This is a genomic window from Tropicibacter sp. S64 (assembly GCF_049803835.1).
Classification (GTDB): domain Bacteria; phylum Pseudomonadota; class Alphaproteobacteria; order Rhodobacterales; family Rhodobacteraceae; genus Pacificoceanicola.
The window spans coordinates 1-57,237 of record NZ_JBNAGK010000010.1 but is presented as its reverse complement, the minus strand read 5'-3'; the positions used below and the strand labels follow the sequence as shown (position 1 = coordinate 57,237).

Annotated in this window: 52 protein-coding genes (1 of these 52 only partly in view); 21 read left to right on the top strand and 31 right to left on the bottom strand. The window is 64.6% G+C overall.

Annotation, left to right across the window (positions count from 1 at the left end):
• Positions 1–691 carry the 3' end of a substrate-binding domain-containing protein gene (locus ACP159_RS16220; protein ID WP_425100769.1) on the top strand. 872 nt of this gene lie to the left of the window's left edge, so the window shows 691 of its 1,563 coding nt (coding positions 873–1,563); the start codon falls outside the window, past its left edge; it ends in the stop codon at positions 689–691.
• 59 nt (positions 692–750) lie between these two features.
• On the opposite strand, the gene dnaJ is transcribed toward ACP159_RS16220, so the two are convergent.
• Together dnaJ and dnaK are read right to left on the bottom strand one after the other, a co-directional pair.
• Positions 751–1,896 (bottom strand): molecular chaperone DnaJ, encoded by a 1,146-nt coding sequence (gene dnaJ, locus ACP159_RS16215; protein ID WP_425100768.1) that lies wholly within the window; start codon positions 1,894–1,896, stop codon positions 751–753.
• An 83-nt stretch (positions 1,897–1,979) separates the two neighbouring features.
• Complete coding sequence (dnaK, locus tag ACP159_RS16210; protein ID WP_425100767.1) at positions 1,980–3,902, bottom strand: molecular chaperone DnaK; 1,923 nt, start codon at positions 3,900–3,902, stop codon at positions 1,980–1,982.
• Positions 3,903–4,105: 203 nt separating this feature from the next.
• Between dnaK and ACP159_RS16205 the strand changes: the two genes are divergently transcribed.
• The gene (locus tag ACP159_RS16205; protein ID WP_425100766.1) at positions 4,106–4,711 is read left to right on the top strand and encodes an alpha-ketoglutarate-dependent dioxygenase AlkB family protein; all 606 of its coding nucleotides are present in this window, start codon (positions 4,106–4,108) and stop codon (positions 4,709–4,711) included.
• A gap of 2 nt (positions 4,712–4,713) precedes the next feature.
• Here the strand turns inward: ACP159_RS16205 and ACP159_RS16200 are convergent, their stop codons facing one another.
• Together ACP159_RS16200 and ACP159_RS16195 are read right to left on the bottom strand one after the other, a co-directional pair.
• Complete coding sequence (locus ACP159_RS16200; protein WP_425100765.1) at positions 4,714–5,319, bottom strand: COG3650 family protein; 606 nt, start codon at positions 5,317–5,319, stop codon at positions 4,714–4,716.
• 70 nt (positions 5,320–5,389) lie between these two features.
• Positions 5,390–6,220 (bottom strand): ABC transporter permease, encoded by an 831-nt coding sequence (locus ACP159_RS16195; RefSeq protein WP_425100764.1) that lies wholly within the window; start codon positions 6,218–6,220, stop codon positions 5,390–5,392.
• A gap of 123 nt (positions 6,221–6,343) precedes the next feature.
• Between ACP159_RS16195 and cysQ the strand changes: the two genes are divergently transcribed.
• From cysQ to ACP159_RS16155, 8 genes are all read left to right on the top strand, one after another.
• Positions 6,344–7,141 carry a 3'(2'),5'-bisphosphate nucleotidase CysQ gene (cysQ, locus tag ACP159_RS16190; RefSeq protein ID WP_425100762.1) on the top strand — a complete coding sequence of 266 codons (798 nt, stop codon included), beginning with the start codon at positions 6,344–6,346 and terminating at the stop codon, positions 7,139–7,141.
• 1 nt (position 7,142) lies between these two features.
• Entirely contained in the window at positions 7,143–8,396 is a 1,254-nt protein-coding gene (locus tag ACP159_RS16185) for a glycosyltransferase family 2 protein (RefSeq protein WP_425100761.1), read from the top strand.
• A 125-nt stretch (positions 8,397–8,521) separates the two neighbouring features.
• A complete protein-coding gene (galU, locus tag ACP159_RS16180) occupies positions 8,522–9,418 on the top strand; it encodes a UTP--glucose-1-phosphate uridylyltransferase GalU (protein WP_425100760.1) in 897 nt (298 codons plus the stop codon).
• Positions 9,419–9,423: 5 nt separating this feature from the next.
• Positions 9,424–10,407: a UDP-glucose 4-epimerase GalE gene (galE, locus tag ACP159_RS16175; protein ID WP_425100759.1), complete on the top strand. Its 984-nt coding sequence runs from the start codon at positions 9,424–9,426 to the stop codon at positions 10,405–10,407.
• Positions 10,388–11,590, top strand: coding sequence for a glycosyltransferase family 4 protein (locus tag ACP159_RS16170; protein ID WP_425100758.1), 1,203 nt, complete (start codon positions 10,388–10,390; stop codon positions 11,588–11,590). The genes galE and ACP159_RS16170 overlap by 20 nt, the downstream gene beginning before the upstream one ends.
• A 51-nt stretch (positions 11,591–11,641) precedes the next feature.
• A complete protein-coding gene (locus ACP159_RS16165) occupies positions 11,642–12,652 on the top strand; it encodes a glycosyltransferase family 2 protein (protein ID WP_425100757.1) in 1,011 nt (336 codons plus the stop codon).
• Positions 12,649–14,349, top strand: a complete 1,701-nt coding sequence (locus ACP159_RS16160) for a beta-1,6-N-acetylglucosaminyltransferase (protein ID WP_425100756.1) — start codon at positions 12,649–12,651, stop codon at positions 14,347–14,349. The genes ACP159_RS16165 and ACP159_RS16160 overlap by 4 nt, the downstream gene beginning before the upstream one ends.
• A gap of 7 nt (positions 14,350–14,356) precedes the next feature.
• Entirely contained in the window at positions 14,357–15,787 is a 1,431-nt protein-coding gene (locus ACP159_RS16155; RefSeq protein WP_425100755.1) for a sulfotransferase family 2 domain-containing protein, read from the top strand.
• Positions 15,788–15,839: 52 nt separating this feature from the next.
• On the opposite strand, the gene ACP159_RS16150 is transcribed toward ACP159_RS16155, so the two are convergent.
• The 6 genes from ACP159_RS16150 to ACP159_RS16125 form a co-directional block, all read right to left on the bottom strand.
• A complete protein-coding gene (locus ACP159_RS16150; RefSeq protein WP_425100754.1) occupies positions 15,840–16,304 on the bottom strand; it encodes a PTS sugar transporter subunit IIA in 465 nt (154 codons plus the stop codon).
• 58 nt (positions 16,305–16,362) lie between these two features.
• A complete protein-coding gene (hpf, locus tag ACP159_RS16145) occupies positions 16,363–16,926 on the bottom strand; it encodes a ribosome hibernation-promoting factor, HPF/YfiA family (protein WP_425100753.1) in 564 nt (187 codons plus the stop codon).
• A gap of 259 nt (positions 16,927–17,185) precedes the next feature.
• Positions 17,186–17,944, bottom strand: coding sequence for an LPS export ABC transporter ATP-binding protein (lptB, locus tag ACP159_RS16140; RefSeq protein WP_425100752.1), 759 nt, complete (start codon positions 17,942–17,944; stop codon positions 17,186–17,188).
• Entirely contained in the window at positions 17,944–18,432 is a 489-nt protein-coding gene (gene lptA / locus ACP159_RS16135; RefSeq protein ID WP_425100751.1) for a lipopolysaccharide transport periplasmic protein LptA, read from the bottom strand. Before lptA ends, lptB begins: the two co-directional genes overlap by 1 nt.
• Positions 18,433–18,446: 14 nt before the next feature.
• Positions 18,447–19,046 (bottom strand): hypothetical protein, encoded by a 600-nt coding sequence (locus ACP159_RS16130; RefSeq protein ID WP_425100750.1) that lies wholly within the window; start codon positions 19,044–19,046, stop codon positions 18,447–18,449.
• 19 nt (positions 19,047–19,065) lie between these two features.
• On the bottom strand, positions 19,066–19,680 hold the full coding sequence (locus ACP159_RS16125) for a ribonuclease D (RefSeq protein ID WP_425100749.1): 615 nt from the start codon (positions 19,678–19,680) through the stop codon (positions 19,066–19,068).
• 932 nt (positions 19,681–20,612) lie between these two features.
• On the opposite strand from ACP159_RS16125, the gene ACP159_RS16120 reads away from it, so the two are divergent.
• Positions 20,613–21,302: a sugar transferase gene (locus ACP159_RS16120; RefSeq protein WP_425100748.1), complete on the top strand. Its 690-nt coding sequence runs from the start codon at positions 20,613–20,615 to the stop codon at positions 21,300–21,302.
• Positions 21,303–21,365: 63 nt separating this feature from the next.
• Here the strand turns inward: ACP159_RS16120 and ACP159_RS16115 are convergent, their stop codons facing one another.
• Positions 21,366–22,172: an FAS1-like dehydratase domain-containing protein gene (locus tag ACP159_RS16115; protein ID WP_425100747.1), complete on the bottom strand. Its 807-nt coding sequence runs from the start codon at positions 22,170–22,172 to the stop codon at positions 21,366–21,368.
• 34 nt (positions 22,173–22,206) lie between these two features.
• Between ACP159_RS16115 and ACP159_RS16110 the strand changes: the two genes are divergently transcribed.
• Positions 22,207–22,617 carry a VOC family protein gene (locus ACP159_RS16110; RefSeq protein WP_425100746.1) on the top strand — a complete coding sequence of 137 codons (411 nt, stop codon included), beginning with the start codon at positions 22,207–22,209 and terminating at the stop codon, positions 22,615–22,617.
• Positions 22,618–22,933: 316 nt separating this feature from the next.
• Here ACP159_RS16110 and ACP159_RS16105 read toward each other — a convergent pair whose 3' ends face one another.
• From ACP159_RS16105 to ACP159_RS16070, 8 genes are all read right to left on the bottom strand, one after another.
• Positions 22,934–23,860, bottom strand: a complete 927-nt coding sequence (locus ACP159_RS16105; protein ID WP_425100745.1) for an AEC family transporter — start codon at positions 23,858–23,860, stop codon at positions 22,934–22,936.
• A gap of 158 nt (positions 23,861–24,018) precedes the next feature.
• Complete coding sequence (locus ACP159_RS16100) at positions 24,019–24,783, bottom strand: ABC transporter permease (protein ID WP_425100744.1); 765 nt, start codon at positions 24,781–24,783, stop codon at positions 24,019–24,021.
• On the bottom strand, positions 24,783–25,583 hold the full coding sequence (locus ACP159_RS16095; RefSeq protein WP_425100743.1) for an ABC transporter ATP-binding protein: 801 nt from the start codon (positions 25,581–25,583) through the stop codon (positions 24,783–24,785). Before ACP159_RS16095 ends, ACP159_RS16100 begins: the two co-directional genes overlap by 1 nt.
• 45 nt (positions 25,584–25,628) lie before the next feature.
• The gene (locus ACP159_RS16090) at positions 25,629–26,645 is read right to left on the bottom strand and encodes an ABC transporter substrate-binding protein (protein ID WP_425100742.1); all 1,017 of its coding nucleotides are present in this window, start codon (positions 26,643–26,645) and stop codon (positions 25,629–25,631) included.
• Positions 26,646–26,800: 155 nt separating this feature from the next.
• Positions 26,801–27,979 carry an OpgC family protein gene (locus ACP159_RS16085; protein WP_425100741.1) on the bottom strand — a complete coding sequence of 393 codons (1,179 nt, stop codon included), beginning with the start codon at positions 27,977–27,979 and terminating at the stop codon, positions 26,801–26,803.
• 25 nt (positions 27,980–28,004) lie between these two features.
• Positions 28,005–29,801, bottom strand: coding sequence for a glucans biosynthesis glucosyltransferase MdoH (gene mdoH, locus ACP159_RS16080; protein WP_425100740.1), 1,797 nt, complete (start codon positions 29,799–29,801; stop codon positions 28,005–28,007).
• 19 nt (positions 29,802–29,820) lie between these two features.
• Positions 29,821–29,997 carry a hypothetical protein gene (locus tag ACP159_RS16075; protein ID WP_425100739.1) on the bottom strand — a complete coding sequence of 59 codons (177 nt, stop codon included), beginning with the start codon at positions 29,995–29,997 and terminating at the stop codon, positions 29,821–29,823.
• Complete coding sequence (locus ACP159_RS16070) at positions 29,994–31,469, bottom strand: glucan biosynthesis protein (protein ID WP_425100738.1); 1,476 nt, start codon at positions 31,467–31,469, stop codon at positions 29,994–29,996. Before ACP159_RS16070 ends, ACP159_RS16075 begins: the two co-directional genes overlap by 4 nt.
• 475 nt (positions 31,470–31,944) lie before the next feature.
• On the opposite strand from ACP159_RS16070, the gene ACP159_RS16065 reads away from it, so the two are divergent.
• Positions 31,945–33,177 carry an AGE family epimerase/isomerase gene (locus tag ACP159_RS16065; RefSeq protein ID WP_425100737.1) on the top strand — a complete coding sequence of 411 codons (1,233 nt, stop codon included), beginning with the start codon at positions 31,945–31,947 and terminating at the stop codon, positions 33,175–33,177.
• A 3-nt stretch (positions 33,178–33,180) separates the two neighbouring features.
• On the opposite strand, the gene ACP159_RS16060 is transcribed toward ACP159_RS16065, so the two are convergent.
• Genes ACP159_RS16060 through ACP159_RS16050 form a run of 3 tightly spaced genes read right to left on the bottom strand, consistent with a single transcriptional unit; the run spans position 33,181 to position 39,827 of the window.
• Positions 33,181–34,080, bottom strand: coding sequence for a transglutaminase family protein (locus ACP159_RS16060; protein WP_425100736.1), 900 nt, complete (start codon positions 34,078–34,080; stop codon positions 33,181–33,183).
• Positions 34,081–34,082: 2 nt separating this feature from the next.
• Positions 34,083–36,449 carry a circularly permuted type 2 ATP-grasp protein gene (locus tag ACP159_RS16055; protein WP_425100734.1) on the bottom strand — a complete coding sequence of 789 codons (2,367 nt, stop codon included), beginning with the start codon at positions 36,447–36,449 and terminating at the stop codon, positions 34,083–34,085.
• 33 nt (positions 36,450–36,482) lie between these two features.
• The gene (locus ACP159_RS16050; RefSeq protein ID WP_425100733.1) at positions 36,483–39,827 is read right to left on the bottom strand and encodes a DUF2126 domain-containing protein; all 3,345 of its coding nucleotides are present in this window, start codon (positions 39,825–39,827) and stop codon (positions 36,483–36,485) included.
• Positions 39,828–39,991: 164 nt separating this feature from the next.
• Here ACP159_RS16050 and ACP159_RS16045 point away from each other — a divergent pair, with 164 nt between their 5' ends.
• A complete protein-coding gene (locus ACP159_RS16045) occupies positions 39,992–41,185 on the top strand; it encodes a CaiB/BaiF CoA transferase family protein (RefSeq protein WP_425100732.1) in 1,194 nt (397 codons plus the stop codon).
• Positions 41,182–41,988 carry a citryl-CoA lyase gene (locus ACP159_RS16040; RefSeq protein WP_425100731.1) on the top strand — a complete coding sequence of 269 codons (807 nt, stop codon included), beginning with the start codon at positions 41,182–41,184 and terminating at the stop codon, positions 41,986–41,988. Before ACP159_RS16045 ends, ACP159_RS16040 begins: the two co-directional genes overlap by 4 nt.
• 48 nt (positions 41,989–42,036) lie before the next feature.
• Here ACP159_RS16040 and ACP159_RS16035 read toward each other — a convergent pair whose 3' ends face one another.
• The 8 genes from ACP159_RS16035 to ACP159_RS16000 all read right to left on the bottom strand — a co-directional run bounded on the left by ACP159_RS16035 (position 42,037) and on the right by ACP159_RS16000 (position 50,245).
• Positions 42,037–43,182 (bottom strand): iron-containing alcohol dehydrogenase, encoded by a 1,146-nt coding sequence (locus ACP159_RS16035; protein ID WP_425100730.1) that lies wholly within the window; start codon positions 43,180–43,182, stop codon positions 42,037–42,039.
• Complete coding sequence (locus tag ACP159_RS16030) at positions 43,179–44,561, bottom strand: aldehyde dehydrogenase family protein (RefSeq protein ID WP_425100729.1); 1,383 nt, start codon at positions 44,559–44,561, stop codon at positions 43,179–43,181. Before ACP159_RS16030 ends, ACP159_RS16035 begins: the two co-directional genes overlap by 4 nt.
• An 89-nt stretch (positions 44,562–44,650) precedes the next feature.
• The gene (locus ACP159_RS16025) at positions 44,651–46,000 is read right to left on the bottom strand and encodes a glutamine synthetase family protein (protein WP_425100728.1); all 1,350 of its coding nucleotides are present in this window, start codon (positions 45,998–46,000) and stop codon (positions 44,651–44,653) included.
• A gap of 17 nt (positions 46,001–46,017) precedes the next feature.
• Positions 46,018–46,476 (bottom strand): phage tail protein, encoded by a 459-nt coding sequence (locus ACP159_RS16020; RefSeq protein WP_425100727.1) that lies wholly within the window; start codon positions 46,474–46,476, stop codon positions 46,018–46,020.
• A 75-nt stretch (positions 46,477–46,551) separates the two neighbouring features.
• The gene (locus ACP159_RS16015) at positions 46,552–47,583 is read right to left on the bottom strand and encodes a TRAP transporter substrate-binding protein (RefSeq protein ID WP_425100726.1); all 1,032 of its coding nucleotides are present in this window, start codon (positions 47,581–47,583) and stop codon (positions 46,552–46,554) included.
• A 61-nt stretch (positions 47,584–47,644) separates the two neighbouring features.
• The gene (locus tag ACP159_RS16010) at positions 47,645–48,970 is read right to left on the bottom strand and encodes a TRAP transporter large permease (protein ID WP_425100725.1); all 1,326 of its coding nucleotides are present in this window, start codon (positions 48,968–48,970) and stop codon (positions 47,645–47,647) included.
• On the bottom strand, positions 48,960–49,481 hold the full coding sequence (locus ACP159_RS16005; protein ID WP_425100724.1) for a TRAP transporter small permease subunit: 522 nt from the start codon (positions 49,479–49,481) through the stop codon (positions 48,960–48,962). Before ACP159_RS16005 ends, ACP159_RS16010 begins: the two co-directional genes overlap by 11 nt.
• Positions 49,478–50,245: an N-formylglutamate amidohydrolase gene (locus tag ACP159_RS16000; RefSeq protein ID WP_425100723.1), complete on the bottom strand. Its 768-nt coding sequence runs from the start codon at positions 50,243–50,245 to the stop codon at positions 49,478–49,480. The genes ACP159_RS16005 and ACP159_RS16000 overlap by 4 nt, the downstream gene beginning before the upstream one ends.
• Before the next feature lie 94 nt (positions 50,246–50,339).
• On the opposite strand from ACP159_RS16000, the gene ACP159_RS15995 reads away from it, so the two are divergent.
• Together ACP159_RS15995 and ACP159_RS15990 are read left to right on the top strand one after the other, a co-directional pair.
• Complete coding sequence (locus ACP159_RS15995; RefSeq protein WP_425100722.1) at positions 50,340–51,221, top strand: MurR/RpiR family transcriptional regulator; 882 nt, start codon at positions 50,340–50,342, stop codon at positions 51,219–51,221.
• Between the two features lie 173 nt (positions 51,222–51,394).
• Positions 51,395–52,219, top strand: a complete 825-nt coding sequence (locus tag ACP159_RS15990; protein WP_425100721.1) for a bifunctional allantoicase/(S)-ureidoglycine aminohydrolase — start codon at positions 51,395–51,397, stop codon at positions 52,217–52,219.
• On the opposite strand, the gene bhcR is transcribed toward ACP159_RS15990, so the two are convergent.
• Positions 52,216–53,034 carry an HTH-type transcriptional regulator BhcR gene (bhcR, locus tag ACP159_RS15985; protein WP_425100720.1) on the bottom strand — a complete coding sequence of 273 codons (819 nt, stop codon included), beginning with the start codon at positions 53,032–53,034 and terminating at the stop codon, positions 52,216–52,218. The genes ACP159_RS15990 and bhcR overlap by 4 nt on opposite strands.
• Positions 53,035–53,203: 169 nt before the next feature.
• On the opposite strand from bhcR, the gene bhcA reads away from it, so the two are divergent.
• The 4 genes from bhcA to ACP159_RS15965 all read left to right on the top strand — a co-directional run.
• Entirely contained in the window at positions 53,204–54,394 is a 1,191-nt protein-coding gene (gene bhcA, locus ACP159_RS15980) for an L-aspartate--glyoxylate aminotransferase BhcA (RefSeq protein ID WP_425100719.1), read from the top strand.
• Positions 54,391–55,353, top strand: a complete 963-nt coding sequence (gene bhcB, locus ACP159_RS15975) for a beta-hydroxyaspartate dehydratase BhcB (RefSeq protein ID WP_425098181.1) — start codon at positions 54,391–54,393, stop codon at positions 55,351–55,353. Before bhcA ends, bhcB begins: the two co-directional genes overlap by 4 nt.
• A gap of 11 nt (positions 55,354–55,364) precedes the next feature.
• A complete protein-coding gene (gene bhcC, locus ACP159_RS15970; RefSeq protein WP_425097552.1) occupies positions 55,365–56,531 on the top strand; it encodes a 3-hydroxy-D-aspartate aldolase BhcC in 1,167 nt (388 codons plus the stop codon).
• A 125-nt stretch (positions 56,532–56,656) separates the two neighbouring features.
• Positions 56,657–57,237, top strand: a 581-nt coding sequence (locus tag ACP159_RS15965) for an ornithine cyclodeaminase family protein (protein WP_425100718.1), incomplete at its 3' end; no start/stop codon positions are given.

Sequence of the window (57,237 nt, the reverse complement as noted above, 5' to 3'; positions counted from 1 at the left end):
CGAGATCGGCAACACCAAGCCGCTCGACCTCACGGGACCCTGCGGCTTCCGGCTCAACGCCGCGCGGCGCACGATCAAGACGGAAGATTTCCCGCTGACCGCGCCGATGTTCCTCTACCTGCCCGCGCGCCGCCTGCCCGCGCTGGCGCGGGAGTTCCTGGCCTACACCGGATCGACCTCGGCGCAGATCGTCATTCGCCGCGCCGGATTTGTCGACCAGGCGCCTGAGGAGGTGCCGATCGACCTGCAGGGCGATCGCTTCCGCAACGCCATAGCCGTGGCAGATGGCACGAGCGGCCTTTCGGAACTGCAACGGATGGCGAAGACCCTGTCGGGCAAACGCAGGCTCACCTTGTCCTTCCGGTTCGAACCCGGGGCATCGCGTCTCGACGCACAGTCCCGCTCCAACGTGCAACATCTCGCGCGCGCGCTGGAGGCTGGCACCTATGACGGACGGCACATGCTTTTCGTCGGCTTCTCGGACGGGCAAGGCCCGGCCGAAGGCAACCTGCGCATCGCGCAGAAGCGGGCCGAGGCCGTACGTCTTGCCGTTGTGGAGGCGGCGGAAACCGCGGACCTCAGTCGCGTTGTCATGGCCAGCGACGCGTTTGGCGAGGCAATGCCCATGGCCTGCGACGACAGCACCTGGGGGCGGCAGGCCAACCGGCGTGTCGAGGTCTGGCTGGAGTAGGCCGCGGACGAAAAAGGCGGCACCGAAGCGCCGCCTTTTCGGATACCGATGCGCGGGCCTCAGCCTTTCATCGAATCCCAGAAGTTCTTGACCGAGGAAAAGAAGCTGGAGGCTTCCGGGTTGTTGTCCTCGCTCAGGTCCTCGAACTCGCGCAGCAGTTCCTTCTGGCGGCTGGTCAGGTTCACCGGCGTCTCGACAGCCAGTTCGATGAACATGTCACCATGGTTGCCGCCGCGCAGGGCCGGCATCCCCTTGCCACGAAGACGCATCTGACGGCCCGATTGCGACCCGGCAGGGATCTTGACCCGGCTGCGACCGCCGTCGATGGTCGGCACCTCGATGTCTCCACCAAGCGCCGCCGCGATCATCGACACGGGCACCCGGCAATGCAATTCCACGCCTTCCCGTTCGAAGATCCTGTGCTTCTCCACCTCGATGAAGATGTAGAGATCGCCCGGAGGGCCGCCCCGCATCCCCGCCTCGCCTTCACCGGCCAGCCGAATGCGCGTGCCGGTCTCGACGCCCGCCGGAATGTTCACCGACAGCGCGCGATCCTTGTGCACGCGGCCATTGCCACCGCAGGTCTTGCACGGATTCTTGATCATCTGGCCAAGGCCCGAACAGGTCGGACAGGTGCGCTCGACGGTGAAGAATCCCTGCGTCGCCCGCACCTTGCCCATGCCGGAACAGGTGGGACAGGTGGTCGGTTCGGCGCCACCTTCGGAACCGGAGCCCTTGCAGGAGCCGCATTGCACCGACGTCGGCACATTGATGGTCTTCTGCAGGCCGTTGTAAGCTTCTTCGAGCGTCACCCGCAGGTTATACCGCAGGTCGGCGCCACGCGCGGCCCGCTGGCGCCCGCCCTGCCGGCCACCCATGAAGTCGCCGAAGAGATCGTCGAACACGTCGGAGAAGGCGCTGGCGAAATCGCCGTTGCCGCCCATGCCGCCGGGACGCGGGCCACCGCCGCCCATGCCGCCTTCGAAGGCCGCATGGCCGAAACGGTCATAAGCCGCTTTCTTGTCGGCGTCCTTGAGGACCTCGTAAGCCTCGTTTGCCTCCTTGAACTTGCCTTCCGCCTCCGGGTTGTCCTTGTTGCGGTCCGGGTGCAGTTCCTTCGCCTTCTGTCGATAGGCCTTCTTGATTTCGTCTGCCGACGCGCCCTTGGAGACTCCGAGCACATCGTAGTAGTCACGTTTGGACATGATCTGCCCTCCTTAAGCCCGGAACAGTCAGGGGCCGGTCCGGCGTCCGGACCGGCCCCAACTCGGGTTCCGACAGCTGCGCCTCAGGCGCGCTTGTTGTCGTCAAGGTCCTCGAAGTCGGCGTCGACGATGTCGTCCTCGCCCGGGCCGCCAGCCGCGTCGGCAGCCATCGGCTCGTCGGAGTCGCCGGACTCCGCCTGCGCCTTGTAGATCGCCTCGCCCAGACGCATCGCCACCTCGGTCACGTTCTGAATGCCGGACTTCAGCTTGTCAGCCGTCGTATCGGACTTCTCCAGCTCGTCCTTGAGCGCGGCAACGGCCAGTTCGATGGCCTCCACGGTCGACGGGTCGACCTTGTCGCCATGCTCCTCGATCGACTTCTCGGTCGAGTGGATGAGGCTTTCGGCCTGGTTGCGGGCTTCGACAAGTTCCTTCCGGGCCTTGTCCGCGTCGGCGTTCTCTTCCGCCTCGCGCACCATCCGTTCGATGTCGTCATCCGACAGACCGCCGGACGCCTGGATCGTGATCTGCTGCGCCTTGCCGGTTGCCTTGTCCTTCGCGCCCACGGACACGATGCCGTTGGCGTCGATGTCGAAGGTCACTTCGATCTGCGGCATGCCGCGCGGGGCCGGCGGGATGTCCTCGAGGTTGAACTGGCCGAGCATCTTGTTGTCGGCCGCCATCTCGCGCTCACCCTGGAAGACCCGAATGGTCACGGCCGACTGGTTGTCCTCCGCGGTCGAGAAGACCTGGGACTTCTTGGTCGGGATCGTGGTGTTCCGGTCGATCAGGCGGGTGAACACGCCACCCAGCGTTTCGATACCGAGCGACAGCGGCGTCACGTCAAGCAGGACCACGTCCTTGACATCGCCCTGCAGAACACCGGCCTGGATGGCGGCGCCCATGGCGACGACTTCGTCCGGGTTCACACCCTTGTGCGGCTCCTTGCCGAAGAACTTCGTCACCTCTTCGATGACCTTCGGCATGCGGGTCATACCGCCGACGAGCACGACTTCGTCGATGTCGGAGGTCGACAGACCCGCGTCCTTGAGCGCCGCCTGACACGGCTTGATCGAGTTCTTGATCAGGTCACCGACGAGGCTTTCCAGCTTGGCGCGAGTCAGCTTCATCACGAGGTGCAGCGGCTGGCCGCCGGACCCCATGGAAATGAACGGCTGGTTGATCTCCGTCTGGGACGAGGAGGACAGCTCGATCTTCGCCTTTTCGGCGGCTTCCTTCAGACGCTGCAGCGCCATCTTGTCCTGGGTCAGGTCAACGCCGTTGGCCTTCTTGAACTCGTCCGCGAGGTAGTTGACGATCCGCATGTCGAAGTCTTCGCCGCCGAGGAAGGTGTCCCCGTTGGTCGATTTCACTTCGAACAGCCCGTCGTCGATCTCGAGGATGGTCACGTCGAAGGTACCGCCGCCAAGGTCATAGACCGCGATGGTGCGGGTTTCCTGCTTGTCGAGGCCATAGGCCAGCGCCGCAGCCGTCGGCTCGTTGATGATGCGCAGCACTTCGAGACCGGCGATCTTGCCGGCGTCCTTGGTGGCCTGACGCTGGGCGTCGTTGAAATACGCCGGAACGGTGATGACCGCCTGCGTCACGTCCTCGCCGAGGTACGACTCGGCGGTTTCCTTCATCTTCTGCAGGATGAAGGCGGAAATCTGGGAGGGCGAGTACTTTTCGCCGCGGGCTTCGACCCAGGCGTCGCCGTTGCCGCCGTCCACGATCTTGTACGGAACGATCTTCTGATCCTTCGTCACTTCCGGGTCGGTGGTGCGACGACCGATCAGGCGCTTCACCGCGAACACGGTGGCTTCCGGGTTGGTCACAGCCTGGCGCTTCGCCGGCTGACCCACGAGACGCTCGTCTTCGGTGAAGGCGACGATCGAGGGGGTGGTGCGTGCGCCTTCGGAGTTTTCGATGACGCGTGCGCTGCTGCCATCCATGATGGCTACGCAGGAGTTGGTGGTGCCGAGGTCGATACCGATCACTTTGGCCATTTTCGATCCCTTTCTGTAGTCAAGGCGATATCACGAGACGTCGGACCCGTTACGGCATCCTGCCCCGCAGTGCAAAGGCCTTCGGGCTTGCCCCGAAAGCGGCTTCGGAGGGTATATAAGGAGGGCATTCCGGCCCTGCAAGCGCTGGCGAGGGCGCAATTGTCCGGAAAATCGCAACTCCTGCACAACAAATGGGACGCTGCATGACCGATGAGCTGACGATCAAGGGGTTCCGCCTGTTCCCCGGCTATCTGGACCGGACCGCACAAGAGGCCTTGGTGGCGGACTTGCGCGGCGTGCTGGCCATGGCGCCGCTCTATCAGCCGGTGACCCCGCGTGGCAAACCGATGTCGGTGCGGATGAGCGCAGCGGGACGGTTCGGCTGGGTGACGGACAGGCGCGGATACCGCTACGAGCCGAAGCACCCGGAAGGAATGGAATGGCCGCCGATCCCGGCCTCGGTCCTGTCAATCTGGGACACGCTGTCAGGATGCGCAAGGCAACCCGAGTGCTGCCTGATCAACTGGTACGCAGAGGGCGCGAGGATGGGCCTGCATCAGGACAAGGACGAGGCGGATTTTGCCGCGCCGGTGCTGTCGGTCTCGCTCGGCGACGAGGGGCTGTTCCGCATGGGCAATGTCGAGCGCGGCGGGCAGACCACCTCGCATTGGCTCAAGTCCGGCGATGTGGTGGTCATGGGCGGCGCGGCGCGACTCGCCCATCACGGCGTGGACCGGATCCGGTTCGGCTCGTCCTCGCTGTTGCCGAACGGCGGGCGGATCAACCTGACGCTGCGGGTTGTGACCTGAGCTTACCGGACTCCGCCGAGCAGGCAGCAGCCGTTGACCACTTCGGTTTCGCCATATCTCTGCGAGACAACGGTGATCGAGAGCCCGTATTCCCGATCGGACATCCCGTCCGAGCAGGCTTCCGGCGTGATGACCGCCGTCATCGTCCGGTCGCCGCCCGATCCGATCACGGCCCAGGGCCAGGGCCGCCCGCCCGCCGGGATCAGCGGACCGGCGGACAGGGTCCAGCCGCCTTCCGGGCTGTCAAAGACCGCCTCGCCGCCCTGGGTGACGTCCAGGCCCCAGAATGGTTCCGTTCCCCCGCAAGACAGGCTGCCATGCTCCGGCAGGCTGCCGCCCGGCGTGGCTTCGAGGAATCGCATGGAGGCCCAACCGGCCATCTCGTCGCTGTTCACCTGCCCCCACGCGCCGCTGTCATCGAGGCGCAGCACCTCTACGCCGGTCTGGTCCGGGGCGAGCGTGCCGATGATCTCCGAACTGCCGCTCGGAACACTGCGAATGTTCAGAACGTCGTCGGATGCGACCCCGGTAACAGAATGCAGCGCTGGAAAATCCTGCGCCAGGGAGAGGGTCGGCAGACAGAGGAACAGCAGGCAAAGACGGCGCATCGCGGCACTCCTTTTCGAGAGACTGCCCCAGATTACCGCGAAGCCCGGCCCCGCCCCAGTCCTGAATGCCTTACCGACGCGCGTTCCAGCTTGCGGACGCGTGTTTGCGGGTGAAGAACTCGCCCATCAGTCCGATCATGAGCAGCACGATGGAAACGTAAAGCGCATACTCCCAGTCGGAGTTGCGCGGGTTGTAGTTGACGAAGGCATACCCGCGGGCTTGGTCGATGGTGTGGAACAGCGGGTTCCAGTCGAACAGCGCCAACATGCCGCTCGACAGCGAATTGGCCAGGAACATCTTGCCCGACGCGATCATGTTGGCGCGCTGGTACACCGTGGAGATGATGCTGACCGGGGTCGGCGCCCAGGGCTTCGCTGCCAGAACAACCATGCCGATGGCGGCACCGGAAAACCACGACAGCAGGACCATGGCCATGCAGCCGATGGGGTCGTGAATTTCCATCATCACGAAAGGGTTGAACGCCACGTCGTACACAAAGAGGATCGCCACGAGTGAAAGCACCTGCACGTAGAGCGTGCTGAGCATGGCCGAGGCGATGGCGATGGCCGTGTTCATCGGCGCATGTTGCATCATCGGGCTGGCCGGCCCTTCGGACCCCGCCACCGCGCCCATGGTTTTCGAATGGGTCATGTAGAGGAAGACGCCGGTCATGATGTAGATCATGAAGTCGCCGCGGACCGCCGCACCGCGCAACCCGAGGACATTGAACATGAAGAAGAAGGTCAGCACGAAGATGACCGTCTGCAGCATGTTCATCAGCACCGCGATGATCGCATTGCCATGGGTCTTGCGGACGGCGCGGACCGAATTGTGGTAGATCAACTCGCCGATGTAGATCGCCGAGCCGAAATTCGACCGCGGTTTGGTCACCTGAAACATGCGCACACTGCTCCGATGCGGGTATGGCTCGCCGGCTTCTTGCCGTTCTCGTTGTCAGGCAGCATAAGGCGGGTGAGTTTTCAAATCAATGAATCCGCGCATCCGCGGGAAAGGAGCGCCACGATGAACTATTCCGAGCTGACCCGGGTCATGCGGCGTCTTGCGCTCGAAGCGGGCGACAAGATCATGGACATCTACAACTCCGACGATTTCGAGGTGAAGGTGAAGTCCGATGCCAGCCCCGTGACCGAAGCGGACGAGGCCGCCGATGCCCTGATCTCCGCCGGCTTGCGTGCAGCCTTCCCGGACGTGGCACTGGTCACCGAGGAGCAGGCAGACAGTCATGACGTGGACGCACGGACCTTCCTCATCGTCGATCCGCTCGACGGCACCAAGGAGTTCATCAACCGGCGCGGCGATTTCACCGTCAACATCGCCCTGGTGGAGGACGGCGTGCCGACTCGCGGCGTGGTCTACGCTCCGGCAAAGCAGCGGATGTTCTACACCGATGGCACCGGCATGTCGCTGGAAGAGCTCGGCCCGTTCTCTCACGACGCGGTGGGCGAGACGAAACCGATCCGCGTGTCCGAGCCGAACAACGATGCGCTGATGGTCGTGGCGTCAAAGTCGCACCGCGATCAGGCGACCGACGAATACATCGGCAAGTACGCCGTCAGGGACATGACCAGCGCCGGGTCGTCCCTGAAGTTCTGCCTTGTCGCGACGGGCGAGGCGGACCTCTATCCGCGCGTCGGGCGCACCATGGAATGGGACACCGCCGCAGGCCATGCCGTGCTGGCGGGGGCCGGGGGCCGCGTCGTGCGGTTCGACGATCACAGCGCGCTGGCCTATGGCAAGCCGGGTTTCGCCAACCCGTTCTTCATCGCCTATGCGCCGGGCGTGGTTCTGAAAGAGGCCTGATTTGGATCGCCCGCCTGTCAGCGTCGTCGTGGTCAGCCGGGAGCGGCCACGGGCGCTGGCACGGTGCCTTCTGGGGTTGTCGCAACTGGATTACCCGAATTTCGAGGTGATCGTGGTCGCCTGCCCGGCGGGCATGGCCGTGGCGGAAGCCTCACCACAGGCCAAATGGCTGAAGTGCGCACCTTTCGACGAACCCAACATCTCGGCCGCCCGCAACGTCGGCATCGACAGGGCTGCGGGCGAGATCGTCGCCTTCATCGACGACGATGCGGTGCCCGAGCCGCTTTGGCTGCAGCACCTCGTCGGACCATTCACGGACCCGGATGTCGCCGCCGCCGGGGGGTATGTGATTGGCCGCAATGGCATTTCCTTCCAGTGGACAGCCCGGACAGTCGACGCGAGCGGCGAGGCACAGGACCTGCCGCTCTCCGGCGATGCCCCCGCGATCCGCAAACCCGAGCCGGGTTTGGCGATCAAGACCGAGGGCACGAACATGGCCGTCCGGCGCCGCGTGCTTCTGGAATTGGGTGGTTTCGACCCGGGTTTCCGGTTCTATCTCGACGAGACCGACCTGAACCTGCGGCTCGCCAAGGCCGGACACAAGACGGCCATCGTGCCGCTTGCCCGGGTCCACCATGGCTATGCGGAAAGCGCCCGCCGCTCCGCGGACCGCACGCCGCGCGACCTGACCGAAATCGGCGCGTCGAAAATGCTGTTCCTGCGCAAACATGCTCCGGACCGGCGGCGCAAAGCCGCCTGGAAGGCGTTTCGCACGGCGCAGCGTCTGCGGCTGCTGCGACTCCTGCAATCCGGCCCGCTCGGCGCGGACGATGTCTGGCGGCTGATGCGCGGGCTGTCACGCGGAGCCAGGGAGGGAGCGACCCGTCCGACCCAGCCCTTGCTGCCGCGGACGGAGTCAGGCGAGCCCTTCCTGCCCTTTCCGGGTCGCCCCGGCGCCCCGCACAGGGTCCTGGCCGGACGCCTCTGGCAGGCCGCAACGCTGCGCGAAGCCGCCGCCGCACAGGTTCAAGATGGCGCCACTGTCAGCCTTTTTCTGTTTTCGCGCACCAGCCGCCCCCATCGCACCACGTTCACCGACGCTGGGGTCTGGGAACAGCGCGGCGGACTCTTCGGCCGCAGCACCCGCGACTCCCGGCGCTTGCAACTTTGGCGGTTCTCCACTCGGGTCAAGGCTGAAATCCGCCGAATTTCGCCGGTTCGTGGCGCTTTAGAGGACAATTGGCCCCAAAATTAAACTGTTTGTGTGGCAAAATTCGCCAAATCACCTGAAGTGCTCTATTATACAAGTCAAACCGCTATAGTGCTTGTGCAGCATCCGTGCGATAACCCGAACGACCGAATAGATCAGGAGCTATTTTGATGCGTAAGAAGGTGACGAAAGCGATCTTCCCCGTAGCAGGCATGGGGACGCGTTTTCTACCGGCCACGAAGTCTGTCCCCAAGGAGATCATGACGCTCGTGGATCGCCCGCTGGTGCAGTATGCAATCGACGAAGCACGGGCGGCTGGCATCAAGGAGTTCATTTTTGTCACCTCGCGTGGCAAGGGCGCTCTCGAGGACTACTTCGACCATGCGCCGCAGCTTGAGCAGGAACTGCGCAAGAAGGGCAAGGACAAGCTCCTGGAGATTCTCAAGTCCACCAACATGGACTCGGGCGAAATCGCCTACATCCGCCAGCACAAGGCCCTCGGACTCGGCCACGCTGTGTGGTGTGCCCGCCGTCTCGTGCACAACGAGCCTTTTGCGGTCATGCTCCCGGACGATGTGATCGCTGCCGAGAAGCCCTGCCTCCAGCAGATGGTCGAAGCCTATGAGGAAACCGGCGGCAGCATGGTTGCCGCGATGGAAGTGCCGCAGGAGAAGACCTCTGCCTACGGTATCCTCGATGTGAAGGAAGACATGGGCTCCATGGTCTCCGTCAAGGGCATGGTCGAGAAACCCTCTGCCGGCGACGCCCCATCCAACCTTGCCGTGATCGGCCGCTATATCCTGTCGCCGAATATCTTCAAGCATCTCAACAAGATGAAGACCGGCGCAGGCGGCGAGATCCAGCTGACCGACGCGATTGCCCAGGAATTGGAACCCGAGGGCGATGGCGTCTACGGCTACCGTTTCCGCGGTCAGCGCTTCGACTGCGGTTCCAAGGCGGGATTCCTGCAGGCAACCGTGGCCTTCGGCCTTGCCCGCGACGAACTGCGTGACGACCTCGAGGCCTACCTGCACGAAATCATGGCCGCCAAGAAGGCCGCGGAATAACCCTCGTGACGAACGTGCTCGTGACCGGAGGCGCTGGCTACATCGGGAGCCACGCCTGCAAGGCTTTGAACAAGGCGGGCTTCACGCCCATCACCTATGACAACCTCGTCACCGGCTGGGAAGATGCGGTGAAGTTCGGCCCTTTCGAACGGGGGGACCTGACTGACCGCGCCCGGCTGGACGAAGTCTTCGCCATCTACCAGCCCGTCGCGGTCATGCACTTCGCCGCGTTGAGCCAGGTCGGCGAGGCCATGGCGAAGCCTGGCCTCTACTGGCGCAACAACGTCGAAGGCTCCCTCACCCTGATCGAGGCGGCGGTGGCGGCTGGCGTTATGGATTTCGTCTTCTCCTCCACCTGCGCCACCTACGGCGAGCATGACAATGTCGTTCTGAACGAGCAGACGCCACAACTGCCGCTCAATGCCTATGGCGCATCGAAGCGGGCGGTCGAGGACATCCTGCGGGATTTCGAGGCTGCCCATGGGCTCCGGCACGTGATATTCCGCTACTTCAACGTCGCGGGCGGCGATCCGGACGGCGAAATAGGCGAACATCATCGGCCGGAGACGCACCTGATCCCCGTCATGCTCGAAGCCATCGACGGCAAGCGTCCGGCGTTGACGATCCATGGCACGGATTACGACACCCCGGACGGAACCTGCATCCGCGATTACGTACACGTCTGCGATCTGGTCGACGCCCATGTTCTGGGCCTCAAATGGTTGCAGGACGAACGCGGCAGCGCCGTGTTCAACCTCGGTACAGGCAAGGGATTTTCCGTGCGCGAAGTCATCGACGCCTCGCGTGCGGTCACCAACCGCGAGGTGCCGTTCTCGGAAGGACCGCGCCGCAGCGGGGATGCGACCAAACTGGTCTCCGGTTCCACCCGCGCCGAGGCCGATCTGGGCTGGACGCCGAAACGGTCGACCATGGATCAGATGATCCGGGATGCATGGCACTGGCATCTCAATGGGCATTACGAGAAGTAGTGCCCCCACGGCGCGGCTGCTGGACCTGACACGGCTGGTCCGCCGCGCCGGTCGCCCCCTTACCGGCGTCGACCGGGTGGAAAAGGCCTATCTCGATCACCTTCTGACTGTCGAAACGCCGCTCTTCGGTCTGGTGCGGAGCGCGTTAGGGTTCCTGTTGCTGGACCGGGCCGGATGCGCCGCGCTGCAGCGAGCGCTCGACACCGGCACCTTCGACGCTCCGGATCGCCTGTCGCGCCTGAAGCGTGGACTGGACGGGCCCCGCGCCGGGGCTGAAAGCCTGTTGCGGCGGGTCTGTATCGACCGCTCTCTGACCGTTCGGCTCGGCGCGATGCTGCGGCGGCACCTGCCCGCCGGGACACACTATCTGAACGTCGGTCATTCCAATCTCACCGACCGCGTGATCGCTGCCGTCAGGACGGTGCGGGACAGCCGTATTGCCGTGATGATCCATGACACCATCCCGCTCGACTTTCCGCAATTTCAGCGCCCGGAAACCGCGGCTGCCTTTGGCCCTTTCCTGAATCGCGCCTCCCGGCAGGCCGACCTCATCCTGTGCAACTCGGAGCACACCCGGCAAGACATCCTGCGCCACGCCGCGCCTCTGACGCCGAAGTGCCTTGTCGCCCATCTTGGCGTGTCCGTGCCACGGCCGGGTCCGGCTCCCGCCGGCCCATGGGACGGGCATCCGTATTTCGTCTGCGTGGGCACCATCGAGCCGCGCAAGAACCACACGCTTCTGCTCGACCTCTGGGAAGAGATCCCGGAGGCGCACCTGCTGGTCTGCGGCAGCCGGGGCTGGGAGAACGATAAAGTCTTCGCCCGGCTGGATGCCCGCCCCGCCCGGGTTCACGAACTCCCGAACCTGCCGGACGCCGCGCTCTTCGGACTTGTGGATAATTCGAACGGCCTGCTGTTCCCGAGCCTGGCCGAAGGCTATGGCCTGCCGCCGATCGAGGCCGCGGCCCTCGGCGTTCCGGTCCTGTGCAACGACCTGCCCGTCTACAGGGAAGTGCTTGGAGATATTCCCGTTTACGCAGACGTAAGCGACCGTTATCTTTGGGCGCATCAAATACACCGATTGGCAACTTTGGGTCGACGGGACGTGGGGATGCGCAACCCGGGCGGATGGGGACCGCCTACGTGGGAAGCGCATTTCAAGACCGTGTTAACGATGATCTGATAGCCAAGCGCGGGACAGAGCCGCCGGAGCGGCCATCTGAGGGGCGAGAGATTGGGCGCATGGCAGTCATACAGACTGAGGCTACAGCGGAAACGCTGGCGCATCCGTGCCTTTCGCAAACGCCGCGAACTGAACCCCGTCACCAACCACACCGACCGCATCAGACCCTCCGATCTCCTCGTGTTCTGCACGCAGCGCAACGAGGGCGTTCGTCTGCCCTACTTCCTCCAGTACTACCGCGAGATGGGTGTGAACCACTTCTTCGTGGTCGACAATGACAGCACCGACGGTTCGCTGACCTACCTGTCGAAGCAGGACGATGTATCCGTCTGGTCGACCCGCGCCAGCTACAAGCGCGCGCGGTTCGGCATGGACTGGATGAACTGGCTGCTGATGAAGTACGGGCACGGGCACTGGTGCCTGACCGTCGATCCGGACGAGTTTTTCCTCTATCCGTTCTGTGACACCCGCTCGCTCCGGGCGCTGACTGACTGGCTCGATGCCTCCTCGATCAAGTCGTTCTCCGCGATGTTGCTCGACATGTACCCGAAGGGCCGGATTGACCAGCAGCCCTACACACCCGGCCAGAACCCGCTGGACATCGCCTCCTGGTTCGACGCCGGCAACTACGCCATTTCGAAGAACCCCCGTTTCGGCAACCTGTGGATTCAGGGCGGACCCAGGGCCCGGGTGTTCTTCCCCGAGACACCGGAACTGGCCCCGGCGCTGAACAAGATCCCGCTGGTGAAGTGGGACCGCAAGTACGCCTACGTCTCCTCCACGCACAACCTGCTGCCGCGCGGGTTGAACCTCGTCTATGACGAATGGGGCGGGGAGAAGGCCTCGGGCATCCTGCTGCACACGAAATTCCTCGATACCTTCACCGCCAAGGCGGAGGAGGAACTGACCCGCGGCCAGCACTACGGCGCCTCCCGCGAGTACCTCGCCTATGCGGACGGCGTCCGGGAGAACCCGGAACTCTGGTGCAAGTGGTCGGAGAAGTACATCAACTGGCGGCAGCTGGAAATTCTCGGCCTGATGTCCAAGGGGAACTGGGCATGACCGTCGGGATCGTCATGCTGGTCCACACCGCGCTCGACCGCGCGGCACAGACGGCGCGTCACTGGTCGCGGGGCGGTTGCCCGGTGGTGATCCACGTCGACAAGATGGTGCCGAAGGACCAGTACGACCGGCTGGTCAAAAGCCTGTCCGACCTGCCCGACGTGCTGTTTTCCAGACGCCACCGCTGCGAGTGGGGCACATGGGGCCTTGTCGCCGCCTCGCAGGATGCCTCCGAGCTGATGTTGGAGCGGTTCGACAAGGTGCGTCACGTCTACCTGTCCTCGGGCTCATGCCTGCCCTTGCGGCCTGTGCATGAGCTGCGCCACTACCTGCGCGAACGTCCACGAACGGATTTCATCGAAAGCGCCACGACGGCGGATGTCCCCTGGACCGTGGGCGGGCTCGACCAGGAGCGGTTCACGCTGCACTTCCCCTTCTCCTGGCGCAAGAACCGCTATCTGTTCGACAAGTTCGTCGAACTGCAACGCACCCTGCGGTTCAAGCGCAGGATCCCGGAGGGCATCGTCCCGCATATGGGATCGCAATGGTGGTGCCTTACGCGGCAGACCCTGTCCGCCATCCTGCAGGACCCGGCCCGTCCGCACCATGACGCCTATTTCCGGCGCGTCTGGATTCCCGACGAGAGCTACTTCCAGTCGCTCGTCCGGCTCTACTCGACGCAGATCGAAAGCCGCTCGCTCACGCTCTCGAAATTCGATTTCCAGGGCAAGCCCCACATCTTCTACGACGATCACCTGCAACTGCTGCGCCGCTCCGACTGCTTCGTCGCACGCAAGATCTGGCCGCACGCGGATCGCCTGTACCAGGCCTTCCTGGCCGACCCGGACCGTGCCTTGTCTCGTCAGGAACCGAGCCCGGGCAAGATCGACCGCATTTTTGCCAAGGCGGTGGAGCGGCGAACCCGGGGACGCTCCGGTCTGTTCATGCAGAGCCGGTTTCCCAACATGGGTTGGGAGAACGGCATGACGGCGGGCAAATATTCCGTCTTCCACGGCTTTGCCGAGCTGTTTCAGGACTTCGGCCCATGGCTGTCCCGCGCCACCGGGGCGCAAGTGCACGGCCACCTGTTCGGCCCGGTCCGCGCCGAATTTGCCGGGGGACAGACCGTCATCAACGGCGCGCTTTCGGACAATGCCAAGCTGCGCGACGCCAATCCGAAGGCGTTCCTCACCAACTTGCTGTGGAACACGCGGGGCGAGCGCCAATGTTTCCAGTACGGCCCCCGTGACAATCCCAAGATCAATTGGCACATGGCCCGCGATCCCAATGCGCAGATCAGCGTGATATCCGGAGCCTGGGCCGTGCCGCTGTTCAAGTCGAACGCCAATTTCGCCGAGTTGCGGGCGGAGGCGGCGCGCCTGCAGAAGATCGAGAGCAAGATGCTCGACGAATTGCGCAGCCCGGACGTGAAGGCCCGCGTGCGGGTCTGGACCATGGCGGAATTCATCGAGGCACCGATGGAACCGTTGCAGATGCTGATCGACGAGATCGGCCAGAAGGCGCAGCGTCGTCTGGCGGAAGCGCCGCGTCTGGAGGACCTGAGCGGTTTTGGCCAGTTCCTCCAGAACCTGAAGAACCAGGGAATGCATCCTTATCTGATGGGCGATTTCCCGGTGGACCCGGTGCCGCAGAACGGTCAGACTCCGGCGCGAAAGCCCTACCTGATCAAGAAATAAGGCCGCCATGTCCGACCGTTTCGACTGCTTCGTTGTCTTTGCCGAAATGCGGACGGGGTCCAACTTCCTGGAGGCCAACCTGAACGCCATGGCGGGCATCACCTGCCACGGAGAGGCCTTCAACCCGCATTTCATCGGCTACCCGAAATCGGACGACATCCTCGGCATCACGCAGGAGGAACGCGACTTCGCGCCGGAGCGTCTGCTCGAGGCCATCCGGACGCAAACGCCCGGCGGCATCGGCGGTTTCCGGTTCTTCCATGACCACGATCCACGGGTGCTGGAAACCCTGCTGACGGATGCCCGGATTGCCAAGATCATCCTCACCCGCAACCCCGCGGACAGCTATGTCTCCAAGAAGATCGCGCAGGCGACGGGGCAGTGGAAACTGACCAACGTCAAGAAACGCAAGGACGCGAAGGTGCACTTCGACGCGGCGGAATTCGAGGCGCATCTGGCCGACCTGCAGGCCTTTCAGGTGACCCTGATGAAGGCGCTGCAAACCACGGCGCAGACGGCGTTCTATGTCGACTACGACGATCTGCAGGACGTGGAGGTGATGAACGGGCTGGCCCGTTGGCTCGGGGCGGCGGGCTCGCTCGACAGCCTGAATACCGCGCTGAAACGGCAGAACCCGGAGCCGGCGTCGGAGAAGGTGCACAATTTCGAGGAGATGGCGACAAGCCTCGCCAGGCTTGACCGCTTCAACCTCTCCCGCACCCCGAATTTCGAGCCTCGGCGCGGGCCGGTGGTGCCGACGTACATCGGCGGGGCGAAGACGCCGCTGCTGTACATGCCGGTGCGGTCCGGGCCGGAGACGGCGGTGACACGCTGGCTTTGCGGACTGGACGGGGTGAAGCCGCGTGACCTGGAGACCAAATTCACGCAGGCGTCGCTGCGCGAGTGGAAACGCATCCGCCCCGGTCACCGCAGTTTCACTGTGGTCCGCCATCCTCTCGCCCGGGCGCATGAAGCCTTCTGCTCGAAGATCCTGACCACCGGCGCGGGTAGCTTTGCCGGCATCCGCAAAACCCTGCGCCGCGCTCACGCCCTGCCGATTCCGGAGGGCGAACCGGGCAGCGACTACGACGCCGCCGCGCATCGCATCGCGTTCACCGCCTGGCTGGACTGGGTCAAGGCGAACCTCTCCGGCCAGACCGCCGTGCGCGTGGATGGCCATTGGGCGACGCAGGCCCAGTGCATTCAGGGCATGGCGGAGTTCACCCTGCCGGACATGATCGTGCGCGAAGACGAGATGGAGGGTTACCTGCCCGCGCTGGCCATGCAGGTCGGCCACCCGGCACCGCAAGATCCGGAGCCCGTGCCGACCGCCGCGCCATTCTCGCTTGCCGAGATCTACGACGACCGGATCGAGGCGCTGGCGCGGGAGGCCTATCAGCGCGATTACATCATGTTCGGATTTGACGACTGGTCATGATCAAGGGGGCGTGATCGCCCCCTGTCCGTGCAAAAAGCCGCGCTTGTCAGGGTCAGGCGGCCTTCACCGCCTCGAATTCCGTCAGGATCGTGTAGAGCGTTCCCGCATCGCGGTTTGCCCGCAGCTTGGCGCAGAGCGCCTGATCCCGCAGGGTGCGGGACACCAGCGCCAGCGCCTTCAGGTGCTCGACACCGGCATCCTCCGGCGCAAACAGGGAAAAGATGAGATCGACCGGCTGACGGTCCACCGCATCGAAGTCGATCGGGCTTTCCAGCAGGATGAAAGCCCCGGCCACTTCTTCAAGCCCGGGCAAGCGCGCATGGGGCAAGGCAACGCCATGCCCCACGCCGGTGGGTCCGAGCAACTCGCGCTCCATCAAGGCCTCGACCGTCGCCCCGGCGGACAGACCATAGGCGCTCTCCGCAAGTTCGGCGACGTCATGCATCAGCCGCTTCTTGCTGGAGACCGCACTGACGACTTTCACGGCGCCAGGTTTGAGGAGATCAACAAACTTCATGCTTTGCCTGTATACTCGACCACCGTTTTACATTTTCTTTACGCGGTCGGCTGCCGGATCATGGATCGATCCAGCCGATGTTGCCGTCCTCGCGTCGATAAACGACGTTCAAGCCATCCTTCTTTTCGTTTCTGAACACCAGGACAGGTGCCCCGGCCAGTTCCATCTGCATGACCGCCTCGCCCACCGAAAGAGACGGGATCTTGGTCTCCATCTCGGCCACGATGATCGGCTGCAACGAGTCCGGCTCCTCGGCGTCGATGCCGGAATCGGATGCGAGGATATAAGAGGATGCTCCGAGAAGTTCAACGGGTTCCGTACGGTCCTTGTGATGGTCCTTCAGGCGGCGCTTGTACCGGCGCAGCTGTTTGTCCATCTTCTCGATGCATTCGTCGAAGGCCGCGTAGATCTCCGTCGCATGCGCCTTGGCCGACGCATTGAGGCCTGTCGAAAGGTGGATCACCGCCTCGCAGACGAATTCATGTGCGCTCTTGGAAAATATGACGTTCGCATCGGTCGGACGCTGGGAGTACTTGTCCAGCATTGCGCCGGTTTCGGTCTGGACGTGCGTCTGCAGGGCTTCGCCCACGTCGATCTGCTTTCCCGTTATCTGATAGCGCATGGTCAGTCCTTTTCTTGTTATCACCGGCACACACAACGAAACCGGCCCGCGGAGGACCCGGTGATCGGAATGCTGGTCAGGGAAGACAGGCCGTGGCGCGCGATGGACATGACCGTCCCTCGGAAGTGAGGGAGACGTGGGTCAGCCATTGAGCGAAACGGCGTGTCATGGCTTCATTTGAGTAGAGATTGCCCCCGGCTGTCAATGGAAACCGGACAGAGCCACACGCCAATTTTTGGTGAAATCGCCGGAAAGCCGGTCAACTCATGCGGAAGCTGTCACCAAGGTAAACCCGCCTGACATTCTCGTTGCGCACCACGTCCTCCGGCGTGCCGGACATCAGGACATGCCCGTCATGCAGGATATAGGCGCGATCGACGATCTCCAGCGTCTCGCGAACGTTGTGATCGGTGATCAGCACCCCGATACCCCGTTTCTTCAGATCGGCCACGAGGTGGCGAATATCCCCGACGCTGATCGGATCGACCCCGGCGAAGGGTTCGTCCAGCAGCAGGTATTTGGGATCGGCGGCAAGGCAACGGGCAATTTCCACCCGGCGCCGTTCCCCGCCGGACAAGGCCAGCGCTGGCGCTCGGCGCAAGTGTTCGATGGAAAACTCGCCAAGCAGTTCTTCCAGCCGTTCCCGGCGGCGCAAACGATCCTTTTCGGAAATGTCGAGAACCGCGGCGATGTTGTCCTCGACACTGAGCCCGCGAAAAATCGACATTTCCTGCGGCAGGTAGCCGATACCGAGCCGCGCGCGACGGTACATCGGCAGGTAGGTCGCGTCGCGACCGTCGATCAGCACCTGTCCGGCGTCCGGGTTCACAAGGCCCGCAATGGCATAGAAGGAGGTTGTCTTGCCCGAGCCGTTGGGCCCGAGCAGCGCGACGACCTCGCCCCGGTCGAGCGTCATGGTCACGTCGCGGATCACGACGCGCTTGCGGTAGCTCTTGCGCAGATGCGTGACCTTGAGGCCGCTGCTGCCTTCCGTGACTGTCAGCTCTGGGCGGGCCATCACTGGTTGCCCTGTTGCAGCACCGTACGCACGCGCCCCGTCATCTGGGCCGACCCGGTGTCGAGGTTGACCACCATGCGCTCGGACGTCAGAGCGTTCGGCCCCTGCGTCAAAAGCACGTTGCCGGTCATGGTGACGTTGCCGCCTTCGATGTCATAGTCGGCGCGCTCTGCCTCCGCCGCCTCCTCCCCGCTGACGAGAGTCACACCGCCGGTGGCTTCCAGCCGGTCGATCCTTCCCTGCGCTTCGGAGTAGACCACAAGCACCCGCGGCGCGGCGAGGCGCATGTCGCCCTGCACGATCACCACGTTGCCGGTATAGAGTGCCGTGCCGTCCGCCTGGTTCACCGACAGTGAATCCGCCGTTACTTCGACCGGCGCACTGGTGTCCTGCTGCAGAGAGCCGAACTTGACCGAAGTGCCCTGCTGGGCCTGTGCAACAAGGGGCATCCCCGCAACCAGCAGGGCCATGAAAAATCGTTGGATCATGTGGCAGCACTTTCTCAATCTTGCGGGGTATATACCAGCTTTACGCCATCCGTGAATAGCAGTTGCACGTCGCCGCCCTCACCGACCGTCTCGATCCGCATCTTTCCGGCTTCCAGCGTTCCGAGCGGCCCTTCGCCCTGGACCGGGCCACCGCTTTCCGCTTCGATCCGATCGACGGCGGTGCCGAGGTTTTCCGTCATCAGAACGTACCCGGTGGAGCTCTCGATCCGCACCCCGCCGGTCAGGTCCGCCCAGGTCCCTCCACCGCGCACGATGGCGTGCAGAGCCGTCAGGTTGATCTCGCTGCCGCTGGTCATCCGCATCCGGGCCGTCAGGTCTTCCGCCCGGATTTCGCCGTCCGATTCCGGCACCGCCGTGCGCGCCGTGAGCGTGAGCATGTCGCCGTTGTCTGTCGTACCCGCGAAATACGGCGCACTCACCTGCTCGCGGTTGGTGCCATCGCCGATCCTGTCGCCCGCGTAAGGCATGTTCAGGGTCTGGTCCGCGCTGCGCGACAACAGGAACAACGTGGACAGCAAGACAAGCGCCGCGAGCGGCAGCAGGATCTTGAGCCACGCAATGACCCGCGAGTACAGCCCGTCACCTCGTGCCATGCCCTATGCCTCCGTTGCGTCAGGCATGGGCAAAGATGTCCGTATCCGGCCATCCTTCGAGGTCCAGCATCGCCCGCGCCGGCAGGAAATCGAAGCATCTCTGCGCCAGGTCCATCCGGTCTTCCCGCTCCAGCATGCCGTTCAGGACATCCCGCAGCCGGTGGAGATAGAGAACATCGGACGCGGCATAGTCGAGCTGCGCCTTGGTCAGCACTTCAGCACCCCAATCACTGGACTGCTGCTGTTTCGAAATGTCGACCCCAAGCAGCTCCTGTGTCAGCGCCTTGAGCCCGTGGCGGTCGGTATAGGTCCGGACAAGCCGGCTGGCGATCTTGGTGCAGTAGACCGGCGCGGCAAGGGCGCCAAACGCGTTCCGGAGCGCCGCGATGTCGAACCGGCCGTAATGAAAGAGCTTCAGCACAGCCGGATCGGTGAGCAGCCGGGCGAGGTTCGGAGCTTCCGTTTGTCCCCGGACGATCTGCACGAGATGTGCGTGCCCGTCACCGGCGGACAGTTGCACGACGCACAGCCGGTCCCGGTGCGGATGCAGCCCCATCGTCTCGCAATCAATCGCGACCATGGACCCGAGATTGAGGTCGTCCGGGAGGTCGCCCTGGTGAAGATGATTGGCCATGGTGCCCCTTTCGACGCGAAAACGATCGGACCGACATACGCCGCGACCTGCGCTCTTTCAACTCCCGCTCCGGCCCGGGGCCTGCCACATTTCGCCGATCAGCATACCGAATATGGCGCGATTCTTTCGAATTGGGGCCTGAATGTGGCGGGCTTCCGGCCTGATTCGGGCAGGGCGTCTCACGGCGTTTATAACATTGTAATATTTCGTGAGGCCACGCACTCGCCTTGGAAGTGTCGCGCGGCGGATGGCCCCGGAACGGGGAAGTCCGACGGCTGCCTGACCATGCGTCCCGTCGGCGGTCCGGCAAGTGTGATGCACATCACAGCCAACCCGCAGCCCGACTGTTTCCATCCTGACAACCTGCGCGGCAAGGCGGCGCTGCGATGCAGAAAAAACAGGCACCGATGCATTCTGTTTCCGGCAATTGTTTCTGCTATGACAGGAAATCAAGGGGGCAGCGCAGCAAGATTGTTGACGTGCCGCAGTACAGCGGGCAGCCGCGTTGAGCCTGCTTCGGGACGAACCAATCCCTTTGAAATGCGGGGACTTGTCCCGCGCAAGATCGCAATTCTCGCCGAGGTCGCGCCACCCCGGCCAGGACACGCCGAGCCCCGCCCACAAGCAAGATCAACCTTAAAGTGTGCGAAAAACTATCGGTTGACGCATCGCAGCGCCGAAAGGCATAAAACCGATGTCGGGCAAATGTGACTAAAGTTTGTCAGACATGAGTTTAAGGCACTGGGGGTTGGTGCTCCAATTTTGGGAGTGATGAAAGGTCTGCCGCATCGGTTCGGATAAACCACCGGGATCGGCAAAACACTGGACAGCGTGACAGGAACGGTATCGGCAACAGCGGTGCCAGGCATGTCTTCGACAAGGTGGGAAGGTCTTTCAAGTTTCCGTCGATGTGTGACTTTCAGGAGGTCAACTTGACATTGCATCTACGCCAGCCAATGCCGACCGCGCGGATCGAGGCCCTGATCGACGAGGCCCTGCTGTCCAAGCCGCGCGCCCCGATCTACCGCAATTACGTGAAGCGCGCCTTCGACGCGTCACTGGTTCTGCTGGCCGCTCTGCCTGTTCTTCTTGTCCTGTTGCCTGTCGCCGCGCTCATCGCGCTGGACGGCTCTTCGCCGCTGTATTTCCAGAAGCGCGTCGGTCGCAATGGCCGGATCTTCTACATGTGGAAGTTGCGGTCCATGGTGCCGAATGCCCATGCGTTGCTCGAAGCGTATCTTGATGCAAACCCCGAAGCCCGGGCCGAGTGGGACCGCGATCAGAAGCTCAAGAACGACCCCCGCATCACCCGCATCGGCCGTATCATCCGCAAGTCCTCGCTGGACGAGCTGCCCCAGCTGGTGAACGTGCTCAAGGGCGATATGAGCCTGGTTGGCCCGCGTCCGATGATGGTCGAGCAGCAGGACCTGTACCCGGGCAGCGCCTACTATGCCCTGCGCCCCGGCATCACCGGCTTCTGGCAGATTTCCGTGCGCAACGAGTCCAGCTTCGCCGAGCGCGCCAAGTTCGACACGAAGTACCTGCGCAAGGTGTCCCTCAAGACCGACATCGCCGTGATGCTGCGCACCGTGACCGTGGTGCTCAAGGGCACCGGCCACTGATCTCTCTCTCTCTACGTTTCTCTCACCCGTAGAATGAAAGCCCTGCCGATCCGGCGGGGCTTTTCATTTGTGGGTGACCTCCGCGATCATGCACTGCCGCCCGTCCGAGCCCCGCACCCACATGTCCTTGCCGTTCCGGCAAAAGGTGGCGGTCTCGGTATGCATCAGGGGTGCCGTTGCGCGGAACCGGAAGGTCTGGACAGGCGCCTCGCGCTCCGCCAGAAGCAGGAGCTTCTGCGCAAGCAGCGGGCCGTGAACCACGAGGCCCCGATACCCTTCCACATCCCGGGCATAGTCCAGATCATAGTGGATGCGGTGCCCGTTGAAGGTCAGCGCGGAGTAGCGGAACAGGAGGGTTGAGGAAAACGCCGCCGCCTCGGACCCGGTTTCGTCGGTCCGGGCGATCGGGGCCTGTGACTGCGGCGCGTCGGGGTCCGGGTCCTCGCGGTAGACGAGGTCCTGCAGTTCGGTCACGCAGAGCGTTCCGCCCTGGTGGACGTCATGCTTCACGGTCACGAACCCAAGCGGCCCGGTGCGGCCCTCTTTCCTGCTGACCGAAGCCACGGTGCTCACCTTCTCTGCCGGAATACCCGCCCTGAGCGGCGCGTGGAACGTCAGATGGCCGCCGGCCCACATCCGCCTTGGCAGCCCAAGGTCAGGGATCAGCCCCCGCCCCACCGCCGGATGCCCGTCCCGGCCCAGCGCTCCCGGCGGCTTCGGCTCCCAGAAATGGATCTGGTGGAAGAACGGTGGCAGAGCGTCACCGGCGGCAATGTCCGGTGCCAGACCCAACGCAACCTTCAGCGCATTGGCCCGGGCCGGGTCCATGACATCGGTTTGACGGCTTTCCGTGATGGGCGCATCATCCATGGGCAAGTCTCCTTTCCCGCAGGTTATCCCTTCCATGTCAGCCGCCGTCCAGTCCCTCGACCATCTCGTCCTGACCATCACCGATCTGAACGCCACCTGTGCTTTTTACGAAGGGCTCGGCATGCAGCGGGAAACGTTCATCGCCAGCGATGGCGGCACACGCACGGCGCTGACCTTCGGGACGCAGAAGATCAACCTCCATGTCGCCGGCAGGGAGTTCGAACCCAAAGCCCGGGCCCCCCGGCCAGGCTCGGCTGACCTGTGTTTCCTGTCGGAGACCCCGCTGAATGCCTGGCTGAGTCACTTCGAGACCAAGGGCATAGAGATCGAAGAAGGACCGGTATCCCGCACCGGCGCCGCCGGACCGATTTTGTCGATCTATGTCCGCGATCCGGACGGCAACCTGATCGAGATCTCCAATCGGATCGAGAAGGCCGGTCCCTGACATCTGATCCACAGGCGCGTTGACGCGAGGAGCACGGCAGCGAAGTCGTCTGAGCCGATTTCACGGAGCAGGTTATGGCTTTTCGACCGTGTCCGAGCTCGTTGACATCTCGCTCGACGAGGATGGACGTCCGATAGAGCTCCGAGTCTTCAGAGCGGTTCCTTTGGCGGTCGCGCTGCGTGGGGATACCGCCGCGCCCGACAAGCGCCGCGATCAGCCCATAGGTTGCACGGGAGGCACTCGCGCGGTCCGCGACCGTGTCGCCGGGCGCGAAATGGGCCGGAAGTCGATCCCCGGTCCAGACCCTGTGCCAGACCTAGACTGCAACCAGCCCGATGATCACGCTGACAGTCAGGATGCTGGCCGCCGTGGAGAACAGGATCGACGCCGAGACCCTTTGCGGCGCGACACCGTAGTGCTGCGCGAGGATGAAGATGTTGCCCGCCACCGGCAAAGCCGCGGCGGAGACAATGACCGAAGCCTTGTAGGCATCGACCGGAAAGAACAGGAAAGCTCCCGCCGCGACAAACAGGGGATGCAGGATCAGCTTGGCGAACGACAGCCACGCCGCGATCTGCACCCGCTCCGCCGACTTCGACGCCAGCGAAGCCCCGATGGCGAACAGCGCCCCGGGCGTCGCCGCCGCGCCGAGGGTCGTCAGAAAGGAATTGACCACTTCCGGGACCGGAATGGCGCTGGCGGAAATACACAGGCCGATGGCAATCGACACGATCATCGGATTTTTCAGAAGGCCGATGAAGACCGTCCGGACCACGCGGATTCCCTTCACGTTGCCCCGCGTGCCGGTCACGAGGATCGTCAGCAGCGTCGAGAATACGATCAGGTCGATGGACAGGATGAGGATGATCGGCCCCACCGCCGCCTGCCCGAGCAGCACGGCAAGCATCGGAACGCCGAGAAAGCCAGTGTTGCCGATGGCGGCGCATTGCGCCTCGATGGCGGCGGTCGCCGCGTCCAGCCGTCGCCAAAAGGCCACGGCCATCGCGATCCCGTAGGTGAATGCCGTACCCCAGAGATACGCCGCCGCCAGCATCGGGTCGAATATCTCGGAGAAGCTGAGGTTCGCCGAGAATCGCAGCAGCATCGCCGAGAGTGCGAAATAGAACACGAACTTCGTGATGTGCGCCGCCGCTTCCTCCGGGAAGAACCGGGCCTTGGCGGCTCCGTACCCCAGGCCGATCAGGCCAAAGAACGGCAGGGTCTTGAGGAATATCTCGAGCATGCCGCCAGATTGCACGGCGCCCCGTCGGCGTCAACGCGGCGCGGCCTCATCCTCCGGGTCGATGCGTTTGGACACGGGGCCTTGCCCGGAATCGCGGCGGCGACACTGAAATCCGCAAGGCGCCCGCCCATCGATTGATCGGGTTTACCCTGCCGTGTTCAGCCCTGCGGTCGCTCCGCCCAGCCCGCGAAGATCCGTTCCAGCGCCACCACGCAGTAATAGAGCAGGATGCCCAGAACGGCGAGCGCGATGAGCACCGCGAACATCAGCGGGTAGTTCGAGTTCGTCTGCCCGGACAGGAAGAGCGCCCCGAGTCCCCGTCCATGTGGCGAGATGATCTCCACGAGGTTGGTGCCGATGAAGGCCAGCGTCACCGAGACCTTCAGCGCCCCGAAGAACTCCGGCAGGGTCTTGGGCAGGGCGATCTTGCGGAAGATCGTCAGGCGGCTGGCCCCCAGCGAACGCAGGATGTCGCGATACTCCGGCTCCAGCGTCGACAGACCGATGCCGACCGAGACGGCAATCGGGAAGAAGCTGATGAGAAAGGCCATCAGCACCGTGTTGAAGTTGTGCTGACCAATGAACAGCAGTGCCAGCACCGGCACGAGGGTCGCCTTCGGAATGGCGTTGAAGCCCACCAGCAACGGGTAGAGGCCATCCCGGGCGATCCGGGAAAAGCCCATGACCATGCCGAGCGCGGTGCCGAACAGCACGGCGAGCATCAGGCCCGCAACAGTGCGCCAGAGCGTCTGCCAACTGCCGATCAGGAACAGGTTCCAGAACTTCGCGTAGGCTTCGGGCAGGTCGGAGGGCGAGGCCATCACGTAGTTGGGCCAGCCGTTGACCCAGACCAGCCCTTCCCAGAGCGCGAGGAAGATCAGGATGGCGAGGACCGGAACGGCAATCTTCTGAAACGTCTGCATCAGTGCATGGCCTCCGGCTCGCGCCCCTGGGCGATCTTGATCTGGTCCCGCAGGGTGTGCAGCATCTCGGCGCATTCGGGCGTGTAGAGCCCGTCCAGTTGCCGCACCCCCCCGTCGCCCGGATATTGCACATCCAGCACGAATTGCGTGGTCGCCGGGCGGCCCGAGAGCACGATGACCTGATCGCCGAGATAGACGCTTTCGCGCAGGTCATGGGTGATGAGCACCGCCGTGAACGGCTCCTTGGCGCGCAACGCGTGCATGGTCTGCCACAGGTCCTCGCGGGTGAAGGCATCCAGAGCGCCGAAGGGTTCGTCCATGATCAGCACGTCCGGCTTGTGCACGATGGCCCGGCAGAGCGAGGCCCGCTGGCGCATACCGCCGGACAACTCCGAGGGGCGCTTGGTCTCGAACCCTGCGAGACCCACAAGCGTCAGAAGCTCCATGGCCCGCTCGACCCGCTGTGCCCGGGGCATCCTCGGCGCAACGATCTCCAAAGGCAGTATGACGTTGTCCAGAATGGTCCGCCATTCGAGCATGACAGGGTTCTGGAAGGCCATTCCCACGGTATTGCGCGGCGATTTTACCCGTTCGCCATGCAACCACACCTCGCCCGTATCGGGCTTCATCAGCCCGGCCACCAGTCGTGTCAGCGTGGACTTGCCACAGCCGGACGGGCCGACCACGGCGGCGAACTCGCCTTCCGGCACGGCGATGGTGAGATTGTCCAGCACGGGCAAAGGCCCGTTCGGAGTCTTGTAGGCGTGGGTGACGCCCTTTATTTCGATGAGATTGGTCATGTGCGTGACCGGGTGCCGACGGCGCAGGCCGGCACCCGGCAACCCTTATTGCAGCATACGCGCGTCAGCCGCGGGCAGGTAGCCGTCGTCGAAGTACAGCGCCGCATCCGGCTCGGCGGTGAAGGTATAGACCGATTTGGTCTGCTCGATGGCCGAAGCCATGCGGTCGGCGTCGATCCCGCCGAGGCCATTCGCCTTGACGAAATCCGTCAGCACGTTGGCGTCGATGGCCATCTGCAGGCGCTCGGTCTCCAGGTCTTTGTCCGCCGCCGGATTGCGTTTCAGCAGCGCGTCCACGGCGGTCGCCGGATCGGCAATGGCGTCTTTCCAGCCCTCCGCCACGGCCCCGAGGAAGCCGGTAATCACGTCCGGATTGGCCTTTGCGTAGTCGGTGTTGACGATGATCGCGTTGCCGTAGAGGTCGACACCATGGTCGGCCATCAGGATCACGCTCAGATCATCGGCGGGCACGCCGAGGCGCTTGAGATTCAGCGTCGAGGAGAAGGAGAAGCCGGTCACCGACGCCACCTTGCCCTCCGCCAGCATCGGCTCGCGCGTCGGGAAGCCGACGGGTTCCACGGTGATGGTGGCCATGTCGAGGCCGTTCTCCGCGGCGAAGATCGGGAACTGCGCCCAGGCACCATCCGGCGGCGGCGCACCGAGCACCTTGCCGGCGAGGTCGGCGGGTCCTTCGACGCCCAGCGACTTGCGCCCGACCACCGCGAACGGCGGCTTGTCGTAGATCATCATCACGGCAGTCACGGGTGCACCCGGGTTCTGGTCGAGAAACCGCATCAGGCTGTTGATGTCGGCAAACCCGACCGGATAGGCGCCGGTGGCCACTTTCGGAATCGCGTCGAGCGAACCCTGCCCCTCGGTTATCTCGACCGTGAGGCCCGCGGCGGAAAACAGGCCTTCGTCGATGGCGAGGAAGTACGGCGCCGAGGGTCCCTCGAATTTCCAGTCGAGCGCGAAGGGCACGCTGGTTTCTGCGGACACGGCGGTGAAGGACAGCGCGGCGGCAGAGGCCGCGAACGCTGCGGGAAGGATGCGGTTGAACAAGGGTTCCTCCTGGGTTGGACCCTTGGAATAATCCCGTGCCTCGTGGCCGAGGAAACGCGTTAAACCACTTTGATCCTGCTCCGTCGTCGCGCGGCGTTCGTCCGCTCAAAACATGAGCATGCTGCCAAATATTTAATCACACTGAAAAAGAACGATCATTCCCCGGCGACGGGAAGCGCCCCGCTCTGCGCGACACCACGACTTACCGGCAAGGCTCCTGCGCTTCGGCGTTTCCAATCGCCCAGCCAGGCGATAAACCAGAGCGCCAGGATCCCGGCGGGAATGTACAGCCACGGGACCATGGTCACGCCTTCGAAAAAGGCAAACACCGCCTGCCCCGCCAGCGCCAGCAGCGTTCCGGCGGAGAACACGAGCAGCCCCTGCCGCCCCATCACGCGCAGCGGCTCGGCCCAGGCCATGCCGGTCAACCGCGTCACCACCGGCAAGCAGGAAATCACGTAGATCAGCGCCAGCGCATGCAGAAGCCGCAGCATCGGCAACCAGGTCTTCTGGTGCGAGGTGATGTGGAAGGGAAACCCGAGATCACCCAGCCGGGCCATAGTCTGGTTCATCATCTTGCCGAACTCAGGCACTAGCCGCCAGGCGAGAACCACCAGCAGCCACCCGAGAGCCAGCGCGAATAGCGGCCTGGTGACCGGGACAAACCGTCTGCCATCACGCAGCGCCATGCCGGTCAGCAGGCCGATGGTGAAGATCAATTGCCACGAGAACGGATTGAAGAACCAGCCACCCGGATTCGGATAGGCCGGGATTTGCAGCCGGATCAGCCCGGTGACGAACCACAGCAGGACAGAGGCGCCAAGGACGGGCATCGGGTGCCGCATCCCGACAACGATGACCAGCGGCGCGACGAACAGCAGCACGGAATAGGCGGGCAGGATGTTCACGTAGCCGATCTGGTGCCCCAGTAACGGTATGCCGAGCAGCGCCTGCTGCGTATTTTCGAACACCTGCCGCAGGTTGTTTTTCGTCAGCAGGTCGTCCAGCCCGAAGGCCTCGGCAGCGAAGGCGAAGATGGCGATCCCCGCGACGGTCAGGAAGATATGGGTCAGGTACAGCACCCAGGCGCGTTTCCAGACCGGCGCGATGCCCTGCCAGAGTCCCTGCTCCGGCCAGTTGAGGAAACGCCCGCTGTAGGCCAGCCCGGCGGCGATGCCCGACATGGCAAAGAAGCTCTCCGCCGCGTCGGAGAACCCCCAGTTGCGCAGCGTAAGGCCCTCGTACCAGTTGCCCGGCACGTGATCGACGAAGATCATCACCAGAAGGAGGCCACGAAAGAAATCGATCCGGGGATCGCGGGGGCGTTTGCCCATGGGTCTTGTCTCTGTAGCCAAGGGGTCAGGCCGGGGCATGGCTGCCTCCGGCAACGGGTCTGGAGGCGGATGTGTCCGCCGTGATGCCGCTGTGCCAGCGGGCATGGATTGCGCGGTACACGGCGACGACATCCGGGACGTCACGGTCCTCCGGAACCTGGAAGACACCCGGCCCGACAGGCTGCGACGACCAGGAGATCAGCAGCGGCGCGGCAATCATCGGAACCGTGACCGGCAGCAGCCAGACCAGCAACTCCGGCGCGAACCGCCCTGTCGCGGCCAGCGCAAGCACGCCGGTCACAACGATCCAGCCCGACGCCCGCGCTGCCTCGGCGAGGCTCAGAGCGCCCTCGCCCCGCGCGTTAGCGGGCCAGCCGCCGTCCTGCCCGGAAAGGACCTGCAGCACCGCGCGGGTCTGGTACATCAGCATGATCGGCGCAAGGGCGGAGGTCAGGAGAACCTCGCAGACGACGGACAGCAGGCTCCGGCCCGCGCCGCCGAAGGCCCGCGCCCGGCCCGTCAGCGCGGACTTCACCCAGATCGCCAGTTTCGGCATGACCAGAAGCCCGACGATCCCCAGCGCCAGCGCGGTGATCTCGCGGCTTCGATCGGAGGGGAAGACCGGGAACAGCTGGTACGGGTCCGGGAAGTAGTCCGGTTCCGGCGCCAGCACCGTACCGAGCGCGCTGCTGATCAGGAAGAGCGCCCAGAGCAGGGAGACGAGATAGGCAAAGATACCCTGCACGAAGACGAACCGGCTCCACATCGCCAGCCCCGGCGCGGGCAGCAGGCGCAGGTGTTGCAGGTTGCCCTGGCACCAGCGGCGATCGCGTTTGGCATAGGACAGGACATTTTCCGGCCCCTCTTCATAGGAGCCGACGATGGTGCTGTCCGCCTCGACCCGCCAGCCGCCCCGCGCCAGAAGCGCCGCCTCGACATAGTCGTGGGACAGGATATGCCCGCCGAACGGGGGCTTGCCGCGAAGTTCCGGCAGACCGCAGGACTGCGCGAAGGCGCGGACACGAATGATGGCGTTGTGCCCCCAGTAGGGCCCCGTCGCCCCCTGCATCCGCTCCAGCCCGCGCGTGAAGACCGGCCCGTGAAAGGCAGCGGCGAACTGCATGGCCCGGGCAAAGACGCTGCGCGATCCGACGATCTGCGGCAAGGTCTGCAACAGGCCGAGGCGCGGGTCCGCGTCCATCCGGGCGATCATCCGGCGCAGTGCGTCTCCCGACATCAGGCTGTCCGCGTCGAGCGTCACGGCATAGTCATAACCGCCACCGGAGCGGCGGATGAAATCCTCGACGTTGCCCGCCTTGCGGCCCCGGTTCTCGGTCCTGTTGCGATAGAAGATGCGCGCCGCGCCTTGCGTTTCCGCGATCAGCATCCGGAAGGCAGCCTGCTCCGCCGCCTGCGCCTGCGCCGCGCGGCTGTCCGAGAGGATGACGATGTCGAGCGCGAGCTCAGCGTCGCGGATGGAGCGGTCCATGGCCGCGATGCGGGCGAATGTCGCCACCGGATCCTCGTTGCAGATCGGCACCAGCACCACCGTTGCGGCCCCGGACACCGGCCCGGCGGCGCTTACAGGTGCCTTGCGCGGCCAAATGCCCGCCAGCGCCAGCGCCGCACCCCAGGCGAGCCAGCCGGTGGTCAGCAGGATCAGCCCGCTGCGGATCGCGTCCCAGACCTGGAAGCCGTCCTGCAAGCTGGCATCCGCGACCAGCGTCGCCGCCCCGAGCGCCGCTGTCGCCGCGAACAGGAGCGCCAGCACCCGCACCCGGAGCGTTGCGGCGTCCGGGGCGATATGAGTACGGGATGTCACGAGAAAGATCCTGCCGGTGTCAGATCCGCTGACCCGGCGTCAGCAGCCGGATCAGGAGGCCAAGGTCAAACCGGAATGCGGGACGCTCCAGCACCTGGCACGGCATGTCCAGCGGCGCCTCCCGGGGAGCCCAGCCCTGCGGATCTTCTGCAATCGCCACCGATACGGTGTGGTCTTCGTACGCCATGTCCTTCATGTGTTCACCCACTGGTAAAGCCATGTCTCGCTCAGGGTCCTGCCGTAGCCGTTCAACGCCGCCTGGATCTCCATCGAGCTGTCATCGCCCTGCGGCACCGCCTCGATCACCAGCCGCCACAGATCGGTTCCAGCAACCGGCGAGACGATAGCCTGGGCCAGCGTGCCGCGCATGACGGTCACTTTCGGTTCAATCTCCGCCTCCGGAGAAAGTTCCCCGAGCAGGCCGCCTTCGAAGTCGATGACGAATTTTTTCCGGTCCGTCGTGCCCTCAACCCCGGCAACGCCGCCTTTTCCGACACGGGTGCGCAGGATTCGGGCACGTTGTGAAGAGCGGTCACCCTGCGGTGCCAGCCCCCAGTGCAGGCGGTATGACAGCTCGAAACTGTCGCCCGCTCGCACCTGCGCGGCGGGCACCCAGCACGCGACGATGTTGTCGTTGCCTTCCAGGTCGGAGGGGATTTCCAGCAGGCGGACGCTGCCTTCGCCCCAGTCCCCCAGCGGTTCGACCATCAGCGAGGGACGCCGCTCGTAATGCGCCTGCGCGTCGAGATACTGATCGAAGTCGCGCTCCCGCTGCACAAGACCGAAGGATGCCGGATCGTGCGCCCCGAGATACGAGTTGCCGAGCCGCCCCGGGTTCACCAGCGGCCGCACATAGGTTTCGCCGCCACGGGTGTTCAGGATCAGGTGATCGCTGTCATGCACCGCCGGGCGGAAATCGTCGAAGTTCCCCGGATCGGCCCCGCCGAACAGGAACATGGAGGTCAGCGGCGCGATGCCGAGCTGCTGCACAGTCTCACGCATGAAAAGCCGCGCGGTGACGTCGACGGTGGTGGTCTCGCCCGGCGTCAGGACGAAGCGGTAGGCGCCGGTGACCGAGGCGGAGCGCAACGCCGCATGCACCGTCACCGAGGCCGCGCCAGGTGCGGGCCGGTCGATCCAGAAATCGGTGAAGCGCGGGAACTCCTCGCCATCGGACATGCCGGTGTTCACCGCCAGCCCGCGCGCCGACAGGCCATAGACCGTATCCCGGGCCAGCACGCGGAAATAGCTCGCCCCGAGGAACGCGCAGAGCTCGTCGTAATGGTCGGCGCGGTTGAGCGGCGTCATCAGCCGGAACCCGGCAACCCCGGGCATCTCGAAATCACCGGGGATGTCGGTCTTGACGTTGGTGTAATCGAAGTCCGCCGTGGAGAACCGCATCGGGTACGCCAGACCGTCCACCACCTCGTTCAGGTGCACCGGCTCGTTGAACAGCCAGCCGAGGTGGAAGGCGTTGAGGTGGAACGGGGCGTTCTGCTGATCCGCCCAACGGGTGCGTTCGCGCAGGAAATGCACGCGCTGGTAATCGTCATAGGTGAACTCCGACAGAAACCCGCTGATCGTCTCCGCCGGTTTCGCGGGTGCTGCGGCCGCCGCGCGCATCTCGTCCGTCAGATCGTCGAAGGAAAATGCCTGCCCCGCAGGCATTGCACCTCCGTCCCCCTCGGCGAAGGCGGGACGGGGCAGCGGCAGGGCACTGACCGCAACCGTGGACAGCAACCCAGAGATGAACGCACGACGATTGCCGCACGCGCGAACATAGCGAATCGATTTACTCAAGAGGCAGCCTCAACTTCCTGACATAGCTGAGCAATCTGTCTTGCTGCATCGCGGAAATCAAGGCCACACGAAACACGCTCGCGTTTATTTGCTTGTCTGCATTGCAGAAATCGGCAGCGCGTCGCTCAATTCAAGCGCGATAGCGCTCGCGCCGATTGAAAGCGGCGGCCCGGCGCTCATGTCCTGCGTACCTTCGGAGGATTTCCGCCGCCGCACCGGGTGCCGGGCGCCTGCCGCACGCGGGCCGATCCGCCCGGTGGCACAGGCCCGGGCGACGTCGACGCAACCGCTTGAGGTCGCCCGGAAAGTCGGTCAGTCTCGCCAGGGACAAGGGGAGAACGCCATGCCGGAGCCATTAGCCGACGAGACCGCAGACATCTGGCTCCGGGACGCCACCCACCGAGCCCGCCTGATGCAGGACGCCCGCGACCAGTTCGCCTTCTTCCGCGCCAGTCTCGGTGATCGTCCCGGTTTCCACACGCTGGACTTCAACGGCGTTCCCCTGCCCGACACGGTGCAGGAATTGCACACGACGACGCGGCTGGTGCACTCCTACGCTCTAGGGCATATCTGCGGCGCGCCGGGATCGGCCGAGATGGTAGACCAGGGGCTCGCCTACCTGGCCAGCCATCACCGCGACAGTCTCCACGGCGGCTATCTCTGGGCGCTCGACGGGGACGCGGTCCACGATGGCCGCAAACTCGCCTACGGTCACGTCTTTGTCCTGCTGGCAGGGTCCAGCGCCAAGCTGGCCGGTCATCCGGACGCCGACGCGCTGATCGACGACGCCACCGCCATTCTGGACCGGCATTTCTGGGAAGAGGGTCCAGGCCTGTTCGCCGACGAGTGGAACCGCGACTGGACACCGTTCTCCACCTATCGCGGCATGAACGCCAACATGCACGGGGTGGAGGCGCTTCTGACCGCCTTCGAGGCGACAGGGCGCGAGAGCTACCTGAACAAGGCCGGCCGCATCCTCGAGTTCTTCCTCGGCCGCATGGCACCGGACTACGCGCACCGGCTCCCCGAGCACTACCACGCCGATTGGACCGTGGACCGGGATTACTCGGAGAACCCGATGTTCCGCCCGGCGGGCACCACGCCCGGGCATTCCTTCGAACTCGCCCGCCTGCTTCTGCAGCACTGGGACCTGGCCGGACGGCCCGGCCCCGGGGCACCGGAGACTGCACGCGCCGTGGCCTACCGGGCGCTGGAGGACGCCTGGCGCAGCGATGGCGGGCTGGTCTACACGCTGGGCTGGGATGGCAAACCGGCGATCCGGGACCGCTATTGGTGGCCGGTGACGGAGGCGATCGGGGTGCTTGCCGCGCTGATCAAGCTGGACCCGCGGCCCGAGGACGAGGCTTGGTATCGCCGTCTGTGGCAATTCGCCGATGCGCATTTCATCGACCACGCCCAGGGTGGCTGGTTCCCGGAGCTGGACGAGGACGGCACGCCCACCGGGCGGCAGTTCCTCGGCAAGCCGGACATCTACCACGCGCTGCAGGCCGACCTTTTCCCGCTGTGCACGGGCCTGTCCCGCCTGACGCAGAGCCTGCCGACGCTGAACGGCTGACCGTCAGACCGGCGGCGCGACGCTGTAGCCCACCGGCACCACGTCGACCGCCTGCGCATTGGCGGACCCGCCGGAGAGCCGCAGGTGCCCGACCACCGGGCTGATGTCGGCATAGTCGCGGCCGTAGCCGAGCACGATGTGATCGCTGCCGACCAGCGTCGCGTTGGTTGGGTCGTACTCGATCCAGCCCTGCTCCTGCCCGCACCAAGCCCGCACCCAGGCGTGCATGGCATCCGCGCCCTCGAGCCGTTCCTGTCCGGGCGGCGGGATGGTCCGCAGGAAGCCGCTGACGTAGCCCGCCGGAATACCATGAGCGCGCAACGCGAGGATCATGATGTGCGTGTAGTCCTGGCACACACCGCGCGACTGGCGGAAGGCATCGCGGGCGTCCGTGTCCACTGTAGTCGCCCGGGGATCGAAGGTCATACGCGCATGAAGCGCCTCGCCGATCCGCATGACGGCTCTGACGGTGCTCTCCGACTGGGAAACCACCTGCGCGGCAAAATCCGCGATCTCGGAGTTTGCCGTCAGGCGAGGCGACGGCCCGAGGAAATGCACCGGCGAGGCGGGGGAGACGTCACGCAACTCGGCGATCTGCGCGGGGAGGGCCTCCACCGCGGCGGACACGTCCAGCAACGCCTGTGTCGCCGCTACATCAACGCGGCAGGACATGCTCAGCACCATCTCGTCATGCGGCTCGAGATGCGAGACCGCGGTCACCGCATTGCCGAAGAAATCGAGACTGTCGCTGCGCTCGTCCGGATGCGGCGTGATCTCCAGCAGGACCGCCAGCACACGCTGCCGACCCGGGATCGATTTCGGCATGACGCGCAGCAGGTGGCGGCTGTTGCCGGCCGGGTGATCGTACCTGTGGGTGATCTTCAGACGGATGTCATACAGCATGGCTAGACCAGATGCGCCGCGCTGACGGCGTCGGAAAGAGTCCAGATGTCCTTGCGCAACCGCAGCAGGACCTTCGGCGTCAGATCCTCCACCCGATGGACCGCAAGGAAGGTTTCCAGCGTCAGCGCCTGCCGGGACACCTCGGTCAGGACATGCGTCCGCCCGTGCCCCGGCAGATCCTCGATGTGGCTGCGGGCGCGGGCGACGTGGTAGCGGATCGACCGGGGGTTCTGGTCGTCGATGCCGAGGATGTCGAGCACCGACAGCCGGTTGGCGAGAATCGAAAAGCGCGAGCGATGCGCGATCACGCTGTCGCCGATCTCCAGCGCAAGGTCGAGACTGCCATCCGGCGCGTCGCGGGCGGTCAGGTGGGCCATCACCTGACACATGTTAGAGGCCCGCTCGAGTGAAATGCCGAGGCTGAGGAAGCGCCAGCCGTCCGTGCGGTACATGTTCTCGTGCACGAGACCCGCGAACCCGGAGACCTGCCGCAGCAAAGCGCTGATCTCGCGTGGGATCTCCTCGGTCAGCGAGGCGTTGGCCTCCAGATTCTGCGCGTCCGCAACCAGCGTGCGCAGCGCCATCATGCCGTCGGGCGAAAACCGGTCGCCGACCTTGGAGGCGGCCAGCAGCGCCTGCCGGAGCGGGGCGCGGCACCAGTTGGCAATCGCTTCGAACTCCGGACCGACCCCGGCCATCAGCTTTTCCCGCTGGTAGGACGGAAACCAGGACGCCGGCGGCACGCCATCGCTGATCCGCGCGAAATAGCCCCGCACCAGCCGCAGGTTCAGTTCCGCCCGCTCGACGTAGCGCCCAAGCCAGAACAGGTTCTCCGCCGCCCGGCTGGGCAGGGTCGCGGTCTCCGCGATGCGGTCCGACGGTTGCGGCGTGCTGTCGAGCAGGCTCGGTTTCTGCACCGGCGCGTCGGATACCACCCAGACATCCGCCACCATGCCGCCCCGCTGCATGGCGAACGCCTTGGTATCGTGCCCCGCGCTGATCCGGGCATAGCCGCCCGGCATGACCTCCCACCCATCCCCGGTGCGACCAAGGAAGATGCGGATACAGACCGGGCGCGGCACCAGAGCACCGTCTTCCCATGTCGGGGTCGTGCTGAGCGTAATGGCCTCCTGCCCCACCAGCTCGCGCCCCCGGGTGCGCAGCAGCTCCGTGATGTTCCTGGCCTGCACGCTGTCGAGATCGGAGGCCAGCAGCGTGGTCTCCTGGTCCGACATCAACGGCGTGACGGAAAACGCCGAACCGACCATCATCCGCGCGCTGTTGTCGATGACATGCTCGCGCTCCGCCGGGGTGCCGCACCACCAGGTGGCGATGTTCGGGATCTTCAGCTCGGTGCCGAGCGTCTGGCGGGCGATCTGCGGCAGGAAAGCCATCAGCGCTCGCGTCTCCAGCACCCCGGCCCCGATGGCGTTCAGCGTCTTCAGCCGCTGGCCACGCAGCGCGTCGAGCAGTCCGGGCGTGCCGATCAGCGAACGGTGGTCGAGTTCCAGCGGGTCGACCATGCCGCTCGGCACCCGGTTCCACAGCAGGCTGATCGGTTTCGGCCCGTCCACCGTGCGCACGAAGGCCTTGCCGTTCTGCACGATCAGGTCCTCGCCCTCCAGCAGCAGCAGGCCGAGATAGCGGGCGATGTAGGCGTGCTCCGCATAGTTCTGGTGCATCGGACCCGGGGTCAGCACCGCGATCTCGCCCTCGCCCTTGCCGCGCATCCGGAACAGGTTGCGCTGGAACGACTGGAAGAACCCGGCGAGCCGGTGAATGTTCGAGCGGCTGAAGTAGTTGGGAAACACCCGCCCCATCGCCACGCGGTTCTCGATGGCGAAGCCGGCGGTGGAGGGTGCCTCGATCAGGTCGCTGATGACCCACCATTTACCGTCCGGGCCCCGGCCTAGCTCGAAGGACAGGAAGTTGAGGTAATTCACATCCCGCGGATGCACCCCGACCATGGGACGCAGCCAGGCCGGGTTCTGCGCGAGAATGGCCGCGGGGAGTTGCCCGGACGCGACCAGCGTGTTGGCCCCGTAGACATCGCGCACCACATGTTCGAGCAACTCCGCCCGCTCCACGAGGCCGGCCGAAATCTCCTGAAACTCCTGTTGGTCCAGCAGCACCGGAATATGGCTAAGCGGCCATTCCCGCTCCGACGACAGGGCGTCGTCGTATTGCCGGAACAGGATGCCCGCGTCGCGCAGGTACTGGTCGCCCCGGGCGAACCGTTTTTCAAGCTGCTGCGCGGTCAAGCCGGAAATGTGCTGGATGAACGACTGCCAGGCGGGCCGGACACGGCCCGCCGCGTCCAGCATCTCGTCCGATGTGCCCATCCGCCGCTTGTACGGCTTGAGCAGCATGGACGGGGTGTCCCGTTCCGGCGTCCCCATCGGTCAAAGCCCCGGACGCCGTCTGAGATCGAGCGTCATCGGGAACTCCGGATGCGGTGTCTCGCGCGGGGGCAGGTAGGCGCCGGGCGTATGCCCCAGCGCCTCGAACCGGCTCAGGCGGCGCGCCTCGGCCTCGTTGCCATTGACCGGGAAGGTGTCGAAGCTCCGCCCGCCCGGATGCGCCACGTGATAGCGGCAACCGCCGATGCTGTGCCCGGTCCAGGTATCATAGATGTCGAAGGTCAGCGGCGCGTCGACCTCCAGCACCGGATGCAGCGACATCGGCGGTTTCCACGCCTTGTAACGCACCGCACCAACGCGCTCGCCCGTCGTTGCCGTCTTGTGCAGCGGCACGCGGCGGCCATTGGCGGTGACGATGTACCGGTCGGGCGCGGCGGTTTCCAGCTTGACCTGCAGCCGCTCCACCGAACTGTCGGTATAGCGCACGGTGCCGCCGATGGCGCCAGTCTCGCCCATGACGTGCCACGGCTCCAGCGCTTGCCGGATTTCCAGCGTCGTACCCTCGTAGGTGACCTCGCCGCAGAACGGGAACCGGAACTCCGCCTGCGCCTTGAACCAGTCCGCTTCCAGCGGCAGATCGTGCGCGCGCAGGTCCGTCAGCACCTCAAGGAAATCCTCCCAGATGAAGGCGGGCAGCATGAAACGGTCATGCAATGCCGTGCCCCAGCGGGTCAGCGGCGTGCTGATCGGGTCTTCCCAGCAGCGCAGGATGATGGCCCGCAGCAGCACTTGTTGCGCAAGGCTCATGCGCGGGTTCGGCGGCATTTCGAAACCGCGGAACTCGACAAGGCCGAGGCGGCCGGTGGGGCCGTCGGGCGAATACAGCTTGTCGATGCAGATTTCCGTGCGGTGCGTGTTGCCCGTCACGTCGATCAGCGCGTTGCGGAGCAGCCGGTCGGTGAGCCAGGGCGGCGGCACCATGCCCCGCTCCGGCGGCCAGATCTGGTCCAGCGCGATTTCCAGTTCGTAGAGCTGATCCTGCCGCGCCTCGTCGATCCGCGGCGCCTGCGACGTCGGGCCGACGAAGGTGCCGGAGAACAGGTAGGACAGGCTCGGGTGCCGCTGCCAGAACAGGATCAGGCTCTTGAGCAGGTCCGGGCGACGCAGGAACGGGCTGTCGACCGGGGTCGAGCCGCCGAAAACCACGTGATTGCCGCCGCCGGTTCCGGTGTGCCGCCCGTCGATCATGAACTTGTCCGCACCAAGGCGGCTCTGCCGGGCTTCCTCGTAGACCGTCTCCGTGGTCTCGACGCATTCTTCCCAGCTGGACGCCGGATGAATGTTGATTTCCAGCACGCCGGGATCGGGCGCGACGCGGATGACCTCGACGCGCGGATCGTGGGGCGGAGCGTAGCCCTCGATCAACACCTTGTGCCCGGTCTTCCGCGCGGCATATTCCACCGCTTCGACCAACTCCAGATAGTCTTCCAGCGTCTCCACCGGCGGGATGAACACGCAAAGCCGCCCATCACGCGGCTCGACCGACAGCGCGGTGCGCACGTAGCCGTCGATGTCGGGCATCAGGCTTTGCTGCACGATGGCCTGCCTTGCCGGGTCCTCGCGGCGGCTGGCCACGTCCTGCTCCCGGTCCGGAACCGCGGCCTCGAACACTGCTTCGTCGCGCAACCAGCTCTCCGGCAACGCCTCGCGACGGATCGTTGGGTCCTGCGGATTGATGAAGGGATAGGAAACCTCGGTCAGGTAGGGGAGCGAGTTCAGTGGCAGGCGATAGCCCACAGGGCTGTCTCCCGCGACGAGATAGACCTTGCCGCGCCGCAACTTCCAGACTTCCGAGAGCCAGGTCCGCCGCGCCTTCGTCTGCCAGCGCTGCACCGGCAGCACGTAGCCCGCCGGCGTGGTCAGGCCGCGCTCGAAGACACGGGCGATACGCGCCCGTTCCTCCGCATCCTTCAGCTTGGAATTGTCCGGACTGACGTTGGCGGGCAGGTTGCCCTCCTTGACGATCCAGTCCGCCGGGTCCTCCCATGCGGGCATGACGTTCTCGCCCGGCACCTCGATGGCGCGCGCGATGGCCTTGAGCAGCGCCTCGGCTTCCTCCGGCCCGACATCCTCATGGGTGTCTTCCCGCGCCAGCAGGTCCGGATCACGCCAGATCGGCTTGCCGTCCTTGCGCCAGTACAACGAGAAGGTCCAGCGCGGCAGCGTTTCGCCCGGATACCACTTGCCCTGCCCGTAATGCAGCAAGCCGCCCTTGGCGAACCTGGCCGACAGCTTTCGGATCAGCTTGTCCGCCAGCTTGCGCTTGGTCGGGCCGACGGCGGCGGAGTTCCACTCCGCGGCCTCGAAATCGTCGATGCTGACGAAGGTCGGCTCGCCGCCCATGGTCAGCCGCACGTCTCCGGCTTCAAGCCGTTTGTCCACCGCCTTGCCGAGCGCATTGAGCGCCTCCCAGGACGGCTCGGAAAACGGCTTTGTAATGCGCGGATGCTCCGCCGTGCGGATCACCTGCATGTCAAAGGAGAAGTCCACCTCCGCCGCACTCGCCAGCCCGGAAATCGGCGCGGCGTTCTTGTAATGCGGCGTGGCGGCCAGCGGAATGTGGCTCTCGCCCGCAAAGAGCCCGGACGTCGGATCGAGACCGACCCAGCCCGCGCCGGGCAGGAAGACCTCGACCCAGGCATGCAGATCGGTGAAGTCGTGATCGGTGCCCGACGGGCCATCCAGCGCCTTGAGGTCCGGCGTCAGCTGGATCAGGTAGCCCGAGACGAACCGCGCGGCGAGGCCGAGATTGCGCAGCGTCTGCACGAGCAGCCAGCTGCTGTCCCGGCAGGACCCGGCGGCCCGCTTGAGCGTCTCCTCCGGCGTCTGAACGCCCGGCTCCATGCGGATTTCGTAATTGATCTCCTTCTCGACGCGCATGTTCAGCGCCACGAGGTAATCCACCGTCGGCGTCGGCTCGCGCGGGATGGACTTGAGGAACTTCGCGAAGAGCGGCGTTACCGGCTCCTTGACGAGGTAGATGCTCAGATCGTCCTTCAGATCGTCCGGATAGGTGAAGGGAATCTTCGTCGCCTCCTCTTCGATGAAGAAGTCGAAGGGGTTGTAGACCGACATATCCGCCGTCAGGTCCACCTCGATCTTGAACTCCATCACCGGCTCCGGAAACACGAAGCGGGCCAGCCAGTTGCCATAGGGGTCCTGCTGGTGGTTCACGAAATGTCCCTCGGGCGAGACCTTGAGCGAATGCGAGATGACCCGCGTGCGCGAATGCGGCGCCGGTCTGAGCCGGATAACCTGCGGGCCGAGCGTCACCGGGCGGTCGTACTTGTAATGGGTAAGGTGATAGATGCTGGCGGTGATCGACATTGGCGTGCCTTCTGGTCCCTATTGCCCCGAGCATGGCGAGGTTGACGCAGGCCAGCAAGGCCCCCGGACTTTTTCCGGCGAAGTTTGGTGCACAATTGCGGGGGTTGCCCGTTTCGCCCGCAGTGGTATCGAAAGGACAGGACACCAGAGCGGGAGGGATGGACATGGCGCAGCCGCTGAACGGGATCAGGGTGCTCGACCTGACCAACGTGCTGGCCGGTCCCTTCTGTTGCCACCAACTGGCGCATATGGGGGCGGAGGTCATCAAGGTAGAGGCCACCGGACGCGGCGATCTCGCCCGGCAACTCGGGGCCGACCCCGAGCTGAACAAGGCCGGGATGGGCGTGTCCTTCCTCGCGCAGAACGCCGGGAAGAAGTCGGTGACCGTGAACCTCAAACACCCGGAGGGCAAGGCGATTTTCCTTCGGCTTCTGGCGACCGCTGACGTGCTGGTCGAGAACTTCCGGCCCGGGGTGATGAAGCGGCTGGGTCTCGACTACGAGACCCTTCGGCGGGATCACCCGACGCTGATCTACTGTGCGATTTCCGGTTTCGGCCAAGAGGGGCCGTGGGTTCACCGTCCGGCTTATGACCAGATCATCCAGGGCGCGTCCGGGGTGATGTCGATCACTGGCGACGAGAGCAGCGCCCCGCTGCGCGTCGGCTATCCGGTGGCCGATACAGTGGGTGGCATGACCGCCGCCTTTGCCATCGCCGCCGCGCTGAATGGAGCGCCGCGCGGCACCTTCCTCGATGTCAGCATGCTCGAGTCGGTGCTGGCCACCATGGGCTGGGTCGTGTCCAACCACCTGATCGCCGGGGTGACGCCTTCCGCCAACGGCAACGAGAACCCTACCAGCGCGCCCTCTGGCACCTTCGCCTGCAAGGACGGCGTGCTGAACATCGCCGCCAACAAGGACGAACAGTGGGTTCTGCTGACCGATCACCTCGGGCTTGCAGCGCTTCGCGACCGTCCCGAATACGCAACCCGGGAAGATCGCAAGGCCAATCGCCACAAGCTCCGGGCCGACCTCGAAACCGTGCGGATGACCCGCGACCCGCGCGACTGGGCCAAGGAGTTGAACCGCATCGGCGTGCCCGCCGGGGCGGTGCTCTCGGTGCCCGAGGTTCTGAAGACCCCGCAGGTCGCGGAACGCGGCTTCCTGCATCACTTCGACGACGTGCCCGGCGTCGGCCGAAGCATCGACGTGGTGACCACCGGGTTCAAGGTGGACGGGCAGGCCCCGACCGTGGTCACCCCGCCGCCGGAACTCGGCCAGCACAACGGGGAAATCTGGGAAAGCCTCGGGCTTTCGGCGCAGGACATCGAAACCCTCAAGGAAAGCGGCGTGATATGAAGAATGACGTCTCCGACTGGTGGAGCACCGAGATCATCGACATGGCTCCGGGCCAGATCCGCATGCGCGGTCATCCGATCGAGGACCTGATCGGGACGGTCAGTTTCCCCCAGATGATCTGGCTCATGACCCGGGGCGACCTGCCCACCGAGGCGGAGGCGAAGCTCTTCGAGTGCGCCCTTGTCGCCGCGGTGGATCACGGCCCGCAGGCCCCCTCGATTGCCGCCGCGCGGATGGCCGTGACCTGCGGGTTGAGCCTCAACGGCGCTATGGCCAATGCGGTCAACATGCTCGACGATGTGCATGGCGGCGCGGGCGAGCAGGCGGTCGAGCTTTACGGCTGGATCGACGAAGCCGTGCAGGGAGGTCAGCCTCTGGAGGAGGCCACCGGCACGATGATCGACCGCTGGCAAGCCGAGCGGTCAAAATTCATCCCCGGCTTCGGCCACCGCTTCCACAAACCCGAAGACCCCCGCGCCCCGCGCCTCCTTGGACTCGTCGAAGAGGCCGCATCAAAAGGTGTCGTCTCCGGCCGCTTCGCCGCCATCGGCCGCCAGATGCAGGCGACGCTCAATGCCCGCAAGGGCAAGCCCGTCCCGATGAACATCGACGGCGCGACAGCAGTGATCTATGCCGAGCTTGACTTCGCCGGGCCGCTCGCCCGCGGCCTGTTTTGCCTCTCGCGCTCGGTCGGGGCCATAGCGCATGGCTGGGAGCAGATGCAGCAGGGTGGCAGGAACAAGGGCCCGACGCCCCCGGCCTACCGCTGGACCTACACCGGAAAAAACCCCATCGGGGAATGACCCGGTTTGCGTTGAGGCCCCGGCGCGAGGCCGGGGCTGCGTTCGGCCTCAGATCACCGCTTCGAACAGCGCCTTCACATTCGCTTCGGTCAATTCCACCGGGTTGCCGCCGCAGGAGGGGTCAGCCAAAGCCATCGGCACCAGCTCGTCGATCCGGTCCGCACTCGCACCCATTTCCGAGAGCTTTCGCGGAATGGCGAAGCTGTCGTTGAAGTCCTGCACGAACGTGCGGAACCCGTCAAAGCCGCCTTCGACCCCGATATAGGACGCCGCGCGGTCGAACCGATCCGCGATCTTCGGCGCGTTCAGCTCCAGCACCGCAGGCATGCAGACCGCGTTGGTCGTGCCGTGGTGGGTATTGAACACCGCGCCGATCGGATGCGACAGGGCGTGAATCGCGCCAAGCCCCTTCTGGAAGGCCGTCGCCCCCATCGCCGCCGCGCTCATCATCTGCGCCCGCGCTTCGATATCCGAACCATCCGCATAGGCGCGCGGCAAGTACTCGACCACGAGACGCATCCCCTCCAGCGCGATGCCTTGGCTCATCGGGTGATAGAACGGGCTGCTGAACGCCTCCACGCAATGCGCAAAGGCATCGAGGCCGGTCCCGGCGGTGATGAACTTCGGCATGCCCACGGTCAGCTCCGGATCGCAGATCACCACGGTCGGCAGAACTTTCGGGTGGAAGATGATCTTCTTCACATGCGTCTCGGAATTGGTGATCACAGAGGCGCGGCCCACTTCGGAGCCGGTTCCCGCCGTCGTCGGGACCGCCACGATGGGCGCAATCGCGTCGGCATCGGCACGGGTCCACCAATCCCCGATGTCCTCGAAGTCCCAGACCGGGCGGGTTTGCCCCGCCATGAAGGCGATCATCTTGCCGAGGTCGAGCCCCGAGCCGCCGCCGAACGCGATGACCCCGTCATGACCGCCATCGAGATAGGCCGCGACGCCTGCGGCGAGGTTCTTCTCGTTCGGGTTCGGATCGACATCGGCAAAGAGCGCCCGGCCCAGACCCGCGGTTTCGAGAATATCGAGCGCCCCGTCCGTGATCGGCAGGTCCGCCAGCCCCTTGTCCGTCACCAGCAGCGGCCGGGTGATCCCCGCCTGCGCACAGGCGCCGGGCAGTTCGGCAATGCGGCCAGCGCCGAATTTCACGGAGGTCGGGTAGGACCAATTTGCAGTCAGGCTCATGTCGTCACCTTCTTGAGATGGTAGGATTTCGGGCGGGTCAGGTTGTGATAGCCGATGACCGAGAGGCCACCGCCGCGCCCGGTGTTCTTGCAGCCGGTCCAGCACAGGCCAGGGTCGAGATAATCGGCGCGGTTCATGAAGACGGTGCCGGTCTCGATCTGATCGCCGACGCGCTGCGCCCGCTCCACGTCCTGCGTCCAGAGCGAAGCGGTCAGCCCGAATTCGCTGTCGTTCATCAGCGCAATCGCTTCCGCGTCGTCCTTCACCTTCATGATGCCCACAACCGGCCCGAAGCTCTCGTCCCGCATCACCCGCATGTCATGGGTCACCCCGGTCAGGATCTGCGGCGTCAGGTATGCGCCGCCGTCATCCTCCGCGAAAGTCTCGATATGAGCCGTCGCGCCGGCGGCCACCGCCTCGGCGATCTGCGCCCGCACCTCATTGGCGAACCGGACGTTTGCCATCGGCCCGAGGGTCGTCGCACTGTCCAGCGGATTGCCCAGCTTGTAGCCCCGGACCACCGCCAAAGCCTTTTCCAGAAAGGCATCGTACAGGCTCTCATGAACATAGATCCGCTCGATCCCGCAGCAGCACTGCCCGGAATTGAACATCGCCCCGTCGATCAGCGTATCGACCGCCGCATCGAGGTCCGCATCCTCCATGACATAGCCTGGGTCCTTGCCGCCCAGCTCTGTCGCAACGCCGGTAAAGGTCCCCGCCGCCGCCCGCTCCATTTGCTGGCCGCCGCCGACCGAACCGGTGAAGTTGACGAAGTCGAAGGCACGTCCCGCGATCAGCGCCGAGGTGGTGTCGTGATCGAGAAAGATGTTGTCGAAAACCTCCGCTGGCACGCCCGCCGCATGGAAGGCCCTCGCCATGCGCTCCCCCACCAGCAGGGTCTGGGTCGCATGCTTCAGAAGCACCACATTCCCGGCGATCAGCGCCGGGGCCACCGTATTGATCGCCGTCATGTAGGGGTAATTCCACGGCGCGACCACGAACACCACGCCATGCGGCACCCGCTTGATGTAGCGTTTGAACGTCGCGTCTTCACCCACCGCGATATCCGCCAGCGCCTCTTCCGCAATCGCGGCCATATGGCTCGCCCGCTCGTCGAAGCCCCGGAATTCGCCGCCGTAGCGCACCGGGCGGCCCATCATGTGGGCCAGTTCCGGCACGATCTCGTCGTTCATCGCGCCCACGGCGGCGACTCCCGCCATCACCAGCTCGATCCGCTCCTGCAAGGGACGCGCGGCCCAGGCGGCTTGTGCCACACGCATCGCGGCGACCTTGTCGCGGGCCGCCTGCAAACTCATCACCTCGCGCGTCGCGAACACCGATCCGTCGATCGGCGAGATGCACTCCAATGTCCGGCCCATCGCCAAACCTCCGTTTCCAGGGGTGCGAGACCCCTGCTTCTTCTTGGTTCAAATACCCAAATCGCGGGGCGCAGCCCCGCCGCGCCCGGTCAGACCCGCTCGAACCCGCGCGCGATTTCCCAATCCGTCACCGCGCGGGCGAAGGCTTCGAGTTCCACCTCGGCGGCGCGACAGTAGTGGTCGATCACCTCGTGTCCGAACGCCTCGCGCATCAGGGCGGACTCCTGCAGAACCGCCCGCGCCGTGTCGAGATTGCCCGGGATGCGCCCGGATGTTCCCTTGTAGACGTCGCCCGTTGTCGGATCTTCCAGTTCCAGCCCTTCCTCGATCCCGGCGATCCCCGCCGCCAGCATCGCCGCCATGGCCAGATAGGGATTGATGTCGGAGCCCCCGACGCGGCACTCGATCCGGATGCCCTTGGACCCTTCCCCACACAGACGGAAGCCCGCTGTCCGGTTGTCCACCGACCAGATGATCCGCGTGGGCGCGAATGTGCCGACCATGAAGCGCTTGTAGCTGTTGATATAGGGCGCGAGGAAATAGGTGTAATCCGGCGCGTACTTGAGCAGGCCCGCCACGTAGTGCTTCATCAGACCGCTCATCCCGAGAGCGTCCTCGGGATCGAAGAACGCCGGTTTGCCGTCCTTCCACAGCGACTGGTGCACGTGGCTCGAACTGCCGACGCGGTCCGGATGCCACTTCGGCAGGAAACTCGCCGCGTGGCCCTGCTGCCAGGCGATCTCCTTGATCGCGTGTTTGGAAATCGTGTGGTAATCCGCCGTCAGAAGCGCGTCGGCATACTTGATGTTGAGCTCTTCCTGCCCGGCCTCCGCCTCGCCCTTGGTGTTCTCCACCGGGATGCCCGCGTCCCACAGGTGATTGCGCACCCGGCGCATCACGTGCTCTTCCTTCATGGTCTGGAAGAGGTTGTAATCCTCGTTGTAGCCGCTGATCGGCTCGAGGTCGCGATACCCGCCCTTGCGGATCTCGTCATAGCTCTTCTCGAACAGGAAGAACTCCAGCTCCGTGGCCATCATGGCGTCGAAACCCATGTCCTTCAGCTTCGCGACCTGGCTCTTGAGCATCTGGCGCGGGGCATGCGGCACCGGCTCGTGGGTGTGATGGTCAAGGATGTCGCACATCACCATGACCGTCCCGTCGAGCCACGGCACCGGCCGCAGCGTCGAAAGATCCGGTTTCATGATGTAATCGCCGTAGCCGCGCTCCCAGGACGTCGCCTCGAAGCCCTCGGGCGTGCTCATCTCCAGATCGGTGGCCAGCAGGTAGTTGCAGCAATGCGTCTCTTCCCAGGCACTCGCCACGAAATGGCCCGCGTGGAACCGCTTTCCCATCATCCGGCCCTGCATGTCCACGATGCAGGCCAGGACCGTGTCGACTTCCCGGGATTCGACCGCGGCCTTCAACTCTTCGAACGTCATCTCGCGTCTTTCCTTCCTCAGGCGTTTGCGATGGTCAGCCCCTCGTGGGCGAATTCCACCGTTTCAACCGCCACTTCATTCCCGTCGGACTTCAGGTCCGTTCCGGAGATCTTCGTCGGCCAGGCATTGGTCAAAGTCCAGACCATGGTCGGTTTGCCGGTCTCGTCCAGCAGTTCAATGGTCACCGCCCTGCGCCCGGTCAGGTTCATCTTGACCTCTTCGAACCAGGCCCAGAACGAGTTGTCCTTGGTGAAAATCCCCTTCTTCATCACCACGGTTCCGTACTTGGCGATCCCCGGCATCTTCACCGTCTGAAAGCTCTTGCTGTTCCCCGCCCGGTACTCGATCACCGGCACGTCGGAGTCCAGTCCGGTGATTTCCTGGAAGGAAACATCGCCGACATCCGGGATCGAAACCCGGAAATGGAACTTCGGCAAGGGCCATGCCGCGCCCTGCGTCCCGCCGTCATCCGCCATGTCCTGTCTCCCTGAACCCGAACCGGCCCCCGCACGTCCTGCGCGCGGAGGCCTTTGTCATTCCCTGCCTTCGGATCAGAAGGTGTAAGGCGCCCCGGCGGAGTTGATGACGGAGTTGTACTCGCGGAAGATCGACACGATCTTCTGATGCACCTCACCTTCCTGCGCGATCTCGTCCCAGAACTTGACAGCGGCCTCCTCGACCTGCTTCCACTCGGCGGAGGGCACTTCGCGCAATTGCAACTTGTCGCCCTTGGCCCGCAGCCGCGCCTCGCCGCCCCAGTACCACTGGTTGCGATAGGTGTGCCCGGCCTCGATACCCGCCATGACCAGCGATTTCAGGTGATCCGGCAACTCTGCCCAACGCTCTTCGTTGACGAAGAAGGACCCGATCCAAGCACCCGAGATGTTGTTGGTCAGGAAGTAGTCGGTCACGTCCGCCCAGCCGACGGTGTAATCCTCGGTGATGCCGGACCACGCCATGCCGTCGAGCTCGCCGGTCTGCACCGCGACTTCCGCATCCTCGTAGGGGATCGTTACCGGCACCACGCCGAACTGCGCGAGGAAGCGGCCCGCGGTCGGGAATGTGTAGAGCTTCAGACCGTCGAGGTCCGCCAGCGAGGTGATCTCCTTCTTGGTGTTGAAGTTGCACGGGTCCTGACCGGCGGCAGAGAGCCATTTGACGCCGACCTTGGCGTATTCCTCTTCCCAGATCTCCTTGAGGCCGTACTGGTTGAACAGCACCGGCACGTCGAGGATCGTCTTGGTGGCAAAGGGGAAGTACCCGCCGAACACGCGCAGCGGCGTCGGGGAGGCCATGGAGTCGTCGTCGGAATGCACGCCGTCGATGGTGCCGCGCTGCAGGGCCTGGAACAGCTCGCCCGTGGGCACGATCTGGTCGGCGTAGTAAAGCTCGATCTCCATCTCGCCATTCGCGACGGTGTTGATGTAGTCGATGATCGGCTTGGTCACATGCTCGCCCAGCGCAGCCCCGGCATAGGTCTGGAAGCGCCATTTGATCGGCGCCTGCGCCTTCACCAGTGTCGGCGCGGCAAGCAGCGGCGCGGCGGCGGCACCTCTGAGAATATTCCGTCTTGTCAAAGTCATGGTCGTCTCCTTGTCGGTTGGGTGAAATGCCCCTTTGCGGGGTCGTTGCTTTTGTCCTGCGTCACTTTCCATAGACGTAATCCGGCAGCCAAAGCGCGATCTGCGGGAAGATCATCACCAGCGCCAACGCCCCGACCATCACGAGGACAAACGGCACGATGGAGCCGTAGATGTCCCGAAGCGTGATCTCCGGCGGAGCCATGGCCTTCATCAGGAACAGGTTATAGCCGAAGGGCGGCGTCATGTAGGCGATCTGGCAGGTGATCGTGTAGAGCACCCCGTACCAGACCAGATCGAATCCGAGCGCACCGACCAGCGGCACATAGAGCGGCGCAACGATGACCAGCATGGCGGTATCGTCGAGAAACGTGCCCATCAGGATGAAGCTCAGCTGCATCAGGATGAGGATCATCCAGGGGCTGAGGCCGAGTTTCTCGGTGAACAGGGTTTCAATCGCCTTCACCGCGCCAAGCCCGTCGAACACCGCGCCAAAGGCCAGCGCCGCGAGGATGATCCACATGAACATGCAGGTGATCCCGAGGGTCTGGCGGATCGTCACCTCGAACACCTGCCGGGTCATCCGCCCCTTGGCCACGGCGGCGAGGAAGGCGGCAATCGCACCGATCGCGGAGCTTTCCACGAGAGAGGTCCAGCCGTTCACGAACGGCACCATCATCACCGCGAAGATGCCCACGGGCAGCAGCCCCGCCCGAAGCAGCCGCAGCTTCTCGCGCATCGGCATGTCCCGTTCTTCGGGGCTGAGGGCCGGGCCGAGTTCCGGCGAAATCCGGCAACGGATGACGATATACAGGATGAACAGCCCTGCCATCATCAGCCCGGGGATCACCCCCGCGAGCCACAGCTGTCCCACCGGCTGCCGCGCGATCATGGCGTAAAGGACGAGGACCACGGAGGGCGGCACGAGGATGCCCAGAGACGAGCCGGCCTGAATGACCCCTGTCACCATCTTCTTGTCATAGTTCCGCTTGAGCAGTTCCGGCAGGGCAATCGTCGCGCCAATCGCCATGCCGGCGACGCTGAGCCCGTTCATGGCGGAAATCAGGACCATCAGGCCAATGGTGCCAATCGCCAGACCGCCCCGCAGACCGCCCATCCAGACGTGGAACATTTTATACAGATCGTCCGCGATCTTCGATTCCGACAGGACATAGCCCATGAAGATGAACATCGGCAGGGTCAGCAGCGGATACCATTTCATCAGCTTGATGGCGCTGGAAAAGGCGAGGTCGTATCCGCCCCGGTCGCCCCAGAGCGCCAGCGCCGCAATGACCGCGACGAAGCCGATTGCGCCGAATACCCGCTGGCCGGTCAGCAACATCGCCATCATCGTGGCGAACATGAAGATTGCGATGAATTCATACGACAAGGGAGGGGACCTCTTCTCCGCGCAGTCGCAGGATATCCTTGAACAATTCAGACACCGCCTGGAGCAGCATCAACGATATGCCGAAGCACATGACCACCTTGATTGGCCAGAGATAGGGCCGCCACGCCGTCGGGCTGCGCTCGCCGCCGTAGCTGAAACTGTAGATCGTGCTGTCGATCCCGCCCCAGAGCAGCACCCCGAGATAGAAGATCAGGAACAGCACCGTGATGCTGTCCACCGCCGCCTTCCGCCGGGTCGACCACTCGCCGTAGAGCAGGTCCATGCGCACATTCGAGCCCATCTGGATCGAATACGGCCCGCCGAGGATGTAGTAGCCGACCATCAGGAACTGCGCCATTTCCAGCGTCCACATGGACGGGGTGAAGAACACCTTCGAGATCGAAGACCAGAGCAAGACAGCCATCAGGGCAAAGATGCCATACATGGCAAACCGGCCGATGGCGTGGTTGATCCGGTCGACGATGGCGATGTAGCGGCGCAGAACCTTCATGCGGCGGCCTCCGTCACCCGGGCCAGCGCGGCCGTGAGCGTTTGCGCCAGATGATCCGCCATGACTTCGGCCTTTGCCTCCGTATCGACGAGATCGTTTCGCACCTCGATCATCACCGACCGCAGCCCCCGCGCCTCTGCATGCTTCGCCAGCGTGTATGTCACACCGTCCATGGCGGAATAGGGCGCATTCACTTCGGCCTTCAACGCGCCCTCCCGGGATTCGATCTGCACCGCGGCCTGCGCCAGGGCAGCATCGGAATGGAACAGGTAGCCCAGTTCCACCGCCCGCGGCTTGCCGAAATAGACCGGCGTGAACGTGTGCACAGTGATCAGGGTCACCGGCCCGGAACAGGCCGCCTGCTGACGATCGAGCACATCCGTAACAGCCGCATGAAAGGGCTCATGCACGGCTTCGTATCGCGCTTGCCTGTCCGCCGATGTCAGGTTGGTGTTTCCGGGGATCTCGTGGATTTCACTGACCGCCGGAATGCTGCCCTCCGAGTCGAGCGGACGGTTGCAGTCGTAGACAAGCCGGGACAGCTGCGCCGCAACCAGCGGCGCCTGCAACCGCGCGGACAGCCGTTTTGCCACGTCCAGCGCCCCGATGTCCCAGGCCACGTGGCTGGTCCGGGCGGCGTCGGACACGCCCAGCCCCTGAAGGGCCGGCGGAATGAAGGCCGAGGCATGTTCGCAGACCAACACCAGCGGTGCCGCCCCGATTTTCCCCATGACAGCCACCGCGGGCCATCCCAGCGCGTCCATTTCTTGCTCCCCGTGTTCGCTTGTGTAAAGATCACTACAAGCCGGACGCAAATGTCAACATTGTTTCTTTTTTCGGAGGCCGATCATACTCCCGATGAACAAGTCAGAGGCACATCCAGGCAGCGCCCCTCTCGTGCGGGACATGCTCAAGGAGCATCAGGCCAGCCTGACCGCCGCGGAACGGCGGCTGACCGCGACCTTGCTGGACGATTCCCTGATGAGCGGGCTGCAGTCGATCACCAGGCTGGCCGAGAACGCCGAGGTCTCGACCGCCACCATCGTCCGCCTCGCCCGCAAACTCGGCTTCGACGGCTTCTCCGACTTTCAGAACGCCATGCGCGAGGAGGTCGCCGCCCGGGTCAAGCAGCCGTTGGCCAAGCTGGACCCCGGCGAACTGACCGGACACAGCGACCACGTCCTCTCGCGGTTCGCCCGCGCCCTGTCGCGCAACATAAATGCCACGCTCGACCGGCTCGACGTGGCGGAATTCGACGCGGTCACTGACCTGCTGTCCGATCCCGCACGCAACATCCACCTGATCGGCGGGCGCATCACGCGGTCCAATGCGAACCACTTCTTCAACCATCTGCAGATCATCCGGCCCGGCGTGTCACTTCTGGACGCCTCGCCCAGCGTCTGGCCGCAGTCCCTGCTGGACATGAATGCGCTGACGACGCTCGTGATCTTCGACATCCGCCGCTACGAGAAACAGCTCGAACGGCTCTCCAGACTGGTGACCGAGCAGGGCGGCAACATCGTGCTGTTCACCGACCAGTGGGGCTCCCCCATCGAAACCCACGCGGCGCATACCTTCCGCACCATGGTCGAGGCACCCTCGTCCTGGGATTCGACCCTTGCCATCAATTTCCTGGTCGAGGCCCTGATCGCGGGCATCCAGGCCCGCTCGCAAAGCGCCGACCGGATCGCGGCCCTGGAGAAGATGATCGGCGCGGCGCGGATTTTCCGGGGGAGCTGAGCGGGCAAAGGGCGCAACACAGTCCCGGACGTGATCCGGGACCTCATACTGCGCCGCAAAGACCGTGCCGATTTTCAAATCTTTCCGAAGAGTGCTGTCGCATCTTTCCGGGTGCCGCATCAATCGACGCCCGCGTACCCTCTCTTTCAAACGCAACCTCGTCAGGAACCCCGATGAGCCCCAAGTACTATGCCCCGCACGGCGGTCTCCCCGGTCAGGAGCAACTGCTCACCGACCGCGCCATGTTCACCACCGCTTATGCCGTCATTCCCAAGGGAACGCTGCGCGACATCACCACCAGTTTCCTGCCGTTCTGGGAAGGCACCCGGCTCTGGGTCATCGCCCGCCCGATGACCGGCTTCGCCGAGACCTTTTCGCAGTACATCATGGAAGTGCAGCCCGGCGGCGGATCCGACCGGGCCGAGACAGATCCGGAGGCCGAAGGCGTGCTCTTCGTGGTCGAGGGGCAGGTCACTGTCACCGTGGACGGGAAATCTCACACGCTGACCGAAGGCGGCTATGCCTATCTGCCGCCGCAATCCGGGTGGATTTTGCGCAACATCTCGGACGCGCCCGCCCGCTTCCACTGGATCCGCAAGGCCTACCAGAAGGTCGACGGCCTCGACATGCCCGAGCCCTTGTTCCTCAACGAACAGGACATCACCCCGAACGCCATGCCCGGCACCGAGGGCAAATGGGCGACGACCCGCTTTGTCGATCCGAACGACCTTCGCCACGACATGCACGTCACCATCGTCACGCTCGAACCCGGCGCTGTGATCCCCTTCCTTGAAACGCACGTCATGGAGCACGGGCTCTATGTGCTCGAAGGCAAGGGCGCGTATCGGCTCAACACTGATTGGGTGGAGGTCGAGGCGGGCGATTTCATGTGGCTCCGCGCCTTCTGTCCGCAGGCCTGTTATGCCGGGGGGCCGGGCAAGTTCCGCTACCTTCTGTACAAAGACGTCAACCGGCATATGCCATTGCGGTTGCGCTAGGGTCTCGCGCCCGCGATTGCCAGGGTCAATGCCGCCGCCGCCCGCATCACAGGGCGGCTGAGGTTTTCCATCTCCTGCGGTCCGATCCGGTTCACCGGGCCGGACACGGAAATCCCCGCCACCACCTCCCGGTTCATGTCAAACACCGGCGCCGCGATACAGCGCATGCCGTTGTTCTTCTCCTCGTCGTCCACCGCGTAGCCGCGCACCCGTGCACGCGCCAGATCGGCCAGCAAGGCCTTTTCGTCGGTCAGGGTCCGCTCGGTGAAACGTTCCAGCGGCTCCGATAACACCCTCTCCAGCCGCCCGGCATCCATGAACGCAAGGAGCGCCTTGCCGATCCCCGAGGCATGCATCGCCGAGAGCGTCCCTGGCGGAAAGAACGCCCGGATCGCCGAATGTGTTTCAACCTGGCTCAGGAACAGCACCGCGCCTTCCTTCTCGATGCCAAGGTTCGCGGTTTCCCCCGTCTCCTCCATCAGCCGCCGCATGATCGGCCGGGCGCGTTCCACAAGGCTCGTCCGCCGCAAGAACCTTGCCCCGATGACGAAGGACCGCGCACCGACGTGCCAAAGCTGCTCGTCCCGGTCGAACTCCACCATCCCCCGCCCTTCCAGCGTGACGAGGATGCGGTAGACCGTGGCCGGCGATTGCCCGGTTTCTTCCGCCAGCTGCGTCAGCGCGAGGCCCGACGCCCCGCTCAGATGCTCGAACACCGCCATCGCCCGGTCCAGCGACTTGATGGTGTTCTGCTCCGTCTTGTCGTCCCAGCCGCGCGGCCTGCCCCGCCTGCGGGTGGTGGATTCGTCCTGCATCGCCGCCACTTAATTCTGTTTGAAAAACCACTTCACAATATGAAAAACTCAACCGACTGTAAACGCTGAAAAATTCAAACGCTCCGGAATCTGAAAACCGATTTCAAAAAAATTTCTTCATGAAATGACCTGTCCTATGGTCCTCCTCGAGAATGGAAGGAGCCCCGCCATGAGCTTTCAGAACCCGGTTTTCATCCCCGGCCCGACGAACATCCCCGAGCGGCTGCGCAAGGCCTGCGACATGCCGACCATCGACCACCGATCGCCGCTATTCGGCCAAATCCTGCACCCGGCGCGGGACGGCGTGCGCCGGGTCCTGCAATCGCAGACCGCCGAGGTCTATATCTTCCCCGGCACCGGCACCGCCGGCTGGGAAACCGCGCTGACCAACACGCTTTCCCCGGGGGATCACGTCCTCGCCGCGCGGAATGGCATGTTCTCGCACCGCTGGATCGACATGTGCCAACGACATGGCCTACAGGTCACGGTGATCGAAACCGCGTGGGGCGATGGCCTGCCCGCCGACCGCTATGAGGAAATCCTGACGGCGGACAAGGCTCACCGGATCAAGGCCGTCCTCGCCACCCACAACGAGACCGCCACCGGCGTGAAATCCGACATCGCCGCACTGCGCCGCGCTCTGGACACCGCCGGGCACCCCGCCTTGCTCTTCGTCGACGGTGTCAGCTCCATCGCCTCCATGGACTTCCGCTTCGACGACTGGGGCATCGACGTGGCCGTGACCGGCTCGCAAAAGGGCTTCATGCTGCCGCCGGGCCTCGCCATCACCGGCTTTTCCCAAAAGGCCATCGAAGCCACCAGAACCGCGAAACTGCCGCGCACCTATTTCGACATTCACGACATGGCGAAGGGCTATGCCAACAACGCCTACCCCTACACCCCCGCCGTGGGCTTGCTGAATGGCCTCAACGACGCCTGCCAGATGCTGCTGTCAGAGGGGCTGGAAAATGTCTTCGCCCGGCACACCCGCATCGCCGAGGGCGTCCGCGCCGCGGTCCGCGCCTGGGGCCTCGACCTCTGCGCCACCTCGCCGGAGGTCTACTCCGACACGGTCAGCGCCATCCGTACACCGGAGGGCTTCAACGCCACACGTATCGTCGAGCATGCCGCGCAGACCTATGGCGTGGCCTTCGGCACCGGCCTTGGCGAGGTCGCCGGGAAGGTCTTCCGCATTGGCCATCTCGGCTCGCTCACCGATGTCATGGCCTTGTCCGGCATCGCGACGGCGGAGATGGTCATGGCCGATCTCGGCTTGCCGATTGCCCTCGGCTCCGGTGTCGCCGCCGCACAGGAGCACTACCGCGCCACCCGCGCCGCACCGCAAAGGGCCGCGGCATGAAGGACCTTCTGGACATCCCGACCTATGACGACATGCTTGCCGCGCATGGACGGATCAAGCCGCATATCCGGCGCACGCCGGTGCGGGTCTCGGATTACCTGAACGATCTGGCCGGCTGTCAGCTTTTCTTCAAATGCGAGAACTTCCAGGAACCCGGCGCCTTCAAGGTGCGCGGGGCCTGCAACGCGGTCTTCGGGCTGGACGACGCGCGGGCGGCCAAGGGCGTGGCGACGCATTCCAGCGGCAACCATGCGTCCTGCCTCAGCTACGCGGCCATGCTGCGGGGCATTCCCTGCAACGTCGTCATGCCGCGCACCGCGCCGCAGGCCAAGAAGGACACGGTGCGGCGCTACGGCGGCGTGATCACGGAATGCGAGCCGTCGACGAGCAGCCGGGAGGCGACCTTTGCAGAGGTGCAGGCCCGGACAGGCGGCGACTTCGTCCATCCCTACAACGATCCGCGTGTGATCGCGGGGCAGGGCACCTGTTCCAAGGAGTTCATGGAGCAGACCGACGGGCTGGACATGGTGGTCGCGCCGATCGGCGGCGGCGGCATGATCTCGGGCACCTGCCTGACGCTGGCGACGCTCGCCCCCGAATGCCAAGTCATCGCGGCGGAACCGGAACAGGCGGACGACGCGTTTCGCAGCTTCAAGGCGGGGCACATCATCGCCGATGACGCGCCGAAGACCATCGCGGACGGGCTGTTGGTGCCACTCAAGGACCTGACATGGCACTTCGTCCGGACCCACGTGAGCGAGATCTACACGGCCTCCGATCCGGAAATCGTCGACGCGATGAAGCTGATCTGGAAACATCTGCGCATCGTCATGGAACCGTCGAGCGCGGTGCCCCTGGCCACCATCCTGAAGAACCCCGACGCCTTCCGCGGCAAGCGCGTGGGCATCATCATCACCGGCGGAAACGTCGATCTGGATAAATTGCCCTGGATGGGCTGAGGAGATTTCCGATGAAAGACCTGACCAATTTCGACCTCTACGAGGTGGGTTATGACATTCCGGCCAAGCCCGGCATGGACGCCGCCGACATCCAGACCCCCGCGCTGGTGCTGGACCTCGACGCGCTGGAGCGCAACGTCCGCAAGATGGGCGATTATGCCAAGGCGCACGGAATGCGCCATCGGGCGCACGGCAAGATGCACAAGTCGGTGGACGTGCTGAAGCTTCAGATGGATCTGGGCGGCGCGATCGGCGTCTGCTGCCAGAAAGTGTCCGAAGCCGAGGTCTTTGCCCGCGCGGGTATCAAGGAAATCCTCGTGTCGAACCAGGTGCGCGACCCGGCCAAGATCGCGCGGCTGGCGCAGCTGCCGAAGATCAGCGGCGGCGAGGTGATCGTTTGCGTGGATGACGTCGCCAATATTGCCGACCTGTCGGCGGCGGCGGTCACGGCAGGCACGACCCTTGGCGTCTTCGTGGAAATCGACTGCGGCGCGGGGCGCTGCGGCGTAACCACCACGCCTGCGGTGGTCGAGATCGCAAAGGCGGCCGTCGCGGCGGGCAACCTGATTTATCGCGGGATTCAGGCCTATCAGGGCGCGATGCAGCACATGGACGATTTCGGCGCGCGCAAGGCCAGGATCGACGCGGCCATCGCGCAGGTGCAGGACGCGGTCGACGCGCTGAAGGCCGAAGGGATCGACACCGATCTGGTGTCGGGTGGTGGCACCGGGTCCTATTGCTTCGAGTCGACTTCCGGCCTGTATAACGAACTGCAATGCGGGTCCTACGCCTTCATGGACGCGGATTACGGCCGCATTCTGGACAAGGACGGCCAGCGCATCGACGCGGGCGAATGGGAAAACGCGTTCTTCATCCTGACCAGCGTGATGAGCCACGCCAAGCCCGACAAGGCGATCTGCGACGCCGGTCTCAAGGCGCAATCCGTCGACAGCGGCCTGCCGGTCATCTACGGGCGCGACGACGTGGAATATGTCAAATGCTCGGACGAGCATGGTGTGATTGCCGATCCGAATGCCGTGCTGAAGGTGGGTGAAAAGCTGCGCCTCGTGCCCGGTCATTGCGACCCGACCGCCAATGTCCACGACTGGTACGTCGGTGTTCGAAACGGCAAGGTCGAATGCGTCTGGCCTGTTTCGGCCCGCGGCAAGGCCTATTGAGCGCCGACAGGGGGTGCGAGGGGCCAGCCCCTCGCTCTCCCCGGGGTATTTGCACCAAGAAGAAGCAGGGACTCGGTCCCGGATGACGTCTTGGGTGGGCGTCGCAGTTTGAAGGACACCATATCATGTGGATCGTACCGGAACGGGTCATCGCCGATCTGATGACCCGCGAGGCGGCGTTCGACGCCGTCGAACAGGTTTTTGCCGCGATGGCGGCGGGGGCGGCGCGCAACTTTCCCGTGGTGCGCGAAGCCCTGGGGCACGAGGACGCGCTCTACGGGTTCAAGGGCGGCTTCGATGGCGCAGGCCAGGTGCTGGGGCTGAAGGCCGGGGGCTACTGGCCGCACAACATGGACCGCCGGGGGCTGATCAATCACCAGTCGACGGTGTTCCTGTTCGATCCCGACACGGGCCAGCCTACGGCGATGGTCGGGGGCAACCTGTTGACGGCGCTGCGCACGGCGGCGGCATCCTCGGTGTCGATCCGGCATCTGGCACGACCGGACGCGCGGGTGCTGGGGATGATCGGCGCGGGGCACCAGGCGACGTTCCAGTTACGCGCCGCGCTGGAACAGCGCCCGTTCGAAAAGGTGATCGCCTGGAACCGGAGCGCGACGCGGCTGGACAGTTTGCGGGTGGTTGCCGAAGAAGCCGGCGTCCCGTTCGAATCGGTCCCGCTGGAGGGGATGCGGGAAGCGGATGTGAT

Bases quoted from the DNA above. Each gene is read 5' to 3' on its own strand.
- ACP159_RS16060 (WP_425100736.1), bottom strand. From the start codon at position 34,080: ATGCTGTATGACATCCGTCTGAAGATCACCCACAGGTACGATCACCCG.
- ACP159_RS16100 (WP_425100744.1), bottom strand. From the start codon at position 24,783: ATGCAGACGTTTCAGAAGATTGCCGTTCCGGTCCTCGCCATCCTGATC.
- ACP159_RS16110 (WP_425100746.1), top strand. From the start codon at position 22,207: ATGTCAGCCGCCGTCCAGTCCCTCGACCATCTCGTCCTGACCATCACC.
- ACP159_RS16195 (WP_425100764.1), bottom strand. From the start codon at position 6,220: ATGTTTCAGGTGACCAAACCGCGGTCGAATTTCGGCTCGGCGATCTAC.
- bhcR (WP_425100720.1), bottom strand. From the start codon at position 53,034: ATGCAGGACGAATCCACCACCCGCAGGCGGGGCAGGCCGCGCGGCTGG.
- ACP159_RS16115 (WP_425100747.1), bottom strand. From the start codon at position 22,172: ATGGATGATGCGCCCATCACGGAAAGCCGTCAAACCGATGTCATGGAC.
- ACP159_RS16000 (WP_425100723.1), bottom strand. From the start codon at position 50,245: ATGGACGCGCTGGGATGGCCCGCGGTGGCTGTCATGGGGAAAATCGGG.
- ACP159_RS16035 (WP_425100730.1), bottom strand. From the start codon at position 43,182: ATGAGCCTGACTGCAAATTGGTCCTACCCGACCTCCGTGAAATTCGGC.
- ACP159_RS16095 (WP_425100743.1), bottom strand. From the start codon at position 25,583: ATGACCAATCTCATCGAAATAAAGGGCGTCACCCACGCCTACAAGACT.
- ACP159_RS16065 (WP_425100737.1), top strand. From the start codon at position 31,945: ATGCCGGAGCCATTAGCCGACGAGACCGCAGACATCTGGCTCCGGGAC.
- ACP159_RS16030 (WP_425100729.1), bottom strand. From the start codon at position 44,561: ATGGGCCGGACATTGGAGTGCATCTCGCCGATCGACGGATCGGTGTTC.
- bhcC (WP_425097552.1), top strand. From the start codon at position 55,365: ATGAAAGACCTGACCAATTTCGACCTCTACGAGGTGGGTTATGACATT.
- ACP159_RS16075 (WP_425100739.1), bottom strand. From the start codon at position 29,997: ATGAAGGACATGGCGTACGAAGACCACACCGTATCGGTGGCGATTGCA.
- ACP159_RS16205 (WP_425100766.1), top strand. From the start codon at position 4,106: ATGACCGATGAGCTGACGATCAAGGGGTTCCGCCTGTTCCCCGGCTAT.
- lptB (WP_425100752.1), bottom strand. From the start codon at position 17,944: ATGGCCCGCCCAGAGCTGACAGTCACGGAAGGCAGCAGCGGCCTCAAG.
- ACP159_RS16125 (WP_425100749.1), bottom strand. From the start codon at position 19,680: ATGGCCAATCATCTTCACCAGGGCGACCTCCCGGACGACCTCAATCTC.
- ACP159_RS16025 (WP_425100728.1), bottom strand. From the start codon at position 46,000: ATGACGTTCGAAGAGTTGAAGGCCGCGGTCGAATCCCGGGAAGTCGAC.
- bhcB (WP_425098181.1), top strand. From the start codon at position 54,391: ATGAAGGACCTTCTGGACATCCCGACCTATGACGACATGCTTGCCGCG.
- hpf (WP_425100753.1), bottom strand. From the start codon at position 16,926: ATGCGCTATCAGATAACGGGAAAGCAGATCGACGTGGGCGAAGCCCTG.
- ACP159_RS16200 (WP_425100765.1), bottom strand. From the start codon at position 5,319: ATGCGCCGTCTTTGCCTGCTGTTCCTCTGTCTGCCGACCCTCTCCCTG.
- bhcA (WP_425100719.1), top strand. From the start codon at position 53,204: ATGAGCTTTCAGAACCCGGTTTTCATCCCCGGCCCGACGAACATCCCC.
- ACP159_RS16070 (WP_425100738.1), bottom strand. From the start codon at position 31,469: ATGCCTGCGGGGCAGGCATTTTCCTTCGACGATCTGACGGACGAGATG.
- dnaJ (WP_425100768.1), bottom strand. From the start codon at position 1,896: ATGTCCAAACGTGACTACTACGATGTGCTCGGAGTCTCCAAGGGCGCG.
- ACP159_RS15995 (WP_425100722.1), top strand. From the start codon at position 50,340: ATGAACAAGTCAGAGGCACATCCAGGCAGCGCCCCTCTCGTGCGGGAC.
- lptA (WP_425100751.1), bottom strand. From the start codon at position 18,432: ATGATCCAACGATTTTTCATGGCCCTGCTGGTTGCGGGGATGCCCCTT.
- ACP159_RS16005 (WP_425100724.1), bottom strand. From the start codon at position 49,481: ATGAAGGTTCTGCGCCGCTACATCGCCATCGTCGACCGGATCAACCAC.
- ACP159_RS16130 (WP_425100750.1), bottom strand. From the start codon at position 19,046: ATGGCACGAGGTGACGGGCTGTACTCGCGGGTCATTGCGTGGCTCAAG.
- galU (WP_425100760.1), top strand. From the start codon at position 8,522: ATGCGTAAGAAGGTGACGAAAGCGATCTTCCCCGTAGCAGGCATGGGG.
- ACP159_RS16020 (WP_425100727.1), bottom strand. From the start codon at position 46,476: ATGGCGGATGACGGCGGGACGCAGGGCGCGGCATGGCCCTTGCCGAAG.
- ACP159_RS16155 (WP_425100755.1), top strand. From the start codon at position 14,357: ATGTCCGACCGTTTCGACTGCTTCGTTGTCTTTGCCGAAATGCGGACG.
- ACP159_RS16015 (WP_425100726.1), bottom strand. From the start codon at position 47,583: ATGACTTTGACAAGACGGAATATTCTCAGAGGTGCCGCCGCCGCGCCG.
- cysQ (WP_425100762.1), top strand. From the start codon at position 6,344: ATGAACTATTCCGAGCTGACCCGGGTCATGCGGCGTCTTGCGCTCGAA.
- ACP159_RS16170 (WP_425100758.1), top strand. From the start codon at position 10,388: ATGGGCATTACGAGAAGTAGTGCCCCCACGGCGCGGCTGCTGGACCTG.
- ACP159_RS16045 (WP_425100732.1), top strand. From the start codon at position 39,992: ATGGCGCAGCCGCTGAACGGGATCAGGGTGCTCGACCTGACCAACGTG.
- ACP159_RS16105 (WP_425100745.1), bottom strand. From the start codon at position 23,860: ATGCTCGAGATATTCCTCAAGACCCTGCCGTTCTTTGGCCTGATCGGC.
- dnaK (WP_425100767.1), bottom strand. From the start codon at position 3,902: ATGGCCAAAGTGATCGGTATCGACCTCGGCACCACCAACTCCTGCGTA.
- ACP159_RS15990 (WP_425100721.1), top strand. From the start codon at position 51,395: ATGAGCCCCAAGTACTATGCCCCGCACGGCGGTCTCCCCGGTCAGGAG.
- ACP159_RS16050 (WP_425100733.1), bottom strand. From the start codon at position 39,827: ATGTCGATCACCGCCAGCATCTATCACCTTACCCATTACAAGTACGAC.
- ACP159_RS16040 (WP_425100731.1), top strand. From the start codon at position 41,182: ATGAAGAATGACGTCTCCGACTGGTGGAGCACCGAGATCATCGACATG.
- ACP159_RS16085 (WP_425100741.1), bottom strand. From the start codon at position 27,979: ATGGGCAAACGCCCCCGCGATCCCCGGATCGATTTCTTTCGTGGCCTC.
- ACP159_RS16150 (WP_425100754.1), bottom strand. From the start codon at position 16,304: ATGAAGTTTGTTGATCTCCTCAAACCTGGCGCCGTGAAAGTCGTCAGT.
- ACP159_RS16055 (WP_425100734.1), bottom strand. From the start codon at position 36,449: ATGCTGCTCAAGCCGTACAAGCGGCGGATGGGCACATCGGACGAGATG.
- ACP159_RS16160 (WP_425100756.1), top strand. From the start codon at position 12,649: ATGACCGTCGGGATCGTCATGCTGGTCCACACCGCGCTCGACCGCGCG.